Origin of the sequence: Arthrobacter sp. zg-Y1219, assembly GCF_030125545.1 — a bacterium.
In the GTDB taxonomy this organism is placed as follows: Bacteria; Actinomycetota; Actinomycetes; order Actinomycetales; family Micrococcaceae; genus Arthrobacter_B.
The window spans coordinates 57,672-114,197 of record NZ_JASKLY010000023.1 but is presented as its reverse complement, the minus strand read 5'-3'; the positions used below and the strand labels follow the sequence as shown (position 1 = coordinate 114,197).

General features: G+C 65.5%; 53 protein-coding genes and 2 pseudogenes (1 of these 55 cut by a window edge). 32 read left to right on the top strand and 23 right to left on the bottom strand.

Annotation, left to right across the window (positions count from 1 at the left end; translation table 11 throughout):
* Positions 1-149: 149 nt before the first annotated feature.
* From QNO00_RS17115 to QNO00_RS17090, 6 genes are all read left to right on the top strand, one after another.
* Positions 150-629 (top strand): MarR family winged helix-turn-helix transcriptional regulator, encoded by a 480-nt coding sequence (locus QNO00_RS17115; protein WP_284025415.1) that lies wholly within the window; start codon positions 150-152, stop codon positions 627-629.
* Between the two features lie 593 nt (positions 630-1,222).
* Positions 1,223-2,038, top strand: a complete 816-nt coding sequence (locus QNO00_RS17110; RefSeq protein ID WP_284025414.1) for an alpha/beta fold hydrolase — start codon at positions 1,223-1,225, stop codon at positions 2,036-2,038.
* Positions 2,031-3,647, top strand: coding sequence for a PAS domain-containing sensor histidine kinase (locus tag QNO00_RS17105; protein WP_284025412.1), 1,617 nt, complete (start codon positions 2,031-2,033; stop codon positions 3,645-3,647). Before QNO00_RS17110 ends, QNO00_RS17105 begins: the two co-directional genes overlap by 8 nt.
* 25 nt (positions 3,648-3,672) lie before the next feature.
* Positions 3,673-4,275, top strand: coding sequence for a GNAT family N-acetyltransferase (locus QNO00_RS17100; RefSeq protein WP_284025411.1), 603 nt, complete (start codon positions 3,673-3,675; stop codon positions 4,273-4,275).
* Positions 4,276-4,279: 4 nt separating this feature from the next.
* Positions 4,280-5,410, top strand: coding sequence for a serine hydrolase domain-containing protein (locus tag QNO00_RS17095; RefSeq protein WP_284025410.1), 1,131 nt, complete (start codon positions 4,280-4,282; stop codon positions 5,408-5,410).
* 146 nt (positions 5,411-5,556) lie between these two features.
* Positions 5,557-7,110 carry an LTA synthase family protein gene (locus QNO00_RS17090; protein ID WP_229966714.1) on the top strand — a complete coding sequence of 518 codons (1,554 nt, stop codon included), beginning with the start codon at positions 5,557-5,559 and terminating at the stop codon, positions 7,108-7,110.
* On the opposite strand, the gene QNO00_RS17085 is transcribed toward QNO00_RS17090, so the two are convergent.
* On the bottom strand, positions 7,092-7,235 hold the full coding sequence (locus QNO00_RS17085) for a hypothetical protein (protein ID WP_284025409.1): 144 nt from the start codon (positions 7,233-7,235) through the stop codon (positions 7,092-7,094). The two genes, QNO00_RS17090 and QNO00_RS17085, sit on opposite strands and share 19 nt — an antisense overlap.
* Before the next feature lie 455 nt (positions 7,236-7,690).
* Here QNO00_RS17085 and QNO00_RS17080 point away from each other — a divergent pair, with 455 nt between their 5' ends.
* Positions 7,691-9,235 carry a M48 family metalloprotease gene (locus QNO00_RS17080; protein ID WP_284025408.1) on the top strand — a complete coding sequence of 515 codons (1,545 nt, stop codon included), beginning with the start codon at positions 7,691-7,693 and terminating at the stop codon, positions 9,233-9,235.
* Between the two features lie 1,103 nt (positions 9,236-10,338).
* Here QNO00_RS17080 and QNO00_RS17075 read toward each other — a convergent pair.
* Positions 10,339-11,355, bottom strand: a complete 1,017-nt coding sequence (locus QNO00_RS17075; RefSeq protein ID WP_284025407.1) for a zinc-dependent alcohol dehydrogenase — start codon at positions 11,353-11,355, stop codon at positions 10,339-10,341.
* A gap of 122 nt (positions 11,356-11,477) precedes the next feature.
* Between QNO00_RS17075 and QNO00_RS17070 the strand changes: the two genes are divergently transcribed.
* The gene (locus tag QNO00_RS17070; RefSeq protein WP_284025406.1) at positions 11,478-12,692 is read left to right on the top strand and encodes a hypothetical protein; all 1,215 of its coding nucleotides are present in this window, start codon (positions 11,478-11,480) and stop codon (positions 12,690-12,692) included.
* Between the two features lie 11 nt (positions 12,693-12,703).
* Here the strand turns inward: QNO00_RS17070 and QNO00_RS17065 are convergent, their stop codons facing one another.
* Positions 12,704-13,456, bottom strand: a complete 753-nt coding sequence (locus QNO00_RS17065; protein ID WP_284025405.1) for a glucose 1-dehydrogenase — start codon at positions 13,454-13,456, stop codon at positions 12,704-12,706.
* A gap of 203 nt (positions 13,457-13,659) precedes the next feature.
* On the opposite strand from QNO00_RS17065, the gene QNO00_RS17060 reads away from it, so the two are divergent.
* Positions 13,660-14,505 (top strand): aldo/keto reductase, encoded by an 846-nt coding sequence (locus QNO00_RS17060; RefSeq protein WP_229966709.1) that lies wholly within the window; start codon positions 13,660-13,662, stop codon positions 14,503-14,505.
* Here QNO00_RS17060 and QNO00_RS17055 read toward each other — a convergent pair.
* The 3 genes from QNO00_RS17055 to QNO00_RS17045 all read right to left on the bottom strand — a co-directional run bounded on the left by QNO00_RS17055 (position 14,492) and on the right by QNO00_RS17045 (position 16,375).
* Positions 14,492-15,064: a hypothetical protein gene (locus tag QNO00_RS17055; RefSeq protein WP_229966708.1), complete on the bottom strand. Its 573-nt coding sequence runs from the start codon at positions 15,062-15,064 to the stop codon at positions 14,492-14,494. The two genes, QNO00_RS17060 and QNO00_RS17055, sit on opposite strands and share 14 nt — an antisense overlap.
* Positions 15,061-15,306, bottom strand: coding sequence for a hypothetical protein (locus tag QNO00_RS17050; protein ID WP_284025404.1), 246 nt, complete (start codon positions 15,304-15,306; stop codon positions 15,061-15,063). Before QNO00_RS17050 ends, QNO00_RS17055 begins: the two co-directional genes overlap by 4 nt.
* A gap of 106 nt (positions 15,307-15,412) precedes the next feature.
* The gene (locus QNO00_RS17045; protein ID WP_284025403.1) at positions 15,413-16,375 is read right to left on the bottom strand and encodes an alpha/beta hydrolase; all 963 of its coding nucleotides are present in this window, start codon (positions 16,373-16,375) and stop codon (positions 15,413-15,415) included.
* Positions 16,376-16,591: 216 nt separating this feature from the next.
* Between QNO00_RS17045 and QNO00_RS17040 the strand changes: the two genes are divergently transcribed.
* Positions 16,592-18,502 (top strand): FAD-binding monooxygenase, encoded by a 1,911-nt coding sequence (locus QNO00_RS17040; RefSeq protein WP_284025402.1) that lies wholly within the window; start codon positions 16,592-16,594, stop codon positions 18,500-18,502.
* Positions 18,499-19,200, top strand: coding sequence for an IclR family transcriptional regulator (locus QNO00_RS17035; RefSeq protein WP_284015896.1), 702 nt, complete (start codon positions 18,499-18,501; stop codon positions 19,198-19,200). Before QNO00_RS17040 ends, QNO00_RS17035 begins: the two co-directional genes overlap by 4 nt.
* A 53-nt stretch (positions 19,201-19,253) precedes the next feature.
* Here QNO00_RS17035 and QNO00_RS17030 read toward each other — a convergent pair whose 3' ends face one another.
* Both QNO00_RS17030 and QNO00_RS17025 read right to left on the bottom strand, forming a co-directional pair.
* Positions 19,254-20,039, bottom strand: a complete 786-nt coding sequence (locus QNO00_RS17030; RefSeq protein ID WP_284025401.1) for a hypothetical protein — start codon at positions 20,037-20,039, stop codon at positions 19,254-19,256.
* Between the two features lie 125 nt (positions 20,040-20,164).
* Positions 20,165-20,569 (bottom strand): (R)-mandelonitrile lyase, encoded by a 405-nt coding sequence (locus QNO00_RS17025; RefSeq protein ID WP_284025400.1) that lies wholly within the window; start codon positions 20,567-20,569, stop codon positions 20,165-20,167.
* A 195-nt stretch (positions 20,570-20,764) separates the two neighbouring features.
* On the opposite strand from QNO00_RS17025, the gene QNO00_RS17020 reads away from it, so the two are divergent.
* Positions 20,765-21,580, top strand: coding sequence for a carboxymuconolactone decarboxylase family protein (locus tag QNO00_RS17020; RefSeq protein WP_284025399.1), 816 nt, complete (start codon positions 20,765-20,767; stop codon positions 21,578-21,580).
* A 75-nt stretch (positions 21,581-21,655) separates the two neighbouring features.
* Positions 21,656-22,366, top strand: a complete 711-nt coding sequence (locus QNO00_RS17015) for a maleylpyruvate isomerase family mycothiol-dependent enzyme (RefSeq protein ID WP_284025398.1) — start codon at positions 21,656-21,658, stop codon at positions 22,364-22,366.
* Between the two features lie 18 nt (positions 22,367-22,384).
* Here QNO00_RS17015 and QNO00_RS17010 read toward each other — a convergent pair whose 3' ends face one another.
* Both QNO00_RS17010 and QNO00_RS17005 read right to left on the bottom strand, forming a co-directional pair.
* Positions 22,385-23,023 carry a class I SAM-dependent methyltransferase gene (locus QNO00_RS17010; RefSeq protein ID WP_284025397.1) on the bottom strand — a complete coding sequence of 213 codons (639 nt, stop codon included), beginning with the start codon at positions 23,021-23,023 and terminating at the stop codon, positions 22,385-22,387.
* A gap of 163 nt (positions 23,024-23,186) precedes the next feature.
* The gene (locus QNO00_RS17005; protein WP_284025396.1) at positions 23,187-23,909 is read right to left on the bottom strand and encodes a DUF4386 domain-containing protein; all 723 of its coding nucleotides are present in this window, start codon (positions 23,907-23,909) and stop codon (positions 23,187-23,189) included.
* A gap of 103 nt (positions 23,910-24,012) precedes the next feature.
* On the opposite strand from QNO00_RS17005, the gene QNO00_RS17000 reads away from it, so the two are divergent.
* Positions 24,013-24,732, top strand: a complete 720-nt coding sequence (locus QNO00_RS17000) for a TetR/AcrR family transcriptional regulator C-terminal domain-containing protein (protein WP_284025395.1) — start codon at positions 24,013-24,015, stop codon at positions 24,730-24,732.
* Positions 24,733-24,901: 169 nt separating this feature from the next.
* Here QNO00_RS17000 and QNO00_RS16995 read toward each other — a convergent pair whose 3' ends face one another.
* From QNO00_RS16995 to QNO00_RS16985, 3 genes and pseudogenes are all read right to left on the bottom strand, one after another.
* On the bottom strand, positions 24,902-25,135 hold the full coding sequence (locus QNO00_RS16995) for a hypothetical protein (protein WP_229966700.1): 234 nt from the start codon (positions 25,133-25,135) through the stop codon (positions 24,902-24,904).
* Positions 25,136-25,184: 49 nt separating this feature from the next.
* Positions 25,185-25,838 carry a maleylpyruvate isomerase family mycothiol-dependent enzyme gene (locus QNO00_RS16990; protein ID WP_284025394.1) on the bottom strand — a complete coding sequence of 218 codons (654 nt, stop codon included), beginning with the start codon at positions 25,836-25,838 and terminating at the stop codon, positions 25,185-25,187.
* 69 nt (positions 25,839-25,907) lie between these two features.
* A pseudogene (locus QNO00_RS16985) lies at positions 25,908-26,210 on the bottom strand (alkene reductase); the annotation flags it as partial.
* Between the two features lie 144 nt (positions 26,211-26,354).
* On the opposite strand from QNO00_RS16985, the gene QNO00_RS16980 reads away from it, so the two are divergent.
* On the top strand, positions 26,355-27,041 hold the full coding sequence (locus QNO00_RS16980) for an ABC transporter ATP-binding protein (RefSeq protein ID WP_284025393.1): 687 nt from the start codon (positions 26,355-26,357) through the stop codon (positions 27,039-27,041).
* A 2-nt stretch (positions 27,042-27,043) separates the two neighbouring features.
* The gene (locus QNO00_RS16975) at positions 27,044-28,630 is read left to right on the top strand and encodes a DUF6297 family protein (protein WP_284025392.1); all 1,587 of its coding nucleotides are present in this window, start codon (positions 27,044-27,046) and stop codon (positions 28,628-28,630) included.
* Between the two features lie 22 nt (positions 28,631-28,652).
* Here QNO00_RS16975 and QNO00_RS16970 read toward each other — a convergent pair whose 3' ends face one another.
* Positions 28,653-29,102 carry an HD domain-containing protein gene (locus QNO00_RS16970; RefSeq protein ID WP_284025391.1) on the bottom strand — a complete coding sequence of 150 codons (450 nt, stop codon included), beginning with the start codon at positions 29,100-29,102 and terminating at the stop codon, positions 28,653-28,655.
* A gap of 347 nt (positions 29,103-29,449) precedes the next feature.
* On the opposite strand from QNO00_RS16970, the gene QNO00_RS16965 reads away from it, so the two are divergent.
* Positions 29,450-30,448 (top strand): lantibiotic dehydratase C-terminal domain-containing protein, encoded by a 999-nt coding sequence (locus tag QNO00_RS16965; protein WP_284025390.1) that lies wholly within the window; start codon positions 29,450-29,452, stop codon positions 30,446-30,448.
* 61 nt (positions 30,449-30,509) lie between these two features.
* Here QNO00_RS16965 and QNO00_RS16960 read toward each other — a convergent pair whose 3' ends face one another.
* Together QNO00_RS16960 and QNO00_RS16955 are read right to left on the bottom strand one after the other, a co-directional pair.
* Positions 30,510-31,001: a DUF2975 domain-containing protein gene (locus QNO00_RS16960; protein ID WP_284025389.1), complete on the bottom strand. Its 492-nt coding sequence runs from the start codon at positions 30,999-31,001 to the stop codon at positions 30,510-30,512.
* Between the two features lie 221 nt (positions 31,002-31,222).
* The gene (locus tag QNO00_RS16955; protein WP_284025388.1) at positions 31,223-32,263 is read right to left on the bottom strand and encodes an FAD-dependent monooxygenase; all 1,041 of its coding nucleotides are present in this window, start codon (positions 32,261-32,263) and stop codon (positions 31,223-31,225) included.
* A 312-nt stretch (positions 32,264-32,575) separates the two neighbouring features.
* Here QNO00_RS16955 and QNO00_RS16950 point away from each other — a divergent pair, with 312 nt between their 5' ends.
* A complete protein-coding gene (locus tag QNO00_RS16950; RefSeq protein ID WP_284025387.1) occupies positions 32,576-33,595 on the top strand; it encodes a zinc-dependent alcohol dehydrogenase family protein in 1,020 nt (339 codons plus the stop codon).
* Between the two features lie 282 nt (positions 33,596-33,877).
* Positions 33,878-34,945 (top strand): DUF8173 domain-containing protein, encoded by a 1,068-nt coding sequence (locus QNO00_RS16945; protein WP_284025386.1) that lies wholly within the window; start codon positions 33,878-33,880, stop codon positions 34,943-34,945.
* 31 nt (positions 34,946-34,976) lie between these two features.
* Here QNO00_RS16945 and QNO00_RS16940 read toward each other — a convergent pair whose 3' ends face one another.
* Positions 34,977-36,068: an AI-2E family transporter gene (locus tag QNO00_RS16940; protein WP_284025385.1), complete on the bottom strand. Its 1,092-nt coding sequence runs from the start codon at positions 36,066-36,068 to the stop codon at positions 34,977-34,979.
* A gap of 363 nt (positions 36,069-36,431) precedes the next feature.
* Between QNO00_RS16940 and QNO00_RS16935 the strand changes: the two genes are divergently transcribed.
* From QNO00_RS16935 to QNO00_RS16920, 4 genes are all read left to right on the top strand, one after another.
* Positions 36,432-37,850: a cryptochrome/photolyase family protein gene (locus QNO00_RS16935; protein WP_502863522.1), complete on the top strand. Its 1,419-nt coding sequence runs from the start codon at positions 36,432-36,434 to the stop codon at positions 37,848-37,850.
* Between the two features lie 118 nt (positions 37,851-37,968).
* Positions 37,969-38,172: a CoA transferase gene (locus QNO00_RS16930; protein WP_284025384.1), complete on the top strand. Its 204-nt coding sequence runs from the start codon at positions 37,969-37,971 to the stop codon at positions 38,170-38,172.
* Between the two features lie 219 nt (positions 38,173-38,391).
* Positions 38,392-38,712 (top strand): hypothetical protein, encoded by a 321-nt coding sequence (locus QNO00_RS16925; protein WP_284025383.1) that lies wholly within the window; start codon positions 38,392-38,394, stop codon positions 38,710-38,712.
* 407 nt (positions 38,713-39,119) lie between these two features.
* Positions 39,120-40,109: a lantibiotic dehydratase C-terminal domain-containing protein gene (locus QNO00_RS16920; RefSeq protein ID WP_284025382.1), complete on the top strand. Its 990-nt coding sequence runs from the start codon at positions 39,120-39,122 to the stop codon at positions 40,107-40,109.
* A gap of 60 nt (positions 40,110-40,169) precedes the next feature.
* Here QNO00_RS16920 and QNO00_RS16915 read toward each other — a convergent pair.
* Both QNO00_RS16915 and QNO00_RS16910 read right to left on the bottom strand, forming a co-directional pair.
* Positions 40,170-40,508, bottom strand: a pseudogene (locus tag QNO00_RS16915) (alkene reductase); the annotation flags it as partial.
* A 162-nt stretch (positions 40,509-40,670) separates the two neighbouring features.
* On the bottom strand, positions 40,671-41,756 hold the full coding sequence (locus QNO00_RS16910; RefSeq protein ID WP_284025381.1) for an LPO_1073/Vpar_1526 family protein: 1,086 nt from the start codon (positions 41,754-41,756) through the stop codon (positions 40,671-40,673).
* A gap of 395 nt (positions 41,757-42,151) precedes the next feature.
* Here QNO00_RS16910 and QNO00_RS16905 point away from each other — a divergent pair, with 395 nt between their 5' ends.
* From QNO00_RS16905 to QNO00_RS16875, 7 genes are all read left to right on the top strand, one after another.
* The gene (locus tag QNO00_RS16905; RefSeq protein WP_284025380.1) at positions 42,152-43,624 is read left to right on the top strand and encodes a fumarylacetoacetate hydrolase family protein; all 1,473 of its coding nucleotides are present in this window, start codon (positions 42,152-42,154) and stop codon (positions 43,622-43,624) included.
* Positions 43,621-44,337, top strand: a complete 717-nt coding sequence (locus QNO00_RS16900; protein WP_284025379.1) for a GntR family transcriptional regulator — start codon at positions 43,621-43,623, stop codon at positions 44,335-44,337. The genes QNO00_RS16905 and QNO00_RS16900 overlap by 4 nt, the downstream gene beginning before the upstream one ends.
* 35 nt (positions 44,338-44,372) lie before the next feature.
* Positions 44,373-45,890: a 5-carboxymethyl-2-hydroxymuconate semialdehyde dehydrogenase gene (gene hpaE / locus QNO00_RS16895; protein WP_284025378.1), complete on the top strand. Its 1,518-nt coding sequence runs from the start codon at positions 44,373-44,375 to the stop codon at positions 45,888-45,890.
* A 44-nt stretch (positions 45,891-45,934) separates the two neighbouring features.
* On the top strand, positions 45,935-47,038 hold the full coding sequence (gene hpaD / locus QNO00_RS16890; protein ID WP_502863518.1) for a 3,4-dihydroxyphenylacetate 2,3-dioxygenase: 1,104 nt from the start codon (positions 45,935-45,937) through the stop codon (positions 47,036-47,038).
* A gap of 28 nt (positions 47,039-47,066) precedes the next feature.
* Positions 47,067-47,852 carry a 2-oxo-hept-4-ene-1,7-dioate hydratase gene (gene hpaH / locus QNO00_RS16885; RefSeq protein WP_284025377.1) on the top strand — a complete coding sequence of 262 codons (786 nt, stop codon included), beginning with the start codon at positions 47,067-47,069 and terminating at the stop codon, positions 47,850-47,852.
* On the top strand, positions 47,837-48,646 hold the full coding sequence (locus QNO00_RS16880) for an HpcH/HpaI aldolase family protein (protein ID WP_284025376.1): 810 nt from the start codon (positions 47,837-47,839) through the stop codon (positions 48,644-48,646). Before hpaH ends, QNO00_RS16880 begins: the two co-directional genes overlap by 16 nt.
* 563 nt (positions 48,647-49,209) lie before the next feature.
* Positions 49,210-52,656: an IPT/TIG domain-containing protein gene (locus QNO00_RS16875; protein ID WP_284025375.1), complete on the top strand. Its 3,447-nt coding sequence runs from the start codon at positions 49,210-49,212 to the stop codon at positions 52,654-52,656.
* Positions 52,657-52,851: 195 nt separating this feature from the next.
* On the opposite strand, the gene QNO00_RS16870 is transcribed toward QNO00_RS16875, so the two are convergent.
* Positions 52,852-53,172 (bottom strand): hypothetical protein, encoded by a 321-nt coding sequence (locus tag QNO00_RS16870; protein ID WP_284025373.1) that lies wholly within the window; start codon positions 53,170-53,172, stop codon positions 52,852-52,854.
* The gene (locus QNO00_RS16865) at positions 53,169-54,377 is read right to left on the bottom strand and encodes a low temperature requirement protein A (RefSeq protein WP_284025371.1); all 1,209 of its coding nucleotides are present in this window, start codon (positions 54,375-54,377) and stop codon (positions 53,169-53,171) included. The genes QNO00_RS16870 and QNO00_RS16865 overlap by 4 nt, the downstream gene beginning before the upstream one ends.
* Before the next feature lie 50 nt (positions 54,378-54,427).
* Between QNO00_RS16865 and QNO00_RS16860 the strand changes: the two genes are divergently transcribed.
* Together QNO00_RS16860 and QNO00_RS16855 are read left to right on the top strand one after the other, a co-directional pair.
* Positions 54,428-55,342, top strand: a complete 915-nt coding sequence (locus QNO00_RS16860) for an alpha/beta hydrolase family protein (protein WP_284025369.1) — start codon at positions 54,428-54,430, stop codon at positions 55,340-55,342.
* A gap of 9 nt (positions 55,343-55,351) precedes the next feature.
* On the top strand, positions 55,352-55,888 hold the full coding sequence (locus QNO00_RS16855) for a GNAT family N-acetyltransferase (protein ID WP_284025368.1): 537 nt from the start codon (positions 55,352-55,354) through the stop codon (positions 55,886-55,888).
* 36 nt (positions 55,889-55,924) lie between these two features.
* On the opposite strand, the gene QNO00_RS16850 is transcribed toward QNO00_RS16855, so the two are convergent.
* Entirely contained in the window at positions 55,925-56,176 is a 252-nt protein-coding gene (locus tag QNO00_RS16850; RefSeq protein WP_284025366.1) for a hypothetical protein, read from the bottom strand.
* A 49-nt stretch (positions 56,177-56,225) separates the two neighbouring features.
* Positions 56,226-56,526 carry the 3' portion of a hypothetical protein gene (locus QNO00_RS16845; protein WP_284025363.1) on the bottom strand. It continues 368 nt past the right edge of the window, so only the last 301 of its 669 coding nucleotides appear in the window; its start codon lies off the right edge, out of view — the gene reads right to left on this strand; the stop codon is at positions 56,226-56,228.

Here is a 56,526-nt window from a genome sequence, read left to right as displayed (position 1 = left end):
CGCGATTGCTGTTTCCGCCGTTTCCGGTGCCCGTGCGGACGCTGTTGGGAATAGCCATGGTTCCTCCTGACGGTGCCGGTATGGTGCACGGCAACCAATAGAGAGGTTACCTCACTATGTGGCTACCACAAAATGGGTAGACTGGTGACATGCCGCTTACAGATGATGCCGACTCGGCCCTGGACAACTCCGCCGGACTGGGCGAGCTCATGCATGCGACCTTCCGCGGGCTCCGCGGGCGCTGGATGCAGCAGCTGGCCCCGTTTGGCCTGACGCCGCATCAGTTTCGCGCCCTCAACGGCGTGGGACGGAGCGCCGATGCCTCGGGCCCCGGCGTGCGCCTCAAGGACCTGGCGGAGTGGCTCCGCATCGCCCCGCGGTCCGCGACGGAAGTGGTCGATCAGCTCCAGGAAAAGGGTCTGGTGGAACGCACCCCGGACCCGAACGACCGCCGTGCCACGCGAATCTCCCTGAGTGAGGCCGGACAGGAGCTGCGGACCCGCATCCGCAGCGCCCGGCGCCGGGAAGCGGACGAGTATTTTTCAGTGCTCTCTGCTGAAGACCGGACTCAGCTGGCGAGGATCCTCGGACAGCTGGCAACCGACGGGCGGCGAGGGATTCAGGGTTGAGCTGATTTTCGGTATTGCAATGGACGGTTCTTCTCGGGCCGGCCAATTCGAAACTCGAGTTTTTCTCGAGGAAGGACCGATGGGTCATTGATGCGGGCATGCGGGAATCGTTAAGGCATGGGAAGTGGGAACTCCATTCAGTTGCCGTGCCGTTGATCACAGGGACCGCGCACCGAGTGGGCTCCGTCTGAGAAACGCAGCCCACTTTGAAGCTTGCGTCCCATGTCAGAGGGCTTTTCTGGTTTAGGCGTGGATAATTCTTTCGCCGTGCGGCCGGAGTATGCAATTACCGGGATTTCACCTCGAGCGGATTCCTCTGTTACGTTTCCCCGGGGAATCAAAGCGCTTCTCACGCGCCGCTCCGCGCCGGTAATCTCATCGGTGACAAACAAAATCGAATTATTAGGTCTCTGCTTCCATGCGTAGAACAACGCGTATTCCTCTTGCCTTCGGCACGCCGGCCGCTCTGCTCTGTTTGGCTGCCTTTACCGCTTCGGCAGAAGTCTGATGACCGCAGGTTTTTCTTCGGTAAAATCAGGCAGTGAATCCAACCGGCAGCATGGGTGCAATCAGTCAAGATCGGAAAACAGGATATGAACACCAGCGCAGTCATTGAACGCAACAACGTCCGCGTGCTGGGACGCGCGGACGGACCGGTGCTGGTGCTGGTGCAGGGCTTTGGCTGCGACCAGGTGATCTGGAACCGCATCCTGCCGTTCTTCACGGAGACCTACAAAGTGGTGCTGTTCGATCATGTGGGAACCGGCGGAGCCGATCCCGAAGCTTACGGCGCTGCCAAATACGCCGTCCTGGAAGGTTACCTGCAGGATCTGATCGAGCTCCTGGATGCCTTGGATGTGCAGGATGCCACCGTCGTCGGGCACAGCATCGCCGGCACCATGGCGCTGGCTGCCTCGACGCGGAGTCCGCGGATTGCGCGTCTCGTCCTGCTCTGCACCTCACCCTGCTATGTCAATGACGACGGGTACGTCGGCGGCTTCCGGCCGGAGGACGTTGAGGGTGTCCTGGCTGCTGTGGAGGCCAATTACCCCCTTTGGGCCAGGGCGATGGCCCCGAACATAGCGGGAGAGGACCCTGATTCCGAGATCAGCACCGAACTGGCCGAGGACATGTGCCGGTTGCGCCCAAAGTACGTTCGCGACTTCCTGCAGATGTCCTTCGCCGCGGATGTCCGGCAGCTGCTGCCCCAGGTGCCCGTCCCGGCCTTGATCCTGCAATCGCGGGGCGATCCGCTAACCCCGGAATCGGCCTCGCTGTTCCTGGACAAACAGCTTCCCGGCAGCACCCGTGTGGACCTGAAAGCCCTCGGAAACATGCCGCACCTCAGCTCACCCCGGGAGACGGCGGACGCCATTCTCGGTTACCTGAAGGCGAGTGCCAATGCCTAGCGCTCCCAAGCACGGCAAAGTCCCGGAAAGCGCCGCCACAGCGGGTGGCACCGACTATGAGGCACATTTCCATCACGCGGCCTGCGGATATCTCGTCTTGACCACGGATGGATTCATTCTCGATGTCAACCGGACGCTTCTGACCTGGACAGGGCATTCCCGGGAAAAGCTGTTGGGCACAAATGTCGTGGATCTCCTGCCCCTTGGAGATCAGGTGCTCTACGCCGCCTACGCGGTGCCCCAGCTGGCGGTGTCGGGGTGCTACAACGAAATGGCGGCGGAACTGGTGTCCGCGGCCGGAGAGCACATTCCGGTGCTCCTGTCCGGTGTGCGCTCGAAGAGCGGAAACAAAGGCGACGACATCGACGTCGACCGGATCGCAGTCTTCAACGCCTCCGAGCGCAGGCGCCATGAGCGGGAACTGCTGGCAGCCCTGCGGAAGGCTGAGGCGGCAGAGGCGGCGCGTGCCGCAGCCGAGGAGGAACTGCGGGAAAAGCAGAAGGCCCTGGTGGAAAAGGACCGCGTCCTGAAGGCCAGCCTGGCTGCGAGCAAGGAACGTGAGGCCTTGCTGAACACGGTCCTGAACGCTGTGGACGTGGGCCTGCTCGTGGTGGATAAGGACGGCGACGTTGTGCTGACTAACGCCCATCTGAAGTCCGCCTGGACCAGGGTTGCGGGGGAAATCGCCCCGGGCCGGGCACGGCCGTTTTTTGGTCCGGACCGCGTGACACCCCTTTGCGACGCCGAGAGCCCGCTGCGGCGGGCCGCCGCAGGGGAGTCCTTCTCGAATCAGCTGCTCTGGTTCGGCCCCCTCGACGGGGGACACCAGACTGCCCTCAGCGTGTCGGCCCGTCCCATCAAAACGGACGGAGCGCTCTCCGGATCGGTGGTGGCTTACACCGACGTTAGCCCGCTGGTCACCGCCCTCGCAGCGCAGGAGGAGTTCGTGGCCAGTGTCTCCCATGAGCTGCGCACCCCGCTGACGTCGATCATGGGCTATCTGGACCTCGCGTTGGACGAGGAGGGCTCGTCTCCGGAGGTGACCTCCGCGCTTCAGGTTGCACTGCGCAACTCCGAACGGCTGCTGGCCCTGGTTTCCGATCTGCTGTCGGTGGCATCCGGAGCTCAAAAAATCGACCGTCGGCCGGTGAACCTGGCCGAAATTGTCCGGTCCGGTATCGTCTCGATGGCGCCGAAAGCCCGTGCCAACCAGGTGGACCTGGTGACGGAGATTCCCGAGACCTTGACAGTGGAAGTCGATCCGCAGCGCCTGGCCCAAGTGGTGGATAACCTGCTGTCCAACGCCGTCAAGTATTCGCCCGACGGGGGCACCGTGAGGGTGGCGCTGTCCGAGGAGGGACAGGAAATCCGGCTCGAGGTGAGCGACACGGGGATCGGGATGGATGAGGGGGAACAGGACAGGGTTTTCACCAAGTTCTTCCGGGCGCACCGGGCTGTGACCTCGGCTGTTCCCGGTGTGGGACTGGGGCTGGTGATCACCAAGAGCATTCTGGAAGCACACGGCGGGGGCTTGAGTTTTGTCAGCAGTCCCGGGCAGGGAAGCGTGTTCACGGTTTCCCTGCCCCTGACCGCGGAAGGGCCGACGTAAGGCGCAGCCGTGCAAAGCTGTGACCATGGATCCGAAGACCGCAACTCTGCTCTGGCCCGCCGTCGACCCGGCTCACGGCAACGTGCGCCTGCGCAGGTTTCGGGACGAGGACGCGGGAATGGCCCGGGAGCTGTCCCTGGACGACTACGTCCCGACAATCGGCACCCTTCCGCCCCGGGCCACCGAGGACCAGGCGCTGGCGTGGGTGGAACGTCAGCGCCGGCACCATGTTCGGGGAACCGGGTTTGCCTTCTGCATCGCCGACGCCGAATCCGACCGGCCCCTGGGGCAAATCGGGCTGTGGACCCGGGAGCTGGCCGCGGGCCGCGCCCATGCCGGCTACGGCGTCGCACCCTTTGCGCGCGGCCGCCGTGTTGCCGCCAGTGCGCTGCTGGCGCTGCTGGACTTCGGCTGGACGATTCCAGGGCTGCATCGGGTGGAGCTGTTTATCGAGCCGTGGAACACAGCTTCCACCAGGAGCGCTGAGTACGCCGGTTTTCCCCGGGAGGGCCTGCTCCGCAGCCACCAGGAAATCGCAGGTGAGCGCAGGGACATGCTCCTTTATGCGGCCCTACGGGATGCGGGGCGGCCCGCCATTGACTCCCCAGCCGCAACTCCCGGACAGTAGGTCCATGCCGGAAACCGCCGCACCGCTGTGGGAGAGCCTGGCCGCGGCCGTGAGTTCGGGCTGGTGTCCGGGGCTGGTGGCCGGGGTCCGGATCAACGGACGAACCGAAATCTTCGCCACCGGCTCCCTGGATCTCGCCGGTACGCAGCCCATGGCCGAGGGCACTCCCTTCCGCATCTCCTCGCTCAGCAAGATCATCGGCGGCGCACTCGCCCTGACCCTGGTGGCGGACGGCACCCTGGGACTGGACGACGACGTCGCCCGCTGGCTCCCGGCCCTGGCCAACCCCCGCGTCCTCGCCACCCCGGATGCCCTGCTGTCGATGACCGTTCCGGCGCGCGGACCCATCACGCTGCGGCACCTGCTGACCTTCACCGCCGGCCTGGGCATCGACTACGCGGCCACCCCGTACGCCGCGGCCACCCGGGACCTGCTGTGGGGCCCCGCTCCGCCGGCCATGACCCCGGAGGAGTACCTGGCCCGGGTAAGCGAGCTGCCGCTGGCCCACCAGCCGGGGGAGCGCTGGATGTATCACGCCAGTGCCGACGTGCTCTCGGTGCTGCTGCCCGCCGCAGCCGTTCAGCCGCTGAACCAGCTCGTGCAGGAGCGGATCAGCGGCCCGTTCCGGCTGACCGCCACCGGCTTCCCCACCGGAACCGAACACTTTCCGACGGTTTATGAGGCCGACGACGACGGCCGGCTGCGCGAGGCAGTGATCTACCGCGACGCGCTGGCCGGCCCGCCGCAGTTTGAGTCCCTGGCCGGAGGAATGGTGTCCACGGTCCCTGATTTCCTGCACTTCCTGACCGCCCTGGCGAAAGACACGGTGCTGCCGCCGGCACTGCGGCAGCAAATGACCGCGGACCAGCTGACCTCTCCGCAGCGGGCCGGGATGGCGGAAATGGCAGGGCCCGACGAGTCCTGGGGCTTCATGACCGCCGTCCAGGTCGGTCTGGGGGCGCCCTGGTCTGAACCGGGCATGTGGGGCTGGGCCGGCGGCTCCGGCGTCAGCGCCGCGGTCTATCCGAACGGAGATATCGGCGTCATCTTCACCCAGCGCTTCCTTGGCGGCCCGCAGGACACCTTCGACCTCTTCTGGGAACCGTTCAGCGCCCTCCGGAAGGGTCTTCGCTGAGCGGCCTTCCGAGGAGCGGGGCGACTCAGCATGAACCTTGGTTGAACCTTCAGCAAAACGGTATTAGTCTTCTAAGGACCCAAGACCGGGTTGAATGTCAAGGGTGTTTGGCGAAAAACGCGGCATCAGGAAGGCGAGGTGTTGCCATGTCTGGCCGGATTCTCAATGCGACCCGACGGGTCGCCGTCGCCATGGGACAGATCCTCGTCTATGTCCTGATCTGGGCCGGGCTTGCGCTGCTCATCGCCGCCGTCGGCATCCGTTTCTACTGGGGCGAAATCTCCGTTAACCAGATGCTCCTGAACCTCGTGTCCGTGGAAATCGACGGCGGGGGCGGAGCCATCGTCTGGGCCGGCATCCTGGGGATCGGCGTCGCACCAGTGCTGATTACTGCCGCGATCGCCCTGTGGCACCAATCCCGCGGCCGCAAGCGCCGCCGCAACGGCGACGACATGCGTCCCCGGCACGCACCGTGGCTGGTGCGCACCGTCTCTGCCGTCCTGGTGGGCGCGGTGGTCGTCGGCGGCACCACGGCCTTCACCACCACGGTGGGCATGGGGGATTACCTCAAGGCGGCGAACTCTCCGTACAACGTCGGCGACTACTACGTGGAGCCAACAATCACCGGCGACGGAGCCAAACGCAATCTAGTCCTGATCTATCTGGAGTCCGGCGAAGCCACCCTGGCCGACGACCAGCTCTTCGAAAAAGACGCGTTCGCTCCTCTGAAGGAGGCCACCGACGCCGCAGACGGCTGGCAGAGCGTGGACAACTTCCAGCAGTACAACGGCGGAGGCTGGACCATGGCCGGGCTCGTCTCAACGCAGTGCGGCCTGCCGCTGAAGGGCACCGGTTCGGCGGGCAGCAGCGGCGCCAGGGAGGTCGACGAGGACGGCGACACCTATCTGGGCGGGTCCACCTGCGTCGGTGACGTTCTCGAGGAGCACGGCTACAACAACGTTTTCCTGGGCGGCGCCAATTCCTCCTTCGCCGCGAAGGACACCTTCCTGAGCAGCCACGGCTACTCCGAGGTCAAGGGCCTTGCCGATTGGCGCGCGGCCGGCGAACCGGAGGAGAGCTTCCGCAGCGACTGGGGCCTGAGCGACGAACGCCTCATGGCCCAGGCCAAGGACAGGATTGACCAGCTGCACGCCGAGGCCGAACAGACCGGCCGGCCGTTCAACCTCTCCATGCTGACGCTGGACACCCACGAGCCGGTGCACATTTACGATTACTGCAACGTGGACACGCAGAACAAGGTCACGTCGGCGTTCTCCTGCTCCCTGACCCAGGTCGCCGGGTTTGTGGACCACATGAAGGAGAAGGGATACCTCGAAGACACTGCCGTGGTGATCATGGGCGACCACCTCAAGCACATGAGCGCCGGTGACGCCTTCCACGAGCAGCTGGACCACCACGGGAACCGCACCATCTTCAACCGGATCTGGGTTCCGGGCGGGGAAAACAGCATTGAACTGCGCTCCGGCGGCGACCAGCTGAACATGTACCCCACAATCCTGGAAGCCGTCGGCTTGACCCTGAAGAACCATGAGGCGGGGCTGGGCGTGTCCGCGTTCGCCCCGGCGGTCCCGGAGGGGTCGGCCCAGGCGATGGAGCCCGAGGCCTATGCCGAACTGCTGGAATCGCTGTCCCCGCAGTTCTACGCGGAGGCCTGGGCCGGTCAGGACCCCGCCCAGTAGCTCCCGCCGAGGCCCAAGATGCGGCCGCGCTGGTCGGCGGGGGATCCGCCGGCTGCCAGATAGGCCTCCTCCACCACCGCAGCACAGACGGCGAAGTCGTCCGCGTCGCGCGGCCCGTAGAGCATGATCACTGAAGAGGGACAAAGCGCTAAGACAGGGCAGCGGATCTGGACTGTAATGCGCGAGCGTTGGTAGGCGATCCCGGCTGCCGCTACGTTGCTTCTTTCGTTGTTCCTCCCCGCTCTCGCGGGTTCAGGGGTTGGTGCGTCCGGCGGCACGGGGGATTCGGTGAAGAGGGGAGTTTTTAGGCCAACGACGCGGATACCCTCAATTCTCATCCCGAGTGATTCGCATACTTTGGAGCCAGCCCACCCGACAGCGACTCCTGAATTGCTGCAAAACGAGACGGATCTTGCTTCGATCAGCAATGACATGGAGTCAAGCTTGACTTGAATTATGTCTCGTTGGCGAGTGCTGGCCAGATTTTCGCTGACAGCAGTGACCGTGAGCCGACGGTGAGGTGTATTATCTCCGCATGTCGGCTCCCGACGTAGGGCCGCAGTGAGCCTGAGGAGCTAGGATGGTCGAACCCAGCCCGGGCCCAGACAGCTATCGGCCAGTGGCACCTATTGAGTTGAAGAACCTACGATATCCGGCCGAGCCCTCCCGCTTGGCGCTGGCCGTCGTAAGCGTGGGATGCGCTTTTCTTGTGGCTATCGTGTGGCTGATGGCCACAGATTTACCCTCTCTTATCCTCGCGGGGTTTGTTCTGGTGACATTCCTCTTTGCTCTATGGGTGGTAACCCAATTTGTTCGTTTTCGCCTCCTAGGCGATGCAGTTCTTGTCAGCTCGGTGTCGTTCCCGGATGTCCAGAGTGTGGTCGATGAAGTCAGAGAAGTCATGCAGTACAAAAAACGAGTCGACATATTCGTGGTCCCGAATCTGTCACCGCGCGTACAGCTCCAAAGCTACTTCGGTATCCGAGCGATACTGATCGAGGGTGGCGCGGTTGCCGATATGACCGCGCCGGCCAATCGGCCGCAATTGCTCTTCCTGATGGGAACCTACTTTGGTGCATTCAAGGCCAAGCATGATCGCTGGGCGATTACTGGGCTAGTGCTTGACAACGCCGGCATCCGGAAAATCCTTGCACCGGTTGTGGCGCCGTGGTTGCGTGCCACGGTGTATACCGGAGATCAGATCGCCTATGCGTGTGCTCGCGATTTCAGGACGAGTCTCTCAGCTGTCTACCGAGAATTGGTGGGGCGCGAGCTGAGTTCTCAGCTCGAGGCTCCCGGACTCATCCTTCAGGCTGGGCGAGTCTCCCATTCACGAGTCCTTCGTGTTGTAGAGACCTTCCGTTCCGTGCCGTATGCGACGAACCGCTTCCTGAACCTGCTGCGATTCGCACAACAGGTCGACCCAGAATCCGCTCTCGAATTTCGCTCAGAGCTGTCAGACGATGTCAAAAACGTGCTTGACAAAGGGCTCGCGCGGAGTGATCGGAACGGTCGTCGAACGTTTGGCGTGATCCTGGTTATGGTTGGCGCAATCATTCTGAGCGCGAGTCTCGTGTATCTCGGAGTCCAGGAGATCTCCTCCAAATCAGAACTGAGTGTGGAGGGGCCAACAACCGATACGTCGGAAATCTCCGAATCATTTGGGGCGGACGCGGCTCCACCGGAGGTGGACGCAGCACAGTCGCTCATCGCCGCTGTGCCGACGGCGGTCGGCTCTTGCGCAGAACTCGATGCGCCCGCGCCGGACCTGACCGATGGCCTTGTAGCGGCAATTGAGTGCTCCGATCCCACCGGGGGCGTCGACCGCTTCGAGCTATATGCCTACGAGTCCTCCGCCAGCATCGATTCCGTGGTTGCGACCGTGATCCAGAGCCTGGATGCGGGTTCGTGCACTGATGGTGGTTGGAGCGCATGGACCGACAGCGCTGGCGTCGAACGCGGCGTTCTGGCCTGCTTCTTCGCTAATGACTTCCCTGTCGAAACATTCGCCGTCTGGACGTATGACGCGGACGCAGTTCTCGTCGTTGCCTCCGATAACGGAATGTTCCTGGACGAAATGTATGTCTGGTGGCAGGAGGCTTCCTCGCAGCTGGAGTTGCGCTGACCGAGGCGCAGGTCTCGGACCTCGCACTCGAGTGGCCAGGGTGCGAGCGTTAGTCAATAGGGGGGGCGAGAGTCCACTTCGGTTGGACGGTAGCGTGAGGAAATGAGGCGTCACTGTCGGAGTGAACGCACTGCCTAGAGCCGGGGGAATCATGGTGAAGTAGCAAGTTGGCGAGTTTGAGTTTGAGTCGAAGGCGGCCGGGAGGAGACTGCTGAGTGAAGTGTTGAAAAGCCATGTGCCGGGCGACGTCGTGACCGATCCATTTGTGTCCGGGCTGTTGACTGCGCTGGCGGGGAGCATCTTGACGCCGTGGGCAAGATTGGGCCGGGTATCGAACATTGGGTGGTGTGTTCAAACGGTGATTTTGGCTACTCCGGTAATGGTTTTCGAGTGAAGCAGATTGGTTCTGATGAGCTCATGAAATTCGGTTGCGACAAGGTGATAACCCCGCCCTCCCATTTGGGACGCGTCGCTGAGGCTCTTACACAGGAAGCAATTGCTATAACACGGCAGGGTAGGACTGATACCTTCCAAACGGCCCTGTGAAGTGTGCAGCCCGTGGCGTCTTCATCACGGAAAAGACGGATGCGGAAGCGGTTCACCGGTACCCCGTCCGCGCCGAGCTGCACAGGCAGTTCCTTGCCAACGAAGGGCTCACTATGAGGCAGTTGCCCTGGTCCCGGCGCGTTCGGGCAGGTGGTTGGCGGATCGTGAACTTGCCGAGAGATGGTGTGATTTTCAGCGTGCCCACGTTGCAGGGATGGCGGTGGTCAAAATTCGCCGAGTGGTCTCGTCACAGGTCATTGGGCTAGTTGCTGGGCGCGTTGTGCGGTGATGCCTAGTACGTCGCCTATGTCCTGGTAGGTGCAGCCCTGGGCTGGGTGTGCGGGCTGGCTGGCGTGGTCGCCGGCCGCGGTCCGCGCCGCAAGGGCACATGAAGTTCCGGACCGTTCATCGTTCTCCATGTTCGGTGGGCCGGGCAGCTTAACCCGGCTGACTGGGGAAGGATCTCACATTTTGCCCACATCCCTGTCAAAGCAGCAGTCGGGGCGCCTACGACGGGCAATGCTTTCGCACCGGGCCGCGGCGCCCCGGCCACACAACTACTCGAACGTTACGACGACCTTGTCCGCGGCGCCCGGAGTCTGCGCCAGAGCGAGGGCATCCAAGGCCCGGTCGAAGGGCAGCTTGTCGCTGATGATCAGCGCATATTTCTGCCAGTTTTCGATGATGTCCTCGGTGACCTCGAAGATCTCGGTCGGATAGCCCATGGCAAACACGATGGTCAGCTCCGTGGTGAGGATGGACCCGAAGTCGAGCTCAACCGGCTTCTTGTGGACGGCGACAATGCCGAGCGTTGCGCCCTGCTTGGCGATGCCGGCAACGGTGGCCGGGATGACCGGTGCGCCGGCGGCATCGAGGAAGATGTCGGTGCCGGAGCGGACACCGCGGACCATCATGCTCGATCCGTCCCCGTGCAGCTCCACGAGCCTGGCGGCCACGTCTTCGTCAGCGGAGTTGATGACGGCGTCAGCGCCGATTTGCAGGGCCTTCTCCAGCCGGGACGGAATGAGGTCGACGACGACGATGTGGCTGGCTCCGCGGCGGCGGTACCCCAGGAGTGCCCCAAGGCCGATCGGTCCGGCGCCGAAAATGACCACTTTGTCACCGGGCCTGGGCTCGGTGCGGTTCACGGCATGAAGGGCCACCGCCATCGGTTCGTTCAGGGCCGCCACCTCCCACGGAATGTCCTTGGGGATGACCTTGAGCTGGCGTCCGGGCTCTGCGTCCCGGACCACCACATACTCGGAGAGTGCGCCCTGCGCGCCACCGCTGCCCAGCAGGCCGTCGGTGAAGGCCATCGTGTCGATGACCACGTGGTCGCCCACGGCGAGACCGTCGACGTCGGCCCCTACCTCGGCCACCTCGGCGGCAGGTTCGTGGCCCAGCGGCGTGGCGCCCTGCCGCGGCGGAATCCCGCCTATCTGGCTGTACATGGCATCGGAGCCGCAGATTCCACAGGCCTTGATCTTCAGCAGGACATCGTGGGGGCCGACCGCGGGCCGGTCCACCTCAACCCATTCGTTGGTGTTTGGACCGGTGACGTAAACAGCCTTCATAGCGGTGTTCTCCTTTGGTGCTCCCGGGAATGTCCCTGACCAGAATATTACGCGGGGGTTGAATGGGGTCTCCGGCGTTGTGTCCACCACAGGCAAGGGGCAGGCCGTGTGAGTATTGCGCCATGACTAATTCGCAACGGCGGGCAGCGCATGGCTGGGCCGTGGTTTTGGCGGCGACAGCATTGATCGCGTTTATTGTTGCCACCGGATTGTTCCTGGGCGATGCCATGCTGCTCCCCGGCGTCAATATGCTCCGGTTCCTCATGGCGGCGTTTGTTGGGCCACTCGCCTTCGCCGTCTCAGTTGTCCTGGTGCTGTACTCATCCGAGCGGCTCTCCGGCGCGGCGGCATTCCGGACCGCGGCAGGTGCGGCAGCGGCAGGCGGGCTGGCGGCCGCGAGCGTGGCCAGCTGGTCGGTTGGTTTCGACGCGGCCGATGCGGGACGTGAACTCAGCTGGTTTGCATCATCGACGTTTTTGTTCTTTTTTCTCGCCTGGGCTGCCGGTACGTTCAGCCTGTACACACCGGTCAGATCGGTGCTGAACGAGATGCGCCGCCGGCCGGTTCCACGTCTGCAGGGTGTGGTCCTGGCAGCTGTTTCTGCCCTTGCCCTCGGGGGACTGCTGCTGCTGGCACAATTGGTCGGTTCCCTGGCGGCGGTCCTGCTGCTGGTCCTGGTCCTGCGCTCGGGCAGCACGACTCAGCCCGCTGCGGCTCCCCGGCCTTCCCCGGCGGAGAGGCCGTCGTTCTCGCCGGGGCGCACCTTGGCAGAGACCCGGCGGCGAGATGCCGCTGTTGGTGCCGCGGCGCTGGCCAGCGCTGCCGTGGGACTCGGCTGTGCCGTGTTTGCCCTCACCGGCAGCAGCTGGGCATCACTGGCCACCGATGGCACGCAGGCCATGAACATTGGCCTGGCCGGCGGCACACTGGCAGCCATTCCCGCGGCCCTTGCTGCGGGCGCGGCTCTGGCCGCGGGTTTGGGCAGCGTCATGCACTGGTCGGCCGGGTTGCTGTCCGCGGGTCTTGTCCTGGAAGCGGCCGCCCAATTCGCAGGTGCCGGGCATCCCGCGCAGTGGCCGCTGACCCTGGCGGCGGCAGCCCTGGCGGGTGTCGCCCTGGCCCTTCCCTGTGGGCGGCTCCTGCCGGGCGGGAAGCGGCTCCGTGTGGGTGTGACCGCCCTGCTCGGCCTCGGCGGTCTGGTGCCCGGACTGTTCCTCGTGGCGGCCGCTGGATTCACCGCACCGCTGGCCGCCGTCGCACTCTTTGCCTGGTCCTGGCGGCGCCTGTCCGGGCGGGACGGACAAGCCGGCCCGCGCAGCGTTTCCCAGAGGGCCTGACCCCGGACAGCCTAAACGTTGTAGATCTTGCCGGCCGTGATTCCGCCGTCGACCACGAACTCCGCCCCGGTGGAGAAGCTGGACTCATCGCTGGCCAGGAAGAGGACAACACTGGTCACCTCTTCCGGTGCGGCCGGCCGGGTGAGGGTGGTTTCGGTAAAGTCGATCGGTTTTTGCCTGCCCATCACGGCGGTCATCGGGGTCTGGATGGACCCCGGGTGCACCGAGTTGACCCGGACGTGGGATGCGGCCAGCTCCAGTGCGGCCGACTTCGTCAGCCCGCGCAGGCCGAATTTCGACGCCGTGTAACCGTGCATGCCGGCAACGCCCTCCAGCCCGGCGGTGGAGGAAATGTTAATGACCGACGACGGCGCGGACGCCTTCAGCGCCTCGACGGCTGCGGACATGCCCAGGAAGGGGCCGGTCAGGTTGATGTCCAGTGCCCGCTGCCAGCGCTCCACCGGGTATTGGCCGAGGGGGCCGCCGTCGAGGATGCCGGCATTGTTCACCAGGACGTTGAGCCGGCCGAAGGTATCCAGCGTGGTCGCCACGGCCCCGGCCCAGTCCTCGGCGCTGGTGACATTCAGATGCACGTAGCGGGCGGCGTCGCCCAGTTCCGCGGCCAGGGCGGCACCGGCGTCGTCATTGATGTCCGCAATGATCACCTTGGCGCCTTCACGCACGAAGGCCCGCGCGTGGGAGGCCCCCATGCCGCTGGCTGCGCCGGTAATCAGGGCTACTTTGTCTTTGAGTCGTTCGCTCACGGTTGCATCCTCCTGTTGAATCGCCGGTTTGTCCGGCATGTCCCGCTGGGTGGGGCGGGGGGCCCATTCCGACAGGATCCATAATGTCACCGTCCGGCAGACGGGACCGCGGGGAGACCCTCCCGCCTGCCGCTCACCGCTTGTAACCTCAAAGGGGCGAGGGCGGCGCCGATCGCCGCACGTCACCGACGAAAGGAAAACCGATGGAGAGTGTTTCCCTGAACAACGGCGTCGAAATGCCGATCCTGGGCTTCGGCGTGTACCAGGTTCCGCCGGATGAGACCGAAGAGGCAGTGACCAACGCGCTGGCCGCCGGATACCGCTCGCTGGACACCGCCGCGGCCTACCAAAACGAAGATGCAGTGGGGCGGGCTGTGCGGAAGAGCGGCCTGGCGCGCAGCGAATTGTTCATCACCACCAAGCTCTGGATCCAGGACAACGGCGAGGCCACCACCGCCCGGGCGTTCGAAACCTCGCTGCAGAAACTGGGCATGGAGTACGTGGATCTGTACCTGATCCATCACCCCTTCGGTGATGTGTACGGCGAGTGGCGGGTGATGCAGCAGATCTACAAGGACGGCGCCGCCCGGGCCATCGGGGTTTCGAACTTCACCCCGGACCGGCTGCTGGATCTGATCCTGCATAACGAGGTGGTTCCGGCGGTGAATCAGATCGAAACGCATCCGTTCTGCCAGCGGGCGGTGGAAAACCAACTGATGACCGACCGCGGGGTCCGGCATGAATCCTGGGCACCGTTCGCGGAGGGGAAGAACAACCTCTTCTCGGATCCGACGCTGACCGCCATCGGCGGCGCGCACGGCAAGTCGGTGGCCCAAGTGGTGCTTCGCTGGCTGATCCAGCGCGGGGTGGTGGTGATCCCGAAGTCTGTCCGGCCGGACCGGATGGCGGAGAACTTCGACGTGTTCAACTTTGAGCTCAGCCCCCAGGAAATGGCGTCGATCGCGGATCTGGACACCGGGCAGTCCATGTTCTTCGACCACCGGGATCCGGCAGCCGTCGCCCGGCTCAGCGGAGTCACTCTGGAGTAGGGCCGGGGGACGGCGTGCCCTGCTTGGTCTCGGGCGCCTTCTGCAGGTCCCGCACCAGGTAGAGCCAGGGGAAGGATCGGCTGCCCACCTGCCAGCCGTCCGTTTCGTAGTGGGAGGACGGCCGGGTCCAGAGCACGCGGCGGTGTTCCCACTGGGTGTCTGTCTGCAGCATCCGGTGCCGGAGCATGTCGACGCCGATGGTGCGCCAGCCCAGCCGTCCGGCCAGTTCCAGCTCGGGCATTTCATCGAAGGCCGTGACCGGGCCGAGCCAGCGCTCGCGGGAACCGGGGGCCTGTTCCTCCGGGCGGGCGCCGAAACGCTGTTGCACCGCCTGCCGGGTCATCCCCAGCTCGCGGCCCAGTGCGGCCCAACTCACTCCCGCGCTCCGGGCCGCCGCGACGGCCCGGTGCTGCAGCTGCTGGCTGGCCTGCTCGGCGGCCCCTGCCCGAGCCACCAGGGCGAGGTGGTCCTCCTCGGTGAGGGTCCCGGCGTCGTCGTAGTCGCCGAGGATCAGTGCGCCGATCTGCTCTTGCAGGTCGGTAACCGGACCGCGGATCACGGCTGTTCCCCGGCATCGCGGCTGGGCAGCCAGTACTCCTTGCCGCTGCTGTCCGTGTTTCCCCGCCAGACGTACGTGACGGCAAGGTACACGCTGCCCACGATCAGGGTTCCGCCGGCGCCCTGGCACAGGCCCTTGGGGAAACCATGCAGGTCGAGCAGCAGCCAGGTGGCAAACAGTCCAACCCCAACCAGGAACATCAGTGCGGCGTAAACGGCGGTGAAGATGCGGAAAGTTCTCATGGTGTCAATCAAAGCTTGACACCATCGAAACGTCAAGTATTTCTTGACACTTTCTTTTTAGAGTCGGGGTTATGGCCTTCGGCAATCCCTGGCCGAAAGGTACGGGCTACCGCACCGACGCCGGAGTCAGCTGCCGCCGCAGCTCGGCGGACAGCTCCGCCAGTGCCTGCGGAGCGCTGCGGCACAGCCGAGGGAAGGCAAGGTAGCCGTGCGGCATGCCCACGTAGGTGGTGACGCGGACCGGGACTCCGGCCGCACGCAGGGCAGCGGCGTAGCGCAGTCCGTCGTCGCGGATGGGATCATGCTCGGCCACCTGGACCAGTGCCGGCGGCAGTCCGGTGTGGTCCGGGGCCAGCAGCGGCGAGGCGTACGGGTTGCTGCGGTCTGCCAGGTCGGGGACGTAGAGGCTGCCGTAGCGGAGGATGTCCTCCTTGGTGAGGATGGGTGCGTGGGCGTTCTCCTCGATGGATGCGCTGCCCAGGGTCAGATCGGTGGCGGGATAGATCAGGCCCTGAAAAGCGATGGCGGGGCCGGAGCGGTCCCGGGACATCAGCGTCAGCACTGCCGCGAGGTTGCCGCCGGCGCTGTCGCCCACCACGGCGAGCCGGCCGGCGTCGGCTTCCCACTCCGCAGCGCGTTCGGCCACCTCGAGCAGCGCGGCATAGCAGTCCTCGGCGGCAGCGGGCCAGGGGTGCGCCGGTGCCAGCCGGTACTCGAGGGAAACGACGACGGCGCGCGCGTCCCGGGCGATGGTGCTGGCCAGTCCGTCATAGATGTCCAGGTTGCCGACTGTCCAGCCGCCGCCGTGGATCAGGACCACCAGCGGCAACGTGTCGGCGGCATCTTTTGGCCGGTACACCCGGACGGGGATCCGGCCCTCGGCTCCCGCGGCGGTCTCGTTCCTGATCTTCACGCCCGGGGCCCTGCCGCCCAGCACCCAGTCCACCACCGGGTTGTGCTTGATGGTGCGCTGCTGGTCGGCCAGGATCTGCTCCTCGCTCTTGTGCGCCACAGAGGTTCTGGCCAGCACCTTGCCGACCAGCCGCACTCGGAGATCCAGCTTTGCCATGGTGGTGCCTTTCCGTCGGTCCTGTCGCACTAGGCCTGAATATAGTCCTCCACAGCCTGCCGCGCCGGGCGGCGGGCAGGCCGGCGCCGCTCTGCTTGTGATGCGTGCCATATCCCAGTATGGTGACTACACCGCTTGCGGTTCGACTATCGAACGTAGTGTTCAAATAACGAACACCGTCCGGCGGGCACCATCCACGACGAAGTGAGGACACCCGTGCAGTTCCACCACCACGGCTACGTATCCGGCGATCCGCGCATCCAGCCGGCCGCCGGCGTCGGCATCAACCGCCCCGGCGGCCTTCCGGCGGAAGTCGACGTGCTCATCGTGGGCTCCGGACCCGCCGGCATGCTCGCCGCAGCCCAGCTGTCGCAGTTCCCGGACATCACCACCCGGATTGTGGAACGCCGGGACGGGCGGCTGGCCATCGGCCAGGCCGACGGCATCCAGGCCCGGAGCGTGGAAACCTTCCAGGCCTTCGGGTTCGCCGAGGAGATCACCGCCGAGGCCTACCGGATCACCGAAATGGCGTTCTGGCGGCCGGACCCCGCGGATTCCTCACGCATCATCCGGTCCGGCCGGGCCCTCGACGACGAATCGGGCATCAGCGAATTCCCGCACCTGATCGTCAACCAGGCCCGCGTGCTGGATTACTTCGCCCGGTACATGGCCAACTCGCCCACCCGGATGGCGCCCGACTACGGCTTCGAATTCCGCAGCCTGGAGGTCGACGACGACGCCGAGTATCCGGTCACCGTCACCCTCCAGCACACCGCCGGCCCGGACGAGGGCACCGAGCGAACGGTGCGCGCCAAGTACGTGGTCGGCGCTGACGGCGCGCGCAGCAAGGTCCGCCAGTCCATCGGCTGCACCCTCGCCGGCGACAAAGCCAACCACGCCTGGGGCGTGATGGACGTCCTGGCCGAAACGGACTTCCCCGACATCCGCACCAAGTGCGCCATCCAGTCCGCCGACGGCGGCAGCATCCTGCTCATTCCGCGCGAGGGCGGCCACCTGTTCCGGATGTACGTGGACCTGGGCGTGGTTCCCGAGGATGACAACGGTGCGGTCCGCAAAACGACCGTCGAGGAAATCATCGGCAAGGCCAACGAGATCCTGCAGCCCTACACGCTCGATGTTCGCCACGTCGCCTGGCACAGCGTCTACGAGGTGGGCCACCGGCTCACCGACCGGTTCGACGACGTCCTGCCGGCCGACCTGGGCACCCGGACCCCGCGCGTGTTCATCGCCGGCGATGCCTGCCACACCCACAGCGCCAAGGCCGGGCAGGGCATGAATGTCTCCATGCAGGACGGCTTCAACCTGGGCTGGAAGCTCGGCCACGTGCTCGACGGCCGCAGCCCGGAAAGCCTGCTGTCCACCTACTCAGCCGAACGCCAGGTGGTGGCCAAGAACCTCATCGACTTCGACAAGGAGTGGTCAACACTCATGGCCAAGCGGCCCGAGGAGTTCGAAAACCCCTCGGACCTTGAGGACTTCTACGTGAGCACCGCCGAATTCCCGGCCGGATTCATGACCCAGTACACGCCGTCCATCCTCATTGCCGAGCCCACCCACCAGGACCTGGCCACCGGCTTTCCCGTCGGCAAGCGCTTCCGGTCGGTACCGGTGCGGCGGGTCTGCGACGCGAACACGGTCCACCTCGGCCACCTGGCGCAGGCCGACGGCGCCTGGCGGATCTATGTCTTCGCCGATCCTGCGGCGGCCGGAACCTCGTCGGCGGTGACCGATCTCGCCGACTGGCTGGCCACCGCGCCGGAGTCACCCCTGGCCGCGGTTCCGGAGGGTGTTGACCGCAGCGCCTGGTTCGATGTGAAAGTCATCTACCAGCAGCCGCACACCGGCATCGAGATCGGCGCCGTGCCGGCGGTGTTCAAGCCGCAGACCGGACCGTTCCAGCTCACCGACCTCGCGAAGGTCTTTGGCACCAACCCCGGAGAGGACATTTTCGACCAGCGCGGCATTGACCGGTCCGGCGTCGTCGTGGTGGTCCGCCCGGACCAGTATGTTGCCAACGTCCTGCCGCTGACCGCGACGGCGGAACTCGCCGAGTTCTTTGCCCCGCTGCTGCCGGCCCGCCGGATCGCCGCCGTGGAATCGCCGTGAGTCCGACGGCGTCCACCAGCCAGACGCTCTCCCGCGGCATCCGGGCGCTGGAAGTGATGGCTGATGCGACCGGCGGCCTCACCATCGCCGAGATCGCGGCCGCGCTGGACGTCCACCGCTCCATTTCCTATCGGATTCTGCGCACCCTGGAGGAACACTCGCTGGTGCTGCGCGACGACGCCGGCAGGTTCTCCATCGGTCCCGGCATGGCAACGCTGGCCCGCGGCGTGGGCAACCGGCTGCAGACAGTGGCCATCCCGGAGCTCACCGCCCTGTCCTCCGCCCTGCAGATGACGGCCTTCATCTCCGTGTGGGACCGGCGCCAGTGCGTCACGCTGGTCTCGGTGGAGCCGCCCCGCGGCGACGGCACCATTGTGCAGCGCCCGGGAACCCGGCACTCCTTCGCCGCCGGAGCGACCGGCATCGCGATTCAGTCCGCCGTGACGGAGGCTGAGTGGGAGGAACTGGCGCCGGGGGAGGCGTACCGGGAGGAGTCGCGCACGGCGGCCCGGCTCGGCTACGCGTTCAGCCGCGATGAGGTGATTCCCGGGGTCAGCTCCGTGGCCGTGCCCGTTCTGGCCAGCGGCCAGCTTCCGGCCGCCCTCGCCGTCGTTTATCTGACCAGCGATGTGCCGGCCGAACAGCTGGCCGCCCGCGTGCTGGAGTCGGCCGCCGCCATCGAGCAGCTGCTGCGGTAGGTTCGGCGTCCGCGTCAGCGCACCGGGATGCACCCTGAGCACGGCGGGACCATCTACTGCGGTTCCTGGGGGCCGGGGGACACGTTCGACCAGGTGGCGGCAGCCCCGGAGCCGGGAAAGACGGCTTGCTTCGTGGGGCTGTCCCCGGCCACCCCGTCTGCGACGTAGTAGGTCAACAGGTCAGGGATGTTGGGATCGTAGGGCGCGTACAGCCCCGGTGCCAGCGCAACAACCTGGCCGTCCACGAGCTTGCCGTCGAACCAGGCAGCGACGCGGTAGTCCAACGACTCGACGTTCACGACCAGGGGATAGCCCGGGTAGGCGGCGCCGATCCCCTCCACCGCTGACGGGGCGGGCGCCCCGGGCGATGCCGCGCTGCCCGTGCCGGTCTCATAGGACGCGCAACGGGTCAGGAGCTGTGCGACCGCGCCTGTCCAAGTGGCGACGTTCAGGCTCCAGGGAGAATCGGGGTGTTCGGCCCGCAGCGCGGCGTTCTCCATGGGGGAGGACAGCTCCTCCAGCAGCGCCTCCATGCCCTCCGGGGCGTTCCGAGCTATGCCGGCAATTTCCTCGTTGAGGAGGCTTGCGGTCTCGGCCGTGCCCAGGAAACCGCTCGTCCCGCCGCCGATTTTAACGAGGTAGATGGCGTCGTACAGGGGGCCTTTGCCATCGGTCCCGAGGAGCTTGAGGCAGGCCTGCTCCTCCGCGTTCAGTGCCACCGGTTCGACGGAAGGCTCGGAGGTTGCCGTGGCAGCTGGCGCACCGCTCTCCGCGGCTTCCGCGCTGCAGCCGGTGGCGAGCAGCAGGGCGATGGCAGCGCTGGTGACAGCTTTTCTCATGGTTTCCCCCGGAAATCCTAGACAGTCGTCCCACCCTAGCGGTTCCCCCGGCCTGCCGAGGCATAAGCGCTCCGCAGCGATTTAATCCCGTGAGTGCCCCCGGGGCCTCACAGTCGGTCAAATCCTTACGGCCGGGAACCGTATTCTTCGTCGGTGACGTGCGCACCCCACTGCGCCTCGTCGCCGTCGTCGGCCGGTGCCTCCCACATGGCCAGGTGAGTCATGAAGGAATCCGGAGCGGCTCCGTGCCAGTGCCATTCACCGGGCGGCGTGTAAACGGTGTCGCCCGGCCGGATCTCCAGGACCGCGCCGCCGCGGGACTGGATCAGCCCGCTTCCTTCGGTGACGTGCACTGTCTGCCCGACGGCGTGGCTGTGCCAGGCCGTGCGCGCTCCCGGCGAAAAGTGCACAGCGTTCACGCGCATCCGGGATGGCGCCGGTTGCGGAGCGGCGATGACGTCAAACCAGACGTCTCCGGTGAACAGGTTCTCCGGGCCCTTGACTGAGGGCTGCTTCGGTTCGACTCGCATGGCTGCTCCTTGGCGGACGATCGCGGTGGCTGGGATCCGGACCGCCCCGCGGTGCTGCCCGGTGTAGGTCACCGACACTACAAGTGGTGCCCGGCCGTTGGGAGGGTCAGCTCGCATCGGAAACCGCCGGCACTGCCGATGGGTGAGGAAGTGGTGTTGAGTTGATACCAGCCGACAAGACGAAGGAGACCTGCGATGGCCCCGACAGAAGCGGCGCGCAGCCAGTACGAGGAACGGTTCCCCGGGAACACTTCCACATTGAAAGACACCGATCCGGAGCTCGTTGATTATTTTGGCAACTTCGCCTTTGACGAAGTGCTGCGGCACAGCAGGCTGGACGCCCCGACCCGCCTGATGGTGCAGCTGGCAGCGATGATTGCCTGCCAGGCGGTGCAGGAGTACCGGGTGATGCTGGGAGTGGCGCTGCGGGTGGGGGTGACCCCGGTGCAGGTGAAGGAGCTTGTTTATCAGGCAGTGCCCTATGTGGGGATGGCCAAGGTCTTTGACTTCCTCCATGCCACCAACGAGGTTTTGACTGAGCACGGCATTGCCCTGCCGCTGCCCGGACAGTCAGCCACCACGCCGGAGACCCGGCTGGAGGAAGGCCTCCGGGTGCAGAAGGCCGTCATCGGAGCCGACCGGGTGGAGGGGCTCTACGCCGCCGCGGCCGCTGACGAGTTGCACATCCAGGGTTTCCTGTCGGACAACTGCTTCGGCGACACCTACACGCGCACCGGCGTCGACCTGCGCACCCGGGAGCTGCTCACCTTCGCGATGCTCGTCTCCCTCGGCGGCTGTGACCCGCAGGTCAAGGGGCACATAGCCGCGAATGTCCGGGTGGGCAACGACCGGGAACGGTTGATCGACGTCGTCACCCAGCTGCTGCCGTACATCGGCTACCCCCGCACGCTCAACGCGCTCGCGGACATCAACGAGATCACCGATCCGCCGGCAAAACCGTCCCAAACGGGTGGGCACCGTGGCGACGGCGGGAGTCCGGGAGTAGCGTGAGCGTTCGCTGGACGGGTTTGTGAGCGGAACGGCTGAGGCAGCTGAAGAGGCAGGCAACTGAAAAGACGTGGGGGCATGGAGGACACGACCGATGTGAACAGCAGCGACAAGGACCCGCTGTGGGCGCTGATCCACGCCGAGCGGGCAAAACTTGCGGAGGACCTCGCCGGCCTCACCGCCGAACAATGGCGGCACAGCACGCTGTGCGAGGAATGGAATGTGGAGCAGGTTCTCGCCCACCTCACCGCGGGGGCAAGCCTCAATCAGCGGCGGTGGCTGCAGAGCATGCTGGCCGCCCGCTTCCGTCCCGACGTCCATAACCAGCGTCGCCTCGTTGAACACCTGGGCAGCACTCCCGCCCAGACGCTCGAGCGGTTCCGCGCCGTCATCGGTGCCACCACCGCCCCCTCATCCCACACGGCGGCGTACCTGGGGGAAGTTGTGGTCCACGCCCAGGACATCCGCCAGCCGCTGGGGCTGCCGCGGACCCCGTCGGTGGAAGCGCTGGTTCCGGTGGCTGAGTTTTTTACCGCCCGTGACTTCACCGTTCCCAGCCGGTCCTACTCCGACGACCTGCAATTGCGGGCCACCGACTGCCGCTTCACCGCGGGATATGGGCTGTTGGTCAACGGCCCCATCCTCGCCCTCGTCATGAGCATAGCGGGCCGCTCCGCCTACCTGGATCAGCTTGGCGGACCCGGTGCATCGACGCTGCGGTCCCGCGTGCAACGCGGCCGCGGCAACAGTGGTCGGGGCGGCAGGAACCTGGCCAAAACCGGCGAGTAGCGGCTCCCGGCGCGGAGCCTAGGCCCGCCGGGTGGCCTGAACGACGGCGTCGGGCAGGGTGGCGGTCTGCCCGTCCGGCGCCGTGACGGTGCGGGTCTGCAGTTCGGCGGTCGTGATGGTCCACTGCGCCGGATCCAACAGGGCCGCGACATCCGCTGCCGTGACGGTGGCTTCGGCGGGCGGATGATGTCCGTGGCCGGTCATCGCCGCGGGATCATGGGCGTGGCCCACGATCAGCAGCGTGCCGCCGGGGGAGACCCAGTCCATGATCCGCTCGTAGAACGCCAGCTGCGGCATGGCCGGATGCGCATAGCTGGTCATCACGAGATCGAACCGCCGGCCCGGTTCCCAGGACACCAGATCGGCTTCAACCCAAGTCACGCTGCCGGGCAGGGTCCGCTCTGCGGCGTTCCGGGCGGCCGTGGCAAGGGCTGTGGAGGAAGTGTCCGCGCCGACGACGTCCCAGCCGCTGGCGGCCAGCTCCAAAGTTTCGGTGCCGGTGCCGCAGCCGGCATCGAGCGCCGTGCCCGGAGGAAGAGCGCGGATTATGCGCGTGACGTAGGGGTTCGGCTGGCTCTCTGCCGGAGCAGCGGTTGTCCGCTCGGGGGTCTCGTGCCAGTGCTGTTCCCAGTAGTCCCTGTCGAAGCTGTGTGCCATCTTTTCACCCTAGCCGCTCGGTCGTGGGGGATGCAGGGACCGGTTTTCCGTCCGTTTTCTGGAGAATCGTCCGGTTTGGGGAACATCGACCGATTTGGGAAATTTCTGCCACTGCGCACCGGACGGATCTGCCCACAATGGACGGATCTGCCCAAAGCGGAGGTCAGTCCCGCCCCATCCCGGCGGGGATCCCTCGGCCGCTGGCTCGGTTAGGTCCGGTGGTTCCCGTCCGGCGGAAGCCGACCACCGTGAGGTAAATCCCCAGCGAGGCCTCCCAAATGATCTCCGGAAGCGTAGCCAGCGCAGACGGCACCGAGGACTGCCCGTAGGCGCCGAAAAGCACGGCAATACCGGACAGTGACATCAGCGGACCGCCGATCAGGCCGAACAGTGCCAGCGGCCGCGGCACCAGGTGCGAGCGGTACATCAGGAACCCCAGCAGCAGTCCGTTCCCGATGCCCACCACGAATCCCGGGCCGAGCAGGAAGGTCCAGCCGTGCATTGCCACCAGCGCCCGGGCCATGGGCAGGTACTCCCCGGCGTCGGCCCCGGCGGTCTGCCGCAGCGTCACCACGGTGAGCACGCTGAGAATGCCCACGGCAATCAGCGCGCATTCCATGATCCGGGCTGCGACATAGCCGACCGCGGCGGTCTCGCTGTGCCGCCGCAGCACGGGATACAGCACGACGGCGGTGCCGATGTTGGTGATAATCAGCACCAGTTCGCAGACCGCGCCGAGCAGGATCCGGGTGTCCGCACCAGGGCCCGTGAGGTAGTCCGGGTCGGTGAGCAGAGGTGCATACAGAATGGCGCCTGCGATGGCGGAGACGAAGGTGAGGAGAAAGAGGATCCCGGCGGTCCGGGCGGTCCGGTTGGAGGCTTGCATGGTGCTCCCTGTCGGCCAAAGGTGTGCTGCGTACACCGGATGCGATGAACCTAGGTGTATGACGTACACTCTGTCAAGCATCAATTCTCAGGAAGGTGGCCGCTTGGCACAGGAATCCAAGGACCAGCAGCAGGAACCGGCCTCACGCCGGTCGCGCCTGAACCGGGAATCCGTACTCCGCGCCGGCGTCGAGCTGGCCGACCAGGTGGGTCTCGAGGGTTTCACCATGCGCACCCTCTCCCAGCAGCTCGGCGTGGTGCCCATGGCGCTGTACAAGCATGTGGCGAATAAGCAGGAACTGCTCGAGGGCATGGTGGATCTCGTCTGGAACGAGGTCACGGAGCCTGACGCCGGGCACGGCTGGAAGCAGGCCATGCGTGATCGGGCCGTCTCGCTCCGGGCCGCACTGGTCCGGCACCGCTGGGCGGTGGGGCGGATGGAGGCAGCAGGACGCCCGGGCCCGGAGAACCTGCGACAGCACAACGCGATACTGGGATGCCTGCGGCAGAGCGGGTTCTCGTTCCGCACCACCGTCCACGTGATGAGCTTGCTGGACGCCTACGTGTACGGCTTCGCCCTGCAGCAGAAAACACTCTCTTTCGAGACTCCGGAGGAGTCGGCCGCGGCTGCCGCAGCAACACACGATGCCGAATCCGCAGAGACAGCGGCCAGATATCCGTACCTGCTCGAAGTGGTGGGCGAGCTGGCGAAGCAAGGCTATGACTACGACGCCGAATTCGCCGTCGGGCTCGATGTCCTGCTGGACGGCATCGAGGCTCTGCGGGGTTCCTGGCACAGCGGCGGCACGACGCCAAACGGTTAAGCCGGGGCCGTATTACGGCGCCGGGGGAGGGCAGAAAAGCGTGCATGGAGGGAAACGCGGAGGCTGGGCGGCGGTGCCATTGCCGCAGCTAAGGCGCGCTCGGATGCGGCTGTGAGGCGGCGGGCCCGGCGCATTCAGGCGTCGTGGTGAAGCTGCCGTCCCGGGCAGCCTAGGCGCCGGATTCCGGAGACGGATCGGGGTTTGTCCAGCCTCCGCGGTGCGTCATCGACGGTTCAACCGGCTCCGGGGCCCGCCACACGACAATTAACACGGTGGCTATCGGTCCCAGCAGCACTGAAAGCAGGAACCAATTCCAGCGGGAACGGTTCTTTTGTTCAGCGAGACCGGCATTAATGATGGCAACGGTAAAGCAGAACCAGCCTAAATCCACATAGGTATCCATTGGCCCACCCAACCACAGTTGAGAGGGGACTGCCGATTCGCGGGTCCGCTCATTGAAACGTTTGTTTTAGCTTTTGTACGAATGTTGCGGCACCTTCACCTGAGAAATCTTCGTGATTGACGGGGCGACCCGAGATGGCCATGAGGAGTGCCAGCGAGTTTCCTCTGACCACCGGTCCAGAACCGTGCTCAAACCCTGTGTCGGAAGCTTGCAGACAAAATCCAGCTGCGCGTTCCTTGCCGCCGCCCATAAAGACACCGGTTCCAAGCTGATAACGCAAGGCCGAATCGACTGCCTCACTGGGATACGAATGCACGAACCCCAGGGGACGCCGAATGTCCTCACCATGCACGATCGCCTCGACGAGCCGAGTTGCCAGAGCAGCGGGCGGCGTCTTGGTTGCTTCGCGTACGCGGCGGAACTCAGCCAGGGTGGCTTCCGGGGTCGCAGCGCGTTCCCTGATGATGCCGTTCGCGTTTTCTTTGTCGAAATCGAACTTCACGGTGATCATCCGCCGGAGAAAACTAAGACGAGTTGTCTTCGCGGAATCCACGAGATGAGCTACGACATCGTGAATGTCCCAGCCGGGGCAGAGCGAGGGTTGGGTCCATTGCTCCGGGGTCAGCGACTCAAGTTCCCTGATGAGGGCTTGGCGTTCGTTGTGTACGGCCGGCCACACCGCTGCCGAAGATCGGGAAGACATGGGGCAATATAACCACGTTCGACGGCGGCCCCCCGCCGTAAGCGGAAGGCCCGCCGTCGTTCATTTCGGCTAGGAGACCGGAGCCAGTTCCGGGTAGTCCGTGTAGCCGGCGGCGCCGTCGGTGTAGACCGTGCTCTGGTCGATCTCGTTCAGCGGGTGGTCTTCCTGCCAGCGGCGGGCCAGGTCCGGGTTGGCGATCACGGGGCGGCCGACGACGGCGGCGTCGGCCAGGTCCTACTCGAGCAGCATGATGGCATCGTCACGGGTGGTGACCGTGCCGAAGCCGGTGTTCATCAGTACCGGGCCGGCGAAGCGGCGGCGCAGGCCCTGGACCATCTCGTCGGCCGGATCGGCGTGCAGGATGCTCAGGAAGGGTCGGCCATACGGCGACTGGGCGCAGGCGCGGCTAGGGTGGCGGATCCTTGGGCCGTCGCCAGACGTCCTGATGCAGATGCACATGTGGTGTCAGGGTTAGTCCTCCCACGACGGCCAACCGCACTCCGCTAGATTGATTCCATGACTGTTGCGGGGGCTGTGCTCGAGATTTCCGATCTGTCCGTGGGATACGGCGGCACTCCGGTGTGCGGACCGATCACGGCCCGCGCGGAGGCCGGTGAGATCCTCGGCATGGTGGGCTTCAACGGCGCCGGCAAATCCACCGCCGCCCGCACGATCGCCGGCAAGCAGGCCATGCTCGGCGGAGAAGTGCGGGTCCATGGGCTGCCCGTTTACGAGGACGGCATCCCGTTCCGCCGGCAGGTCGCAGCCCTGTTCGACGAGGATGCCTTCTTCCCCTCCCTGTCCCTGCGGGAGCACCTCCAGCTGGTGGCGCGCGGGCACTCGCTGCCGGATCCCGATGCCGCCGTCGACGCCGAACTGGAGTACTTCGCGCTGGGGGAGCGCGCCGACGCCGTTCCCGCCGCCGTTTCCTCCGGGCAGCGGCGGCGGCTGCTGCTGGCCTCCGCCCTGATCCGGCCCTCGTCCCTGCTGATTCTGGATGAACCGGAGCAGCGCCTGGATCCGGCCATGCGCGAACGGCTGGGCACCCGGATCAAGACCTATGCCGACGACGGCGGCACGGTGCTGCTGGTGACCCACGACCCGGCGCTGCTCCTGGCCACCGCCGGACGCTGCCTGCTTATTGACGACGACGTCCGGGAGATCGCACCGGAGCACGCCGCAGCGGAAATTGCCGGGCGGTAGCCGTGGCCCAGGACGCCGCCGTCGGAGGAGTTTCCGCGGACTTCAACCCGGTCCGGTACACCCGGCACGCCTCGAGAACCTTCACCCGCGCCCGGACCCGGATCCGGGATGTCTTCGTGGACGCCTATACCGCTGTTCTTGCGCTGGGAACCATCGGGGCGTTCGCTGCCGGTCTGGTCCTGGCGCTGCGCGAGCAGGTTGCCCAGGCCTGGGATGCGGAAGCCGCCGGCCGCACGCTGCTGCCCCCGCCGTCGTTCGCCCTGCCCGACGGTGCCGCAGCGACCGCACTGCTGTTCGCCGTCCTGGCGGCAGCGATGGTCCTGGCCCGGAAACTGGGTCCGGCGGCGGTGACGAGAGCCGAAGGGTACTGGTGGCTGAACCTGCCCCTGGAGCGTCGTCCGCTGGTGACCGGACGGCTGCTCCGCCGGCTGGGCCTGGTGTGGGCGGGTGCGTTCATGCTGTACCTGCCGGTTGGTTTCATCACCGACCTCCAAGCCAGCGTGCCAGGACAGTTTCTGGCGGCGGCAGTGTTCGGAGCGGCTGCCGTCACCGCAGTGCTGCTCGCGGCCCTGCGGCAGATCGGCGCCGGACCTGCGGGGTCCGGGGGCGGTGCCGGTGCCGGTGCGGGGCAGCTTGGGCGAACAGCAAACGGTCCGCTGCCGGGACTGCTGCTGCTGGCCGTGCTGAGTTTCGTGCCGCGGCAGGCCGCCGCCGGTCAGTGGGGTCCGGCCCTTGTTGCTCTGGCGGCCGCCGTCGGGCTCGGGCTCATTGTCTTTCCGCGGCTGGGGACGATTCCCGCCCGGGATCTCATCAGCGCCGGCGGCGTTTCCGGGCATGCCGGTGCCGCCCTGTATCTGATGGACCCGAACGAAGTGGGGCGGGCCCTGTCCCGGAACTACGGCGCGATCGTCTCCACCCGTGCCGGCCGCTGGTATGCGCGGGGCGGCCGGACCCCGTTCGGGGCGCTGCTGCGCGCCGATACCGCAGCCTTCCTGCGCGCCCGGGGCTGGCTGGGCCGGCCGGTGCTGCTTGGGCTGCTGTGTGTCGTCCTCCTGCTCACCGGCGGCACGCAGCCGGTGCCGCTGCAGCTGGCCCTGATCTCGGCGACAGTGTTCGCTGCCGTTCCGGCAGCGGGAGCGTTGGCCCGGCAGACCGCCATCACTCCGGGGTTGGACGTGCTGCTGCCGTTGTCGCCGGCCCTGGTTCGGCTGAGCCGGATGGCTCTGCCCGCAGCGGTCCTGGCACTGTGGGCCGCGGCGTTCCTGGCTGTGCTCGTGCTGCTGGGTGCGGGAAGTGCGGAGCTCATCGTCTTGGGCGCGCTGGCCGGCGTGGGCTTCGGCGCATCGGCGGTGCGGGGTGCGTACCGGCCGGAGCCGGACTGGACGCTCCCGCCCACTGACACCGTTTTCGGACCCGTGCCGTCGGCGCAGACCGGGGCCATGGTCCGCGGACCGGACACCACGCTGCTGGCCCTGGTTCCCCTGCTGCTGGGGATGTTCCTGGGCTATGCGCCCGCAGCGCTGCTGCTGGCCCAGGCCGGCTTTTCCGCCGGGTGTGTGCTGCTGGTGATGTTCTCGGACCCCAAGTAGGGCAGTCTTTTGCGGCTCGGAATTACTCCAGCGCGAGCAGCTCGCGTGAGCGCTGGTATTTGGCGGCCAGGCGGGTCCGGTCCTCTTGGTCCAGTTTCTGGACGCGTTCGGGGTTGGTGTTGTCATCAATGTCCGCTGCCTTGACGATGCGGGCAAGGTTGTTGGCCCGGACGCGTTCGAAGTAGCTTTCGACGGGTTCTCCCTGACGTTTGGTCATGGCGTCCACGCCGGCGACGACGGTTTCTGGGAAGCCCTGCTCCCGCAGCCCCTGCAGGGTCACGCCGGTGTCTTCCACCGCGTCATGCAGCCAGGCCACAGCCTGCGCCTGTTCGCGCAGATCCTCCGGCGCCCTTTGCGCCGCGGTCCGGGCGACCCGCTCGGGATGCGTGATGTAGGGGACTCCTGTCTTGTCGGTCTGGCCTTCGTGCGCAGCTCGTGCCACGCTTTCGGCATTGGTGATGAGGTTGTCCATGTATTCCCCCTGCGGCTCGTAGCCGTGTTTGCGATTTGTCAGTTGCTGTTGGTGCCAGCATAGGGGCCGGCTACCCCATTAATGCCGCAAGGTCCTGATGCTCAATGGCGTGGCAGAACCGGCGCCGTCGTCGTCGAGCTGTGCGCCAGGGCTCTACCTCTTCGGCCAGACGCTGCATGGCGCCGTTGCGCAAAACCCATAGTCGATATTCGTACGCAGGAAAAGAGCACTTGACAAAAATGGGCAATTTTCTGGAGACGGGATAGCCTTCGCATTCTGGGACGACACTGTGTAGGCAGTACACGTAACAATGTCAGAATCATTTTGGGGATGAAAAGAGCCGCGTCATGCAATCGAACATTGTTCACCGAGGTGCAGCTACCCGTCCTGTGCAGCAGCACTCCAGCCCAACCACCCTGTGGTCCGTCCTGACCATGGAGCCGGAGCGTAAGGATGTGGGCGACGGAATAGTCCGCCACATGGTTGCCCCGCTGTCTTCCCAAATGCGGCTCGAAGCGGGCCAGTTTAGTTTTTCGCGCAGCCTGGAATCCGACCATCCGGCCGTGCTCCTGCATGTGCGGGCCACCGACGACGTCGCTCAGCGCCTGTGGAATTTTGCCCACGTGCTGGCGGCGGAAAGCGTTGCCAGTCTGGGTACCGTGAAGATCTCCAAGTCGCAGGGCATCGTCTATCCGCCACGGCCGGGCGAGCCGGTGCCTGAGTTGGTGGAAGCGATATTTGCACGGTTCGGTGGACCAAAGGGCTTGGAACTGACAGGTGAGATTTCTGAGGTGTCCTCGGATTTGGCTTTGTGGGCGGTCGACCGCTTTCCCGGCCTCACCATGCGCTCGATGCTGGCCGCCCTGCTTCTCTTCGACGCCGGCCACGCCATGATGCGGGGACCCCGGTCCGCTGTCTGGCCCGACCGCAGAACCACAAGCTGGGACTACTACTGGAACGCTCATCTGCACGCCTGCACGGGTTCTTTTGGCTCCCAGTCTGAGCGTGCGCGCAGGGCAATGATGGACCGGATAGCACCCCGGATTATGCCCACACATAGGGTGATGGCCGCGCTGGCCTCCGAGCCGGCGGTGGATATCTGGCGGAAGCGCTGGGCACGGGCCATCGATGAGTATTTGTATCGGGCGGACAAGCATCGCATCAGTCGCAGCGCACAGCAGCTGGCTATGGGGGCGAGCCAGCTGGCACTCAACCGGCTGGGCTTTTCGTTCCGGGAGCAGGCAGTCCTCGGCCTATACGCGCGTGCTTGGAGTAAGGACATTGAAGCGCAGTATTCCGGCGAGGAGTCCTCTCGCACCCGTACAAGTCAGGCGGGTAAGAAATGACGGTGTAGGCGGCACCGGCCTGTGTCCCGGATTTAGACGGGGGAGACTCGTCGGAGATCCGTTAAAGCTGGGCGCGCCGCTGCTGCTTCGCGGCGTCTCGGACACGCTGCAGCAACTGGCCGCGCCATACCAGTACCCCGAGGATCGCTGCCGCTCCGAGAAACATTCCGGCCATCAGGCCCAAGCCCACGGTCGGGCCCCCGCCGCCCGTCTGCGGATCGGCGGCCAGAACCACGGTGATGGCGGCGAGCATTCCCGTGCCGGCGGCCAGCGAGAGGATCAGGGCGTCCACCCAGCGCGTCGTTCGGCTGGTCAGGAAGGCTCCGCGCCCGGCAAGCGTGAGCAGCCGCCAGATACAGAGCAGCGCCGCCTCGCCGCATACGATGGCAAGCACCGCCAGCACGGTAAGGGGAGTCCGCAGATAGGCGACTTCGGGAAAACTGGCCGCCGCCTCCGCAGCAAGCATCGGAAGGACCACCGCCTGCACCGCAACCGCGACCGCGAGCATTGCGCCGATGAGGACTTTCAGTTCAGTGATTGCCGCTGACCGCATCCGGGTCTCCCATGTATCGATAAGCGGTGAAAAAGCATCGTTGGCCGATGCTTGCATAAGCATCCGCGAGGCACAAGAGCCGCATAACGGACGCTGGAGTCCTAGCGGGTCAACCGGTTCCGGTGCCCGCCACCCACAGTCAGGACGGCGCAGATGGGTCCAGGGTGAGAGTATTCGCGGAAATGAAGGCGCCCGACGGCGGCTGCCGGGCGGCGAAAGTTCTAGGCGAACCGTGACCCCGCGGACATCGCGAGGTTGCGGAGGTCGGTGAAGTGCTCGGCTGTGCCCAGCCGGTTCAGCAGACGTGCCGCGCGGACCATGGCGTTTCCCCGCCGACGCCGGATGGAGTCGTAGCGCTGCAGCCCGGCGGCAACATCGGGCGCCGAGCTGAGGGCATCGACCAGCGCAACCGCATCCAAAAGTGCCTCACAGGCGCCGCGGCCAAGGTTCGGCGCCATGGCGTGCGCGGCGTCGCCCAGCAGCGCCACGTTGCCGGACACATAGGAGCGGAGCGGCGGAACGTCGAACAGCTCGCGGTAATCTATCGGGCTCCCGTCCAGTTTTCCAAGGACCCGGGCGACGTCCGGGTGCCACCCGCCGTACAGGCTGCGCAGCAGGCCGGTACCCTGGGCGCCGAAGGCCTCCGGGGAACCCAGCGGGGGAAGGTCCGCCGAGCGGAGACAGGCAAACCAGTTGGTGCTGACGGCATCCAGCGGCGTAATGCCGAACAACCGGCCGCGCCCCCACGTCTCGGTGACCCCGCCGGCCGGGCCGGCAACAACGCCGCGGAAGGCCACCGTTCGCAGCGACCGTGGTGGTGCCGCGTTGCAGGCGGTGCGCAGCCGGCTGGATATGCCGTCGGCGGCCACGACAACATCGGCTTGGGGCAGGGATGCAGGCCCGGCGACCGGCGAATTCCATTGGATAAGCCCGTCGGGAAGGTCCCCGGAAAGGGCCTCCAGCAGGACGGTGCGAGGCACAAACCGAGCGGTCCGGTTGCGACCCATGGCTGCGATCTTGCTTCCGTCGGGTTTCAGAATTCGAGCGCCGTGCTCTTCCATCGAACCGGCGAGGACCGCGTCACTGGCACCCAGCGATTCCAGTGCTCTCAGCGCCTCGGGCCACATGGCCAGCGCCGTTCCGCTGCCGGGCAGGTTTGCGCCGCGTTCGAGCACCTGGACCGACCATCCTGCCCGCAGCAGGCCGCGGGCAGCAGCGGTTCCCGCGATGCCCGCTCCGACGATCAGTGCCGAACCGCGCATGCCTTCTCCTCACCACTGGTTCTTGCGGTTCCGCCGGGGAGCGGCCCCGGCGGAACGGTGATTCAGCTCATCCGGGAATTTACGCTGTCTGCTGTCTGCTGTCGACATCGGTTTCCACGCCCGCTCCGGCCTTTGAGGCCGACCGACCAATAATATGGACGCCAGATCCAGCCGGAAATGCTCGTGATGAACTGAACGCGGCGATGCCTGTTCCGAGTGCCTAATAGGAACTCGAGGGTCGCGGGCCTACCCATGCTTCTGCGCAGGTGCTGTCCTTGGAAGGGAAGGGATTCGACCGCAGAAGGAGACACCATGCGTGGCGTAATACTGCATGCCCCAGGAGATGTGCGCGTCGAGGACCGGGCCGATCCAGCGATTGAAGAACCGACTGACGCCGTCATCCGGCTCGCAGCGACCTGCATCTGCGGATCGGACCTGTGGCCGTACCGGGGCGTGGAGGACGCCCATAACGCACCCATGGGACACGAGTACATCGGCTGGGTGGAGGAGATTGGCCCCGAGGTGCGGACCATCAAGGCCGGGGACTTCGTCGTCGGCTCCTTCTGGGCCTCCGACAACACCTGCGAAATCTGCCGGGCCGGCTACCAGAGCCGATGCGTCAATGCCGTGCCGATGGGCATGATGGGAACCCAGGCGCAGTTCGCCCGGATTCCGCTGGCCGATGGCACTTTGGTGGCCACGCCGGAATCCCCGCCGGCGGATCTGCTGCCCTCACTGATGGCGGCCTCTGATGTGCTGGGCACCGGGTGGTTCGGCGCCGTGGCGGCTGAGGCCGGCCCCGGCAAAACCGTCGCCGTGGTGGGGGACGGCGCCGTCGGCGTGTTGGCCGTCCTGGCCGCGCGACAGCTCGGCGCCGAGCGGATTATCGCCTTTAGCCGGCACCCCGAACGCCAGCAGCTCGCCCGGGACTTCGGAGCCACCGATATCATCGCCGAACGCGGTGATGCGGGGGTGGCCGCCCTCAAGGACCTGACCAACGGGCTCGGCGCCCATTCGGTAGTGGAGGCCGTGGGCACGCAGGAGTCAATGATGCAGGCTGTGCGCTCCACCCGGCCGGGCGGCCACATGGGCTTTGTGGGCGTCTCTCATGACGTCGCTCTTCCCGGGCTGGAGTTGTTCTTCGCCGAGATCCACATGCTCGGAGGCCCCGCTCCCGTACGCCGCTTTCTGCCCGACCTCATTCAGCGGATCTGGGACCGGAAGATCGACCCGGGCCGGGTCTTCGACCTCACACTTCCGCTAGGCGACGCCGCGGAGGGCTACCGGGCCATGGACGAACGCCGGGCGGTAAAGGTCCTGCTGACTCCGTAAATCATCCTCAGTGCCGTCCCGGGGCCGTCGGCTCTATTGCTCGGCGGACATCTGCCGGACACTGAACACATTGGCCTCGGGACCGCGGGGGCGGATACGCATCAGCCCAGCCGCGGGATGCCGCTGCACCAGCCCTCTGACGAGGAAGAACAGGCGAACACCGTACCCCGGAAAGGCATTCCGATGAGACTTCCTTCTCCTGCCCGGCGGGCTTTCTCCGCAGTTCTCGCCGTCTGCATTCTGGTTCTGGCGACGGGGTCAGGTGCATTCGCCTCGTCCCCGGTGTCAAGCCCACAGTCCGCGCCCTTTGCCGTGGTGAACGACGGCACCGGTCCGCAGTTCTACAGCGGACTGAACATCGACGTCCAGGATGACGTTTCCGGTGACGTGTACGCCTCGGGGCAGAGCGTCACCATCAGCGGAAATGTCACGGGGGATGTGATCGCGGCAGCCCAAACGATCACCATTACCGGCAACGTCGACGGAAACGTGCGGCTCGCCGGGCAGGACGTGACCATAAGCGGTGACGTTGCGCGCAGTGGAACGATCTTCGGGGCAACCGTCACCATCACCGATGCCGGGTCATTCGGGGACGACCTGGTGGGTGCCGCGGGCGACATCGCAATCTCCGGTGCGATCGGCCGTGATGTCGAGGTGGGCGTTGGAAACCTCACCATCAGCGGGACGGTCGGGGGCAACCTCACGTACAACTCCGACGAGGAGGCAAGCATCTCCGCGGATGCGGTCAGCGGCACCGTGGAGCGCATCGCCCCGGAGCCCGAGCAAGAGCCCTCGGCGGGGGAGAAGTTCGTTGGGTGGCTGCTCGGGTTGCTGTATGCGCTGGTTGCGCTGAGCCTTATCACGGTGCTCGCGGGCTGGCTCTTCCCCAGGTTGCTGCACCGGGTGACCGACCGGCTCCTGCCTCGGCCATGGCATGCGCTGCTGGTCGGTTTCGTGGCATCAATCGCCGTTCCGCTTGTGGTGCTGCTCCTTCTGGCCACGGTCATCGGGGCGCCCCTGGCGCTGTCAGTCCTTTTGGTCTGGATAACGCTAACGCTCGCCACCTTCGTCCTCGGCGCCTATTTCATTGGCAGGCTGATCTTCCGCGGCAACCAGCATCCAGTGATCAAGGCGCTTATCGGGGGTCTGATCCTCATTGTCGCGCTGCATATTCCGTGGCTGAACATCGTCGTATGGCTGGCCATGGTGTTCCTTGGACTTGGTGCGCAGCTGCTGGCAATCTATGACCGTCGTCCCTGGCGCCGCGTACCGCCCGCTTCCGGTCTCTCCGGCGTCGAGCAGCGGAGGGGCGACGGCGGGGGCCAGCCCTCAGCCTTCGACTCTCACTGAAGCCCTCCGGCGCGCGGGGAGTGCATCATGCCTAACTGCGACGAGGTTCATCCGGGGGTGCCGGGGTGTCCTCCGGGCCGTCATCGCCGCTGATCCACTGTGCGAAGCGCGCACCGGGATCCCCGCCGATCACCAGGAAGCGGGCAAAGAGGGTAAGCGGCACAGCCAGGAGCGAGCCGACCGCTCCCAGCAGGGTTGTCCAGAGGACCACCGAGGCGAAGGTCAGCGTGACGCTCAGCCGAACTGATTCCCCAACGAACCGGGGCTGGATCAGCACTTGGAGAGTGACGTTGACGATGCAGTAAATGGCCAGCACCAGCAGTCCCAGCCCCCAGCCGCCAACCGCGACAGCGAGCACGACGGGAGGCACGACGCCGAGGACGAAACCAATGTTGGGAATGAAGTTGGTGACGAACGCGAGCACCGCCCAGACGAATGGACCGGGTACGCCGAGAACCCAGAGGGCGAGTCCGTCAATCACCGCGACGATCAGCCCGAATATCGAGTTGACGAGGAAGTACCGGTTGGTTCCGGCGGCGAACTGATTGAAAGCTTGCAGTCGCCGGCCGCTCGCCTCCGCGAGCTCCGCCGGTGGGTTCTGCCACCGTGCAGCATCCATCCCGAGAAACATCGCGTAGGTGAAGACAAAAAAGACGGCCGTGCCCAGACCCAACAGTTGCGTGCCGGCGTTGAAAACGGTCGTCAGGAGTGTAGATGGCTGGATTGCCCCGGCAACCTCGTCCATCGATACGGTGCTGAATCCGAGGCTTTGGAAAAACGACTCAAGTGTCTCGGCGCTCTCGTCCAATTGGCCTGCATAGTCGGCCAGAATGCGCCCGAATTGCCCCAGAGCCAGAAGGACCAGCACGGCCAGAACCACCAGGATGCCCCACGCGATCGCCACGACGACGAGCGTGCCTACCCAGCTTGGGACGCCGCGCCGATCCAATGGTCGTCGAGCGGGCATAGCGATAATGATGAGCGCCGCGGCCAGCACCAGCGGCGCCAGGAGCGATCGGCCTGCCCATACCGTCCAGCAGGCACCACCCGCAGCCGCCAGAGTCAGCAGAATCCGTGTTGGTCTTGCAAGTCCGGGTGGCCCGGGTGGCTCGCGATCGCTCATGGGGCCTCACAGCTGTCAGGGGACGACGACGCTAAAGTCCGGGCTCCGCTGCTTCTTCCCGGCGGCCCCTACCACCACAGGCTGGCGCACAGGGCAATCTCCGTCTAGGGGCAACCGTGTATACCGGGGTCAAGGGGCGCGAATCGTTCCCGGGCACGGGGCGACTCTGGCACCGGTCAGACTCCGTCCAGCAATTGAAGCGCTCCGCGGCCAGCGCAGCAGGAGATCCACGCTCCGTTTTATACCCTCGCTGCTCTACGATGCCACGGCGGTTCATCACGCTCGTGAGAGGTGCGGCTGAGGGGCGGGACCGGTGCCAAGGTCCACAGGTAGGGTCGTGTTATCCAAAGAGAGGACCTGCCCGTGGTTTCCATCGCCTGGCTCCGCGACGACCTGCGCACAGCTGACAACCCTGCCCTCCTGGCCGCAGCGCAGGACGGCGGCGCGGTAGCCCTCTATATTCTGGATGAGGAATCACCGGGCATCCGGCCGCTGGGCGCCGCCGCCAAATGGTGGCTGCATCACGCACTGAAGACCCTGCGGCATGATCTTGAGGCCCTGGGCATTCCGTTGGTCCTGTTGCGGGGGCCGGCAGTCGACGTCGTTCCTGCGTTCACGCAGGAGGTGGACGCGGAGCGGGTCTTCTGGAATCGGCGCTACGGCGGGCCGGAGCGGAAGGTGGACACAGCGATCAAGGAGTGGGCTGCGGGCGCGGATGTGCAGGCGGAGAGCTTTCAGGCTTCGCTGCTGCATGAACCCTGGACTGTGCGTACGGGCGGCGGCGGACCGTACCGCGTTTTCACTCCCTTCTGGCGAACGGTGTCCGCAATGGATTTCCGGGCGCCCTTTCCGGCTCCGGACAAGGATGCTGCCCCGCCGGACGGCATCCCCGCCGGGGAGCACCTTCAGGACTGGAACCTGCTGCCGCTGAATCCGGACTGGGCCACCGGGTTGGCGGAAGCCTGGACCCCAGGCGAGGAAGCCGGCTTGTCCGCACTCAGCGACTTCCTGGCCGGCCCGGTGCAGGATTACGACGACGGTCGCGACCGCCCGGCGAAGCCCGGAACCAGCCGGCTCTCCCCGTACCTGCGGTGGGGGCATGTGAGTCCGTTCCAGGTGTGGCACGCGCTGTCCCGCGTCCGCGGGAACGGGCCCGGGCCGGATGTGTTCGGCACCGAAATTGGCTGGCGTGAGTTCTGCTGGCACCAGCTCTTTCACAACCCGGATCTGGCCACCAAGAACCTGCGGCCTGCCTTCGACGGTTTCCCCTGGGAACATCCAAAGGGCTCCGGACCGCAAACCCCGGCAATCCTGCGGGGGAGGGCGGGGCAAGCGCCGTCGGGATCCCGGCCTGATGGCTTGGACTCCCTCGATGCGTGGAAGGCCGGGCTGACAGGAATTCCGCTGGTCGACGCCGGCCAGCGGCAGCTTTGGAGCATTGGCTGGATGCATAACCGGGTGCGGATGGTCGCCGCCAGCTTCCTGATCAAGAACCTGGGCATCCACTGGCGGGTGGGCGAGGAATGGTTCTGGGAGACCTTGGTGGACGCAGACCCCGCGAGCAATCCCGCCAACTGGCAGTGGGTCGCGGGCTCCGGCGCGGACGCAACACCATTCTTCCGGATCTTCAATCCCCAGACACAGGCAAAGCGCTTTGATCCCAAAGGTGAGTACGTCGCCCACTGGGTGCCGGACGCACTGACTCCCGCCTATCCCGAGCCGCTCGTGGACCTGTTGGAGTCCCGCCGGCACGCGCTTGAGGCGTACGAGAGTATTCGCTGAGCTGCGCAGCGCGGCTCAGGCGAGGCACTCACGCTCGAAATACCCTCAGTGAGCCTGACAGGAACGGCTCGCCAGCGGAGCAACCCGTGCCGAGCACGCCGACCTCCTCGACGACGCCGTGGGCGCATGGATCGCCCGGCACTCGCGGGAGGAGGTGATCACCGCGTTCGAGGCTGCGGACGCCGCAGTGGCACTGATCTATGACCCTTCGGACATCGTTGCCGATCCGCAGTTCAATGCCCTCGGAACCATCCACCGGATTAAGGACGCCGACCGGCGACATGGCCATGCAGGGACCGCTGTTTCGGATGTCCAGGGATGAAGCGACGATCGCGTTCACCGGGCGGGTGCATGGCGCGGACACCGAGGCCGTGCCGACCGAGCTGGGTTACACAGCCGACGAATTAGCGGCGCCGTACGACGACGGAAGCATCGGACGAGCCGGCCCATCGTCGTCGCACTCTACGCACCCGCCGACCGGCCCGAGCGGCCCGAGCGGCCCGACCGGCCCGAGCGGTTCGAAAAGGCGCTGCGGGCCGGGGTGGATGCGGTCATTGTTGATCTCGACGACGCCATCACCGCATCGCCCCAGGCGGATGCCCGTGCCGCGCTAGCTTCAGGGCCGGCAGTGGATATCTGGCTCAAGCTGTGGGCACCGGCCATCGATGACTATTTGTACCGGGCGGACAAGCAACGCCTCAGTCGCAGTGCGCAGCAGCTGGTTACGGGGGCCAGCCAGCTGGCACTCAACCGGCTGGGTTTTTCGTTCCGGGAACAGGCGGCCCTTGGACTATATGCGCGTGCCTGGAGTATGGATATTGAAGCGCAGTATTCCGGTGAGGAGCGCTCTCGCCCCCGCTAAGTCATCCGAGTAAGAAACGACGACGGCCCCTCCACTGCATGCCGAGGGCACGCCGTCGTCGTGCGTTTCCGGCCAAGAAATCGGGGCCAGCTCGGAGTAGTCCGTGTAGTCGGCGGCACCGTCGGTTTCCAGCACGCCCTGGATGTTGTGTTCCGGGGAGAAGCGGATTGCGGTGTGTTCGGCGCCGATGGCCTCGCCACCGTCGTCAACCAGAAAGGAGCGATGCAGCGCGCGTCGCTGGTTCACAAACCCCATAGTCGCTCTGCGTGCGCAGGAAAAGCCCCCTGGCACAAATGGGAAATTTCCTAAGGCCCGTATGGACATTCCACACATTTTGGCAACACACTGTTGGCAACTCACCTACCGAAGTCAAGACGATCAGTTTTGGGGATTATAGGAGCCACGTCATGCAATCGACCACTGTTCATCGAGGAGCAGCTACCCGTCCTGTGCAGCAACACGCCAGCACAACTACCTTGTGGTCCATCCTGACTATTGAGCCGGAGCGTAAGGATGTCGGCGACGACATTATCCGCCATATTGTTGCCCCTTTGTCTTCCCAAGTGCCGGCCGGGGAGGGATACCGGTTTCGGTTGTCACGCACGCTGGAATCCGACCATCAGGCTGTGCTCCTGCATTTGCTTGCCACCGACGACGTCGCTCAGCGCCTATGGAAGTTTGCGGACGCGCTGGCGATCGAAAACGTTGCCACGCTGGGTACCGTGAAGACCTTTCACTCGCCGGGGCTCGTTTATCCGCCACGGCCGGGCGAACCGGTACCCGGGGTGGTGGAAGCGGGACTTGCACGGTTCGGTGGGCCAAAGGGCTTGGACCTGGCAGCGGAGATTGCTGAGGTGTCCTCGGATCTGGCTTTGTGGGCGGTCAACCGCTTTCCCAGCCTCAACATACGCTCGATGCTGGCTGCCCTAATTCTCTTCGACACCGGCCACGCCATGATGCGGGGCCCCCGGTCCGCGGTTTGGCCCGACCGCAGAACCACTAGCTGGGACTACTATTGGAACGCTCATCTCCACGCCTGTACGGGTTCTTTTGGTCCGCACGCTGCGCAGGCGCGCAGTGCAATGAGGGCCCGGAATGCACCACGGATTGTGCCCGTACACAGGATGATGGCCGCCCTCGCCTCGGAGCCGGCGGTGGATATCTGGCGGAAGCGCTGGGCGCGGGCCATCGATGAGTATTTGTATCGGGCGGACAAACAACGCGTCAGTCGCAGTGCGCTGCAGCTGGCCATGGGGGCTAGCCAGATGGCACTCAACGTGCTGGGCTTTTCGTTGAGGGAGCAGGCGGCCCTTGGCCTTTACTCGTCTGCCTGGAGTAAGGATATAGAAGCGCAGTATTCCGGTGAGGAGCGCTCGTCGCAGCCGTCAAAACGGTAAGAAACGAAACGGCGGCAGGCCTCCCGCTCTATGCGGAGGGCCCGCCGTCGTTCATTTCGGTTAGGAGACCGGAGCCAGTTCCGGGTAGTCCGTGCAGCCGGCGGCGCCGTCGGTGTAGACGGTGCTCTGGTCGATTTCGTTCAGCGGGTGGTTTCCCTGCCAGCGGCGGGCGAGGTCCGGGTTGGCGATCACGGGGCGGCCGACGACGGCGGCGTCGGCCAGGTCCTCTTCGAGCAGCATGATGGCGTCGTCACGGGTGGTGACCGTGCCGAAGCCGGTGTTCATCAGTACCGGGCCGGCGAAGCGGCGGCGCAGGCTCTGGACCATGTCGTCGGCCGGATCCGCGTGCAGGATGCTCAGGTAGGCCGGCTTCAGATCGGCGATGCCGTCCACCAGGAGCGTGCGATTTCACAACTGGATGACCTCGTCGGCATTGACACGAGGTCATCCGAGCTTGGAGTCAAGGACTGGGTCGCCATCCAGCAAGGCAGAACACTCCACCCTCGCAAAATTCACTATCCACTGCATCCAGAGCCCGCCCGCCTGTGACGGCATTACGGGTTACGTGCTCTGTTCTAGATATTCCGCAAGTCCTGTGGTGTTTTCAAACTGATGATAGCGACGAGAATTTGCGTAGGCGACTGTGATACCAGCTGTCGTGGGTTGGGGGAAGTCCGGTATTTGGTCCCACCAGTCAGCAATCTCTTTAAGTGCGTCACTGGCAGCAACGAGTTCCTCCAACTTGGGAACGAGTGCGTCATCCTTGGTTTCGAGATTGCACACAGACAGTGCGATCTCAACGGCAGATTCTATTTTATCTTCAGGTAATTTCTGTTCGCGCATTACGTTGCGCATCTGATTAGTGCTGTGAAAGCGTAGGCGATAATAACCGGGTTTTAGGTCGTGCGCCACCATCTGAAGTGCGGCTACACCTAGCTCAGTGCTCTGACCGTGCACCTTTTTGGCTACATCCTCTTCGACTCCCATGCTAAGAAAGCCAGGCCATTTATCCGCATACAACGGGACAAATTTTTTTAGTGTTGTCAGACTGCCCGGAATGATGCGAACCAGATCTATTATATCTAAGTGGTCAAGCCATCGTTGCCCGCGCGGCAGTTCGTGTGAGGGGAACTTCCCGAGTAGGCCTTCCAGCAGTTTTACACCCTGACCTAATGAATTCCCTCCCGGAGTGAACGCCGAAATTACCCACATCATGTTTAAACCCCGTAGGGCAGCGTCGTCGATCATATCGACCACCTGCACTGCCCTGTCCACGCTGGCTCTGACAAACCGACTGTCCTGGTTTGCGCGCTGCCCGAGTAAGCGCGCCAACAAGTCGTAATCGCCTTCACGTTCGGTGGAAGCCGCGCTTATCTGTGCTTTCTGTAAAGCGATTTGGTAACTAGGCTCGCGTAACGCATCCAGTTTCCCTTCGTTGGCTAAAATCGAAACGACACGCTGATCGAGCTCTTGTATCCTAGCGAAAGCCTTCGGTGCGGCCTCCCTTGAATACTCTTCGAGGACAAGACGCGCTCTTTTGTCAGCAATTTCTGCAGCCCGTTCTTCGGTCACACCTTGGTGGATTACCAAATCACCCAGAATTTGTGTTTGTTGGGATCCGGATCCTGCCTTCTGGCTCTGTGTCAACGCCGTCAGCCCTGATTATAGTCTCTACCAACCTGAACCTGGTTGGCCTCGTTTCCTGATTTTTGGCTCTGCTGTTGGAGGCGACTCTTGGCGAGATTCCATCCGCCTGCCGTTCCTGCGGCACCACCGAGCACTAGACCGATGAGCATGGTTCCTAGACCGTCAAAGAGCCACTCCATAATTACTCCCCATATTTCTACGATTCGACAACTCGAGCTGTATCTCTTAAGGATAAGGCCCGTAAGTTGCAAAAGGACGGTTATTGGCGAGGAGCCTTCCCTGCATCTGTACGTGAGGTGCGTGTGCGGATACTGATTCACGAGTTGCCCCTTGACGCGACCCGCACCACATGTGACCCTGATCATATACGATTTCGTACTTGATCCAGGAGTGACATGGGCAACGACGCCACCAAGGACACGCTGAAGCAGGCCGGCAAGGTCATTGCCGTCCACATCAACTACCCTTCACGGGCAGCAGAACGCGGACGCACCCCGGAACAGCCCTCCTACTTCCTCAAGCCCAGCTCCTCCCTGGCCCTGACCGGCGGCGCCGTGGAGCGCCCGGCCGGCTGCGAACTGCTCGGCTTCGAAGGCGAAATCGCCCTCGTCATCGGCAAGATCGCTCGCCGCGTAACCGTCGAAGACGCGTGGAGTTATGTCGGGGGAGTGACCGCCAGCAATGATCTGGGCGTGTACGACCTGCGCTGGGCAGACAAAGGCTCCAACCTCCGCTCCAAGGGCGGCGACGGCTTCACCCCGGTGGGCCCGGCCATCCTCAACGCAGCCGACGTCGACCCCGCCGCACTGCGCGTCCGCACCTGGGTCAACGGGGAACTCGCACAGGACGACACCACCGCAGACCTGCTCTTCCCCTTTAGTCAGCTGGTCGCCGACCTCTCACAGCTGCTCACCCTGGAACCGGGCGACCTGATCCTCACCGGCACCCCCGCCGGTGCCTCCGTGGCCGTCCCCGGCGACCGCCTCGAAGTCGAAGTCGACGTTCCCGGCACAGATAAGACCACCGGCCGCCTCGCCACCACCGTCACCGACGGCGTCACGCCTCTGGCCCCCTTCGGCGCGCAGCCGAAGATCGACGACAAACAGCGCGAAGAAGCCTGGGGCTCCGCGGAAAAGGCCGGCCTCGCCCCGCAGCAGGAAACGCAGCCAGCCCTCACCCCGGAACTTCGGGCGAAGCTGGAATCCGTTGCCACCGCCACCCTGTCCTCGCAGATGCGCGCCCGCGGACTGAACAACGTCTCCATCGACGGACTCACCGGCACCCGCCCCGGCCGCAAGGTGGTCGGCACCGCCCGCACCCTGCGTTTTGTGCCCAACCGTGAGGACCTCTTCAAGTCCCACGGCGGCGGCTACAACGCACAGAAGCGCGCCATCGACTCCGTGGGCGACGGCGAAATCCTGGTTATGGAAGCCCGCGGCGAAAAGGGCACCGGCACCCTGGGCGACATCCTCGCCCTGCGCGCCAAGCACAACGGCGCCGCAGCCATCATCACCGACGGCGGCGTCCGCGACTACTCCACCGTCGCCGGCATCGACCTGCCGGTCTACTGCGCCAACCCGCACCCCGCCGTCCTCGGCCGCAAGCACGTCCCCTGGGACACCGACATCACCGTCGCCTGCGGCGGCGCCACCGTGCAGCCCGGCGACATCATCGTGGCCGACGACGACGGCATCCTCGTCATCCCGCCGGCCATCGCCGAGGAGCTGGTGGCGGCGTGCATCAAGCAGGAACATCAGGAAGAGTTCATCGCCGAAATGGTGAAGGCCGGCCACGGTGTCGATGGGCTGTACCCGATGAACGCCGCCTGGAAGGAAAAGTACGAGGCCTGGGCAGCGGAACAGTCATGAGCAGCGTGAACGGGACGGCCAGCAGCACCGGGCAAGCCGGCACCAACGCCCCAGGCGCCGGCTCCAAATCGGAGCAGGCATATTCGCTGCTCAAGGACCGGATCCTCGGCGGCGAAATGAGTCCGGGCTACCGGCTGGTGCTCAGCAGCATCGCCACCGAGATGGGCTGCAGCGTGGTCCCCGTCCGGGAAGCCATTCGCCGGCTCGAAGCCGAAGGGCTGGTGCACTTTGTCCGCAACGTCGGCGCCACTGTGGCCGGCATTGACCCGGACCTGTACCTGCACACCATGCAAACCCTCAGCATCATCGAAGGCGCCGCCACCGCGCTGGCCGCCCCAAGCATCAGCGCCGAGGAACTCACCCGGGCCCGGGAACTCAACGCCCAGATGCGCGAGGTCCTGGACAACTTCGATCCGGTCCGCTTCACCGCCCTGAACACCGAGTTCCATGCCCTGCTCTACGCCCGCTGCCCCAATCCGCACATCCTGGAGCTGGTCCACCGCGGCTGGAACCGGCTGGGCCGCATGCGCTCCTCCGTCTTCCGGTACGTCCCGGACCGGGCCCACGCTTCGGTCGAGGAGCACGACGCGCTGCTGGATCTGATCGACGCCGGCGCCTCGGCCCCCGACGTCGAACACGCCGCCCGCGCGCACCGCACCAACACGCTCAACGCCTTCCTGGCTCAGAACCACCAGCCGCCCTCACCGATCTAAAAGCCTTCCGATCTAAAGACTCGAAAGAGGAAACTATGAGCACGCACTTCGTCCCGGAGAACCTGCCCACCTCCATCCAGCACTTCATCAACGGCAAGTTCGTGGACTCCGCCAGCGGCGCCACCTTCGACGTGCTGGACCCGGTCACCAACCAGACCTACGCCACCGCCGCCGCGGGCCAGAAGGAAGACATCGACGCCGCCGTCGCCGCCGCCCGCGAAGCCTTCGTTCGCGGCCCGTGGCCGAAAATGAAGCCGCGCGAACGCGCCCGCATCCTCAACAGGATCGCCGACGCGGTCGAAGCCCAGGAAGAACGCCTGGCCGAAATGGAAACCTTCGACACCGGCCTGCCCATCACCCAGGCCAAGGGCCAGGCCCTGCGCGCCGCGGAGAACTTCCGCTTCTTCGCGGACCTGATCGTCGCCCAGTTCGACGACGCCATGAAGGTCCCCGGCGCCCAGATCAACTACGTGAACCGCAAGCCCATCGGCGTCGCCGGGCTCATCACGCCGTGGAACACGCCGTTTATGCTCGAATCCTGGAAGCTCGCCCCGGCCCTGGCCACCGGCAACACCGTGGTGCTCAAGCCGGCCGAATTCACCCCGCTTTCCGCCTCGCTCTGGGCCGACATCTTCACCGACGCCGGCGTCCCCGCCGGGGTGTTCAATCTGGTCAACGGCCTGGGCGAGGAAGCCGGCGACGCCCTGGTTCGGCACCCGCAGGTCCCGCTGATCTCCTTCACCGGCGAAACCACCACCGGCAAAACGATCTTCCGCAACGCGGCGGAGAACCTCAAGGGCCTGTCCATGGAGCTCGGCGGCAAGAGCCCCTGCGTCATTTTCGCCGACGCGGATCTGGACGCCGCGCTCGACTCCGCCCTGTTCGGGGTTTTCTCCCTCAACGGGGAACGCTGCACCGCCGGCTCCCGCATCCTGGTCGAACGCGGCATCTACGACGAATTCTGCGAACGCTTCGCCGCCCGCGCCAAGAGCATCGTCGTCGGCGACCCGCACGATCCGAAGACCCAGGTGGGCGCCCTGGTGCACCCCGAACACTTCGACAAGGTCGCCTCCTACATGGAGCTCGGCAAGACCGAAGGCCGCCTGCTCGCCGGCGGCGGACGGCCCGAAGGCCTCGAAGAGGGCAACTACATTGCACCCACCGTCTTCGCCGACGTCGCCGCGGACGCGCGGATCTTCCAGGAGGAAATCTTCGGCCCCGTCGTCGCCATCACCCCCTTCGACACCGAAGCCGAAGCCCTGGAACTGGCCAACAACACCAAATACGGCCTCGCCGCCTACATCTGGACGCAGGACCTCACCCGCGCGCACAACTTCGCGCAGAACACCGAGGCCGGCATGGTCTGGCTCAACAGCCACAACGTCCGCGACCTGCGCACCCCGTTCGGCGGCGTGAAGGCCTCCGGCCTGGGCCACGAGGGCGGCTACCGCTCCATCGACTTCTACACCGACCAGCAGGCCGTGCACATTTCCCTGGGCAAGGTCCACACCCCCAAGTTCGGGACCGACGACGCCGCCAAGGTCGACGGCTAAAGCGTCCCCGACACTTCCCCCGCCTATTGCAAAGGAGCAAAACCATGGAGATCGAAAGCCGCATCCCCACCCCGAGCATTGCCCCGCCGGACATCGTCCGCTGCGCCTACACGGACCTGGTGGTCACCGACCTGGAACGGTCCCGGAAGTTCTACGTGGATGTCCTGGGCCTCCACATCACCGAAGAGGACGAGAACGCCATCTACCTGCGCTCCCTCGAGGAGTTCATCCACCACAACCTGGTGCTGCGCAAGGGCCCGGTGGCCGCCGTCGCCGCCCTGGCCTACCGCGTCCGCACCCCCGAAGACGTGGACGTGGCCGAGGCGTACTACCAGGAACTGGGCTGCCGCACCGAACGCCGCAAGGACGGCTTCGTGAAGGGCATCGGCGACTCCGTGCGGGTGGAGGACCCGCTGGGCTTCCCCTACGAGTTCTTCTACGAAACCGAGCACGTGGAACGCCTCACCCAGCGCTACGACCTCTACTCCGCCGGGGAACTCGTCCGCCTGGACCACTTCAACCAGGTCACCCCGGACGTGCCCCGCGGCCGCGCCTATCTGGAGGACCTGGGCTTCCGCGTCTCCGAGGACATCAAGGATTCCGACGGCGTCACCTACGCCGCCTGGATGCACCGCAAGCACACCGTCCATGACACCGCCCTGACCGGCGGCGACGGCCCGCGGATGCACCACATGGCCTTCGCGACGCATGAAAAGCACAACATCATCCAGATCTGCGACAAGATGGGCGCCCTGCGCGTCTCCGACCGGATTGAGCGCGGCCCCGGCCGGCACGGCGTCTCCAACGCCTTCTACCTCTACATCCTGGATCCGGACGACCACCGCATCGAGATCTATACGCAGGACTACTACACCGGCGATCCGGACAACCCCACGATCACCTGGGACGTGCACGACAACCAGCGCCGCGACTGGTGGGGCAACCCCGTGGTCCCGTCCTGGTACACCGAGGCCTCCCTGGTGCTGGACCTGGACGGCAACCCGCAGCCGCTCACCGCCCGCACCGAGACCTCCGAAATGGCGGTCACCATCGGCGCCGACGGGTTCTCCTACACCCGCCCCGACGACGACGCCGGCAGCTCCGAGGGCGAGGCCGCGCAGGGCTTCAAAATCGGCACCCAGCTCTAGACCGTCAGATCAAACAGAAAGCAGAGCCGTGCTAGATCAACAGACTCTCCGGGCGGTGGCCGATGAGCTGCTCGAAGCCCAACGCACCCGCACCCCGGTGCCGCGCCTGACCGCGCGCTACCCCGACATGACCATCGAGGACTCCTACGCGGTGCAGAACCTGTGGCGGGAGCGGATGATCGCTGCCGGGCGGTCCCTGGCCGGGCACAAGATCGGCCTCACTTCCAAGGCCATGCAGGCCGCCACCGGCATCACCGAACCCGACTACGGCGTCATCCTCGACGACATGGTGCTGGAAAACGGCTGCACCCTGAAGTGGGACCGGTACACCCATCCCCGAGTCGAGGTGGAGCTGGCGTTCGTGCTGGGCAAGCCGCTCTCCGGGCGGAACTGCACCCTGTTCGACGTCCTGGATGCCACGGATTACGTGGTCCCCGCGCTGGAAATCCTGGACTCGCGGATCGAGATGGAGGGCCGGACCATCGTGGACACCATCGCGGACAACGCGGCGATGGGCGCCATGGTGGTGGGCGGGAACCCGGTGAAACCGGCCGACGTCGACCTGCGCTGGGTGTCGGCGCTGCTCTACCGGAACCAGGGCATCGAGGAGACCGGCGTCGCCGCCGGAGTGCTCAACCATCCCGCCGCCGGCGTGTACTGGCTGGCGAACAAACTGTCGGCCCACGGCACCTCGCTGGAAGCCGGAGAAATCATCCTGGCCGGATCCTTTACCCGCCCGATGTGGGTCTACAAGGGGGATTCGGTCTACGCAGACTACGGACCGTTGGGAACCATCACATGCCGATTCGAGTAAACGCCGAGGAAACCTTCGGAGCCCGGCTGGCCACTGCCGGCCGGCATCAGGCCGGCATGTGGGTCTGTTCCGGCAGCCCGCTGGTGGCCGAGATCTGCGCCGGGTCCGGGCTGGACTGGCTGCTGATCGACGCCGAGCACAGTCCCAACGGGCTGGAGTCGCTGCTGGCGCAGCTGCAGGCGGTGCACGGCTATCCGGTTAGCCCGGTGGTCCGGCCGCCGTCGGGCGACCCGGTGCTGCTCAAGCAGTACCTGGACCTGGGGGCGCAGAACCTGCTGATTCCCATGGTGGACACGCCCGAGCAGGCCGCCGAGCTGGTCCGGGCCGTGCGGTATCCGCCGCAGGGCATCCGGGGTGTGGGCAGTGCCCTGGCCCGGGCCTCGCGCTGGAACCGGATCGAGGGGTACCTCGAGAACGCCGCCGAGTCCGTGACGCTGCTGGTGCAGATCGAAACGGCCGCCGCCGTGGAGAACGTGGCGGTGATTGCCGCGGTGGACGGGGTGGACGGGCTGTTCATCGGGCCGTCGGACCTCGCCGCGTCCATGGGTCATCTCGGGCAGCAGGGTCACCCGGACGTGGTGGCCGCCGTCGAGCACTGCATCCGGGCCGTGAAGGCCGCCGGGAAGCCGGTGGGCGTCAACGCCTTCGCCGAAGCCGCCGCCCGGCGCTACCTCGACGCCGGCGTGGACTTCATCCTGGTGGGCGCCGACGTCGCACTCCTGGCCAGGGGCAGCGAAGCCCTGGCCGCGAAGTATCTCCCCGCCGCGGACGACGGCTCCCGCGCGAGTTACTGACGGCTCGTCCTCAGGGTGCCTCCACCGTGGAGGCCTCCTGCGGCAGCATGTTCGGTGGGAGCGCTGGCGCGCTCACTGGCTCGTCTGGCGGCCAGCCAGTGGTGATCTAGTTGCGCTTCTGCCTCCCCGCTTCGGGCCAGCAGCGAGCGCCCGCCCGCCCAGAAAGCCAGCGGGACGACGAGGGGCACCAGTAGTGGCCGCAGCGAGGGCGGGCAGGCGGGGACGACGGGCGGATCGGTTGCCAGCCGGGTACACAGCCCCGCCCATTGAAGCCGCCGGGAAAGAGGACACCTTCTGGGGCTGCCCGTCCGGCTGGGACGGCTCATGTTCAGGTGGCTCGGGTCGGGTGCTGCCGACTTCCTGCCGTTGCTCTACCCCTGAACCAGGGCACGCCAACGGCGGCATTTTACTGACCACAACTGGCCGCATCCCTACCGGTCTGGGCCCCGCCGGCGCACAATGACTCCTTGAGGACGCAGAGCCAGTGTGTGGGCTTCAATCTGGAACGTTCTGACCTCGGAGGAACAACCAAGTGAATTGGGGAGGCAGCAATGGTCACAGGCATGACGATCGCAGACGGATTGACCCCGACAAGCGGATGCCGCTACAACCCGGTCGACGAAAGGGTCTATGTCGCCGAGATCTCCGGCCGGGTGTCGAGTGTCGGTCTGGACCGCTCACTGCAGGCACTCACCCTAGACCTCCGCGGCGCCGTGGATCTTGCGATCACCAGCGATGGTCGCGCAGCGTTCGTCGCTATCCGCGATGGCCGCCTCTACCTGCTCGACTTGACCTCCCCAGGCTCGGCGCCTCAGCTTGTCGCTAAAGATTTCGGCGAGGTCGCGCAGATCGCTTGGGTTCAGGGGCGGGATACCGTGTGGGCAGTGCAGACGGGGCCAGAGGGATCTCTCATTGAAATCGCACCCTTAACGGGTGATGTCTCGCGTCTGTCTGATGCGCTCGACAACGCTGTGGGCCTTGCGGTGCGTGCGGACAGCTCGCTTGCCTACGTCTCGCATCGGGACGAAATCCTCGTGATCGATGCCTCGGCTGGATTGATCTCGCCGTTCACGGGTTCGTTTGAGAACCCGGGCCGCCTCACCTGGATGGACGACAGCGAGACGGTCCTGTTACACGCGGAACCCGGCACAGGCGGCAGGGTGGCGCAAATCGACTCTGCCGGTGTGACGGCGCCGCTGTTCGACGCCGGGGATGTGCAGCCCACGAGTATCGGAATGATGCGGGATCGGGTGGTGATCAGCGGCCTGCGCGAGGTTATCGTCTACGACCTCGCTTCCGTTCCGCCCGGACCTGCTGTCTCCGATATCTCGCCCCTACTCGGGCACGGCGGCGACGTGCTGGTGCTTTCGGGCAGCGGGTTCGGGGACTGGGCGACACCGGTTACTGTCGAGGTCGGCGGGGCGCTAGCGACCGTGTTGGAACATTCGGACCATCGGCTCCGTGTGCTCACGCACCCTGACACGCGGGACGGCTCTGTGATCGTCGGGGTCGGCCCTCACATCCTCGATGCGGGTGCATTCACGTTGAACAAGAGCCCCGGATACTTCGACGACGGGCCGCCGTTAGTGCTGGCAGATATAGCCTCGGCCACAGCACCTGGCGAGCAGGGGATGCCGAAGTCAGGCGGCACGGTCTTTGTCGCGCTGGTGACCCCGGCCGATCTGGCGTCGCCGCCGCTGGGTGCACGTACAACGATCGATGACCGCTGGAACGGCCCCAGGGGTTCGGTCTCAACGTACTACGATCAGGCGAGCTACTCGAAGAGCGCGGTCAGCGGCACGCTGACCGCCGGATGGAAGACGCTCAGCGGGAATCTGCTGGACTACCACTGGACGTCTGAGCTGAAGCAGAAAGTCGATGCCAGCGGCAACCCCGTCTATGATGCCAACGGCCATTCAGAGTTCGAGACGGATACCTTTGGCAATGCCGTGGCCCAGACCAACCCTGACGGCACCGTCAAGGTCTACGACAACTTCTGGAACAACTCACGGCTGGTCGCCGAGGCGGTGCAGCTTTACAAGACCGAGATTGCTGCCGCACAGCCCGACATGATCGCAGTGACGTGCTACACCGGCGGAAAGTTTACGCGCGGGTGGGGAAACATGAGCGCCAAGACATTCACCTTTTCCGCGGCCGGACTCAGTATCAACGAAACCCTCAGCAAGGACACCCCTTACCTCACCGTCCACGAGGGCGCCGACTGGGGGCGCCTCGCTCACGAGACCGGGCACAACATCATCGATCCGAAGTTCGTGGCGGGTGCGCATCTGGGAGAGGACATATACGCGTCCGATCTTATCGATGCCGCCGAGGCGACCGCCGCGGCCTTCGACATTATGGGCGCTCATGACGCATTTCACGCGCTGTTCAGCGGATCGACCCTAGAGAACCTGGGGTGGTTCACCGACGCGCACGCGTCGAACCCGAACGATGAGAACCTGAGCGGGCAGACGAACATCGGGCGCGTCAAGTGGGACCGCAACCCCCGCACTTTGGATGTCGAGCTACAAGCGCACGGCACGACGGAGAACACGGTTCAGGGTCGGTATCACGTGCTGAAGATCATCGTCACTCCCTCCCTGGCGTACTACGTCGAGGTGCGGCAGCGACCGGGCACGACCGGGCTGGTATTCGACCCGGAGCTGCCCCTCGGCGGGGCGCCGAATCCGAACCAGGGCGGAGTCATCGTCACGCGCGTGCTGCTTGACTCGGTCAATAACAACCAGCAAACCCGCTTCATCACCCTCCCGCACGCGCCGAACGTACTGCGCACTGGCGGCGTCGTCGTCGATCCGCTGCGTGACCTCAAGATCACCGTGGTTGATGACAATGTGCAGGCGTGGCCTCTGATCTGCAAGGTGAAGGTCGAGTGGGCACAGAATGTCCCCAATGATCCGGCGGGCAAGTTCGACCTGCGCATCCAACCGTGGGACGACCACTACCAGACGCCCGACGTTTGGATCGACCGTAACCGGGACGGCCTGTACGACCAGCTCATGGATGCCGAGGGTCGCCCACTGGGCAGCGGGGACAAACCGCTCGTCAATGCCAAGAACGACTTCTACTGCCGCGTCCACAACGACGGGACGGATGCGGCAACCAACGTTCTGGTGACGTTCTATTCCATAACACCTCCGGGTGTGGGGGACAACGGAAGCTGGGTGCCGATAAAGACGGTCACCGTAGGCTCCATCGCGGGCGGCTCCTTCTTCGACTCAACGACGGTGTGGGTGCCGGAGGTCGGCGAGCACACCTGCCTCAAAGTTGCGGCCACCCATCAGCTGGGAGAGGTCACGGGGGGCAACAACCACACGCAGGAGAACATTGACGAGTTCGATCTGTCGGGCGGCAGCCCTGTGCATCCTCTTACATTTCCGGTCGCGATTCGGAACCCGTCTGCCGTTCGCCAGCGCATCCACCTACGCGCACGGGTCACGGGACGCTCTGAGGGCTACCTCGCGCAGATTCCGCATCAGTGGGTGTGGGTCGATGGACACGGGGAGCGGATCGTCGATGTCGTTATCGCGGCACCGGGCGAGGTCGGAGGGTATGTTGAGCAGCCGCCGATCGATGTCCGTATCGATGGATTCCTCGAACGACGTTACGCCGAGACCGTCGACGGGATTGAGCCGGGAGAATTCCTCTCTCCCATCGGCGGGCTGACCGCCCGGTGCAAGGCCAAGTTCGCCTGCCGCCTGCACATTCGGGCGGAATCTGGTGGAGGGACGGTTGCAGTGCACGGGGAGGTCAGCCCCGGGGGTTCCGGCATCCCTGTGATCATCGTCGCTACGGGCGGACCTGAGGGCGACGTGATCGTCGATGAGACCGTCACGGGATCTTCCGGCACGTTCGATACACAGTCCGATCTGCGCGCGGTACTCGACCGCAACCCCGAACTGGAAGGTCGGGATCTCGACGTGGTCGCCGTCGTCGACCGCGCCGAATTCGTCGTGGGCACGCGCTCCAATCCGGTCCGCGTCCGACCCTGATAGGTGTGCAGCACGCGGGAGCCAGGCGGGCGAGGTGTCGGCCGACTGGGTCGCCGGGGGGACAGCATAAGCAGCCGATCTACCCGATGCCTAGCTGGAGTCACCAGGGAAACAGGTGAGCCAGCAGCGGGCGCTGCCAGGAGTCAGAGGCCGGCACTGGGGGTGTCTGGCTTCGGTTGACCTTTCGTGTGGGGCTCAAGTGTCACCGGATTTGGTGGGCCAGTCTCCCCTCCCCGGTTCTGTGAGGCGCTTCAGGGCAGTGCACTTAACGACCTCGCGGATCTCCTCAGCGGGGAGGTTCACGTTTCCATGGTTCTCACCAACGAACGCCGTCCGCCAGGTGACGGCGGGAGCCGACCGGCCAGCGTCGTCCACTCCCACGAAGTCGATGGCATACGTGGTGGCGAGCAGATGGGTGCCGTGGCTGGGCGCCCGGCGCAGGGGACTGTTTTCCACTTTCCACTTTCCGGTGAAGGGAAGGGACACCGCCACGGTACCGTCCTGACCAATTGTCATGGTTCCAGGCTTCTGCCCCGGATGCGGCCCCTGGGACCGGCGTACCGCACGCTTTCCACGGCCACCAACGCGGCAATGATGACGGTGACGAGCAGGAGGGCCGCCAGGGAAGTGAGCTGGGGTCGAGCGGCCAGCAGGGCCAGCAGGAGTGCGGCCGTTCCGAGGCGCCACTTTTTCCAGCCGGCGCCCATCCGCCGCCAGAAGGCCGCAATGGCAAGCAGGTACAGCGCCGGCCCGCCGAACAACGCGAAGGCCCCGACGCGGCCCAGGGTTTTCCCCTCCTCCACATGCGCCAGTGCGTCCTCCACGCCCAGGGCAGTGAGGACAATCCCGGCCACGAGGGGAAGATGCAGGTAGGTGTACGCGACGACGGCGGCCGAGGAGCGGGCGGCTCCGTGCAGTGCGGCGAAGCGGTGTTCGGCAGCGATTGCCGTGACGTCGAAGTAGAGCCACCAGAGTCCGATGGACAGGCAGATTCCTGCCGCCGCACCGGTAAGCACCGGTACGCTCACGGGCACCTCGGACGCGCCGGCACCGATGGACACGATGGATTCGCCGAGCGCGAGGATGACCACGAGCCCGTACCGTTCGGTCCAGTGCGCGGCGGACTGAACCCGCCAGTTCCCGTGCCACGAGATGAGGAAGGTGAGGCCGGTGTCCAGCACCATGCCGGCCAGCCAGAACCAGGTCTGTGCGGGTCCGCCCAGCAGCGCCCCGGTGATGACCAGCGCCGCTCCCAGGACAGCGGTGACGGTCAGTTTGGCGATCTGGCGCCGCAGGGGCTGATCGTTCCCGGCCGCATACACGTACAGGCCCAGGTGCAGGATCCGGACCGCGGTGTAGGCCAGGGCAAGGACCAGCGGGCCGTCGAGTCCGCCGTCGAGGTCTTCGAAGGCCTCCGGAATGGCCAGCGCGGCAATGAAAATCGCCACCATGACGGCGGACAGGCCGAACCGCATGAGTCCTTCATCGGCGTGCGCCTGATTCGCGAGCCAGGAGAAGGGCGCCCAGGACCACCACAGCAGAACCAGGATGACGGTCCCCTGCAGCACACCCAGGAATGAGTACTCATGCACCATGAACCCGGTGACCTGGGTGAAGGCGAACACGAACACCAGGTCAAAGAACAGCTCAAAGGTGGTGACCCGGTGCGTCTCATCCGAGATGCGGGCAGCAGAGCGCGGCGGGCGCGGCAGATGCGGCATGGCACCAAGGATAGGAGCCGGCGGCCTCAGTCTGAAGATATATTGTCCGCATGCCCAACAAGAACGCGGCCCCGGTTACCTCTGCGCAGTTTAGGATTCCCGTTGCTGCCGGCGGAGCGGTTGCCGGAACCCTGCGCACACCCACCGAGGGACTGCCGGTGGGTGCGGTGGTCATCCATTCCGCCACCGCGGTGGCGCAGCGGCTGTACTCCGGCTTCGCCGAGTACCTGGCCGGGAACGGATTGGCCGTCCTCACCTATGACTACCGCGGAATTGGAGCCTCCGGCAGCCCGAAACGTAACCGGCACCTGCGGATGCGGGACTGGATGGAGCAGGATGTGCCAGCCGTGACGGAGTGGATGGCCGGCCGTTTCCCGGGCCTGCCGCAGCTCGCCGTCGGGCACTCCTTGGGCGGACAGGCCCTGGTGCTCGGGAACGGAACCGAGGATCTTGCGGGCTTCGTCACCGTGGCGTCCCACGGCGGTGTCACCCGCGCCGTCGAGGTCCGCGGGGAGCGAATCCGGGTTGAGCTGCTACTCCGGGTAGTCGGACCGCTGTGCGCCCGGCTGCTGGGATTCGCCCCGGCCCGGCGGCTGGGACTGGGCGAGGACATGCCCGGCACCGCAGTACTGGAATGGGGCGGATGGTCCCGGAAGCCCGGCTACTTCTTCGACGACCCCGGCATGCACGCGGCCGAGCGGGCTGCGAGAGTGAAAACGGACGTCCTCGCGATCGGGATCAGCGACGACCTGTGGGCAACTACGGCACAGATCGGCCCGTTTTTCAGCCACCTGGTCAATGCCCACGTGGAGCAGCGGATCTACACGCCCGTCGACGTCGGGGTCCCGGCGATCGGGCACATGGGCTTTTTCCGGCGCGGAATGAAGGACAAGTTGTGGCCGGACATCCTTGACTGGCTCAAGGACAGGGCCGGTTTCCAAGAATCAGGGAAGCAACCCGCCTAGGATAGGCGCATGCGCCATAACAGCCAGGTTTGGAGCCCGGTCACCACCGAGCGGCTCCTGCTGCGCCGGCTGGAGCCGGAGGACCGGGAAGACGCTGTCCGGATCCACGCCGATCCCCGGACCAACCGCTACAACCCCGACGACTTCAGCGCGGCTGCCGCCGAGGTGCTTTTTGAGATGTTTCTGGAGCACTGGAACCGGGAGGGGTTCGGCTACTGGGCAGTGGCCGAGCGAGCAGCTCCGCAGACGGTGATCGGGTTTACCGGCCTGCATCTGGGCCGGGTGGATGGCCGGGAAATTCTCAACCTTTACTACCGCTACGATCCCGCGGTGTGGGGCCGCGGGTACGCGACTGAAGGAGCCGCCGAGGCCGTCCGCAGGGGGCTGGTCCACTTTCCGGACGTGCCGGTATTGGCGCGCACAAATGACCTTAACCGGCCTTCCCAGCACACCGCGCTGGCGGCGGGGCTGCTGCGCCGCGCAGATCTGGACCGGCGAAGCGGTGAGCGCCTGAATGTGTATTTTGCCCTCGGCTGGCCGGACTGATCGGGCCGTCGGCCGGGAGCAGCGGAGCAACCCGTCTCAGAGGCCGCCGGGACTTTCACCGTTGGCTGTCGCTTCGATCCAGTCAACGCCGGCGTCCGAGAAGGAGAAGCCGTCCGGCCCGCTGCCGCCGAACCACCAGGCGCCGTCGGCCGGCGCACCTCCTGCCTCCTCGATCTCCTGAAGGATGCCGGGCGGAACCACGTCGCCGTTGTTGTTCATCAGCCATGACCGGGTTGATGCGGGCAGCAGAGGCCACCACTGTTCAATGTCGATCCGGGAGCTGTCCATACCTCAAAGTGTTCCACTCCGCTGCCGGATCGTCGACGGATGGATCGGGTCAGCTGGGGCAGGAGTGGTACACGCCGTCAGCCACCGCAAACTGGAACGCGATGCTCAGGGTTTTCCTGTTCTCCTCGGTGGGTTCGACCCCCTCGGCTGTTGCCGGCGGATATGGCGTCGAGCCGATGTCCAGCGCGTAGGCCGCAGTTTCGGGGTCGGGAAGCTTGCAGGTGTCCTTGACGGTCCTGGCGACGGCGAGCATGTTCTCGGCCTCCACGAGGTTTGCCGAATGGCCTGCATCCACCCACTCGTTGAATTCTGCGACGTGGGTGGCTGCCTCCCGCCGGGACTCCTCGCCC

Coding starts and splice junctions, on each gene's coding strand:
- QNO00_RS16965 (WP_284025390.1), top strand. CDS start 29,450: ATGCAATCGAACATTGTTCACCGAGGTGCAGCTACCCGTCCTGTGCAG.
- QNO00_RS16875 (WP_284025375.1), top strand. CDS start 49,210: ATGACGATCGCAGACGGATTGACCCCGACAAGCGGATGCCGCTACAAC.
- QNO00_RS17085 (WP_284025409.1), bottom strand. CDS start 7,235: ATGCTCTACGGGCCGCGCGACGCGGACGACTTCGCCGTCTGTGCTGCG.
- QNO00_RS16920 (WP_284025382.1), top strand. CDS start 39,120: ATGCAATCGACCACTGTTCATCGAGGAGCAGCTACCCGTCCTGTGCAG.
- QNO00_RS16970 (WP_284025391.1), bottom strand. CDS start 29,102: ATGGACAACCTCATCACCAATGCCGAAAGCGTGGCACGAGCTGCGCAC.
- QNO00_RS17060 (WP_229966709.1), top strand. CDS start 13,660: ATGGAGAGTGTTTCCCTGAACAACGGCGTCGAAATGCCGATCCTGGGC.
- QNO00_RS16955 (WP_284025388.1), bottom strand. CDS start 32,263: ATGCGCGGTTCGGCACTGATCGTCGGAGCGGGCATCGCGGGAACCGCT.
- QNO00_RS16960 (WP_284025389.1), bottom strand. CDS start 31,001: ATGCGGTCAGCGGCAATCACTGAACTGAAAGTCCTCATCGGCGCAATG.
- QNO00_RS17010 (WP_284025397.1), bottom strand. CDS start 23,023: ATGGCACACAGCTTCGACAGGGACTACTGGGAACAGCACTGGCACGAG.
- QNO00_RS16900 (WP_284025379.1), top strand. CDS start 43,621: ATGAGCAGCGTGAACGGGACGGCCAGCAGCACCGGGCAAGCCGGCACC.
- QNO00_RS16980 (WP_284025393.1), top strand. CDS start 26,355: ATGACTGTTGCGGGGGCTGTGCTCGAGATTTCCGATCTGTCCGTGGGA.
- QNO00_RS17110 (WP_284025414.1), top strand. CDS start 1,223: ATGAACACCAGCGCAGTCATTGAACGCAACAACGTCCGCGTGCTGGGA.
- QNO00_RS17075 (WP_284025407.1), bottom strand. CDS start 11,355: ATGAAGGCTGTTTACGTCACCGGTCCAAACACCAACGAATGGGTTGAG.
- QNO00_RS17095 (WP_284025410.1), top strand. CDS start 4,280: ATGCCGGAAACCGCCGCACCGCTGTGGGAGAGCCTGGCCGCGGCCGTG.
- QNO00_RS16860 (WP_284025369.1), top strand. CDS start 54,428: ATGCCCAACAAGAACGCGGCCCCGGTTACCTCTGCGCAGTTTAGGATT.
- QNO00_RS16950 (WP_284025387.1), top strand. CDS start 32,576: ATGCGTGGCGTAATACTGCATGCCCCAGGAGATGTGCGCGTCGAGGAC.
- QNO00_RS16995 (WP_229966700.1), bottom strand. CDS start 25,135: ATGGATACCTATGTGGATTTAGGCTGGTTCTGCTTTACCGTTGCCATC.
- QNO00_RS17015 (WP_284025398.1), top strand. CDS start 21,656: ATGGAGGACACGACCGATGTGAACAGCAGCGACAAGGACCCGCTGTGG.
- QNO00_RS17020 (WP_284025399.1), top strand. CDS start 20,765: ATGGCCCCGACAGAAGCGGCGCGCAGCCAGTACGAGGAACGGTTCCCC.
- QNO00_RS16905 (WP_284025380.1), top strand. CDS start 42,152: ATGGGCAACGACGCCACCAAGGACACGCTGAAGCAGGCCGGCAAGGTC.
- QNO00_RS17070 (WP_284025406.1), top strand. CDS start 11,478: ATGACTAATTCGCAACGGCGGGCAGCGCATGGCTGGGCCGTGGTTTTG.
- hpaE (WP_284025378.1), top strand. CDS start 44,373: ATGAGCACGCACTTCGTCCCGGAGAACCTGCCCACCTCCATCCAGCAC.
- QNO00_RS16940 (WP_284025385.1), bottom strand. CDS start 36,068: ATGAGCGATCGCGAGCCACCCGGGCCACCCGGACTTGCAAGACCAACA.
- QNO00_RS17050 (WP_284025404.1), bottom strand. CDS start 15,306: ATGAGAACTTTCCGCATCTTCACCGCCGTTTACGCCGCACTGATGTTC.
- QNO00_RS16850 (WP_284025366.1), bottom strand. CDS start 56,176: ATGGACAGCTCCCGGATCGACATTGAACAGTGGTGGCCTCTGCTGCCC.
- QNO00_RS17090 (WP_229966714.1), top strand. CDS start 5,557: ATGTCTGGCCGGATTCTCAATGCGACCCGACGGGTCGCCGTCGCCATG.
- QNO00_RS17115 (WP_284025415.1), top strand. CDS start 150: ATGCCGCTTACAGATGATGCCGACTCGGCCCTGGACAACTCCGCCGGA.
- QNO00_RS16865 (WP_284025371.1), bottom strand. CDS start 54,377: ATGCCGCATCTGCCGCGCCCGCCGCGCTCTGCTGCCCGCATCTCGGAT.
- QNO00_RS17005 (WP_284025396.1), bottom strand. CDS start 23,909: ATGCAAGCCTCCAACCGGACCGCCCGGACCGCCGGGATCCTCTTTCTC.
- QNO00_RS16990 (WP_284025394.1), bottom strand. CDS start 25,838: ATGTCTTCCCGATCTTCGGCAGCGGTGTGGCCGGCCGTACACAACGAA.
- QNO00_RS17105 (WP_284025412.1), top strand. CDS start 2,031: ATGCCTAGCGCTCCCAAGCACGGCAAAGTCCCGGAAAGCGCCGCCACA.
- QNO00_RS17100 (WP_284025411.1), top strand. CDS start 3,673: ATGGATCCGAAGACCGCAACTCTGCTCTGGCCCGCCGTCGACCCGGCT.
- QNO00_RS16880 (WP_284025376.1), top strand. CDS start 47,837: ATGCCGATTCGAGTAAACGCCGAGGAAACCTTCGGAGCCCGGCTGGCC.
- QNO00_RS17045 (WP_284025403.1), bottom strand. CDS start 16,375: ATGGCAAAGCTGGATCTCCGAGTGCGGCTGGTCGGCAAGGTGCTGGCC.
- hpaD (WP_502863518.1), top strand. CDS start 45,935: ATGGAGATCGAAAGCCGCATCCCCACCCCGAGCATTGCCCCGCCGGAC.
- QNO00_RS17025 (WP_284025400.1), bottom strand. CDS start 20,569: ATGCGAGTCGAACCGAAGCAGCCCTCAGTCAAGGGCCCGGAGAACCTG.
- QNO00_RS16870 (WP_284025373.1), bottom strand. CDS start 53,172: ATGACAATTGGTCAGGACGGTACCGTGGCGGTGTCCCTTCCCTTCACC.
- QNO00_RS17080 (WP_284025408.1), top strand. CDS start 7,691: ATGGTCGAACCCAGCCCGGGCCCAGACAGCTATCGGCCAGTGGCACCT.
- QNO00_RS17030 (WP_284025401.1), bottom strand. CDS start 20,039: ATGAGAAAAGCTGTCACCAGCGCTGCCATCGCCCTGCTGCTCGCCACC.
- QNO00_RS16855 (WP_284025368.1), top strand. CDS start 55,352: ATGCGCCATAACAGCCAGGTTTGGAGCCCGGTCACCACCGAGCGGCTC.